Genomic DNA, 57,671 nt, shown 5'->3' on the forward strand with positions numbered 1-57,671 from the left:
TCACTGATTTTTAACCAAAGGGTGCGCACGGCATCCAGTTGCTCGTTTCTGATATGCCTATCAAAAACTGTTAAAACATCGAGTCCGTGAAAATACCGACTCTTCATTCATAATACAAGGGTGCGCCATGCGCACCATATTCATTGGCAGCCACGGTGCGCATGGCACACCCTAGCTTACGCCAGCTATTTTTGAGGTTAATACGGCTTTCCTCTCTAGCTAGTGCCTGTTTTGCGTAAGTCCTATTCTCTTTATCTCTTGCTTTGGAGTTAAGTCGTTTTGAGAGAGTCACAAAAGCATGGTTTTCTCTCCTTTCACTTTCCCTCGGAGTCTCTGCGTCTCGGCGTTGAGGGGTTTTGGTTTTTGAATGATTGTCACAAAAAATATCAAAACACCAGCAAATGCGTATGCTGCACCGCATCACAAATATCACAATATGAAATCACATATCGCAATTTGAAATTTGCAAAAACTGCTGTTAGAATGCCTCAGTTCTAAAAATCTGTTCCGAAATTTATTCAGCCGCATTGCGCTTTTTGGGTAATTCAGACAAGCTGGAAATTCTGAATAAAGTAATTTGTTTGAATTTCCTGAAAGGGTTTGTTTGGGGCCATTTGAGATGAAATTTATAACGTAAAAGCATTCGCAATCGCAGATAAATTGGAAACGCAGGTAAATTCCGCAAATTTAAGATTGATCAACGAGGAGACCGTATGTCACAAATAGACCAAATTTTGGCGCAAGCCGTGAATGACCCAGATGTGATCGAGACCAATGAGTGGCTCGATGCTTTGGAATCGGTGATTGATACAGAAGGTCCGGATCGCGCGCATTATTTGATGGAACGCATGATGGATTTAGCGCGTCGTCGTGGTGCGAATATTCCGTTTTCCAGCAATACGGCGTATGTGAATACGATTCCTGCAGACAAAGGCGCACATTGCCCGGGCAACCTGGAAATCGAAGAACGTCTGCGTTCTTATATGCGTTGGAATGCGATGGCGATGGTAGTCAAGGCGAATCGTGTTGACGGCGACCTTGGTGGTCACTTATCCAGCTTTGCGTCTTTGGCGAACATGTTGGGCATAGGTTTTAATCACTTTTGGCATGCGCCAACCGCTGATCACGGTGGCGATTTGTTGTACATTCAAGGTCACTCATCTCCAGGTATTTATGCTCGCGCCTTCCTTGAAGGCCGCTTGAGCGAAGAACAATTGATTCACTTCCGTCGCGAAGTCGATGGCAAAGGTCTGTCTTCTTACCCGCATCCAAAACTGATGCCAGATTTTTGGCAATTCCCAACCGTGTCTATGGGCTTGGGACCTTTGATGGCAATCTATCAGGCACGTTTCCTCAAGTATTTGCATGCACGTGGTATCGCTGATACTGAAAAACGCAAAGTGTGGGCTTTCTGTGGCGATGGCGAAATGGACGAACCAGAATCCATGGGCGCGATTGGTATGGCGGGTCGTGAAAAATTGAATAACCTGGTGATCGTGGTTAACTGTAACTTGCAACGTCTGGACGGTCCAGTACGCGGCAATGGCAAGATCATTCAAGAACTCGAATCCGATTTCCGTGGTGCAGGTTGGAACGTCGTCAAAGTGATCTGGGGTTCTGGCTGGGATGAGTTGTTGGCCAAAGACAAAGAAGGTGCTTTGCGTAAGATTATGATGGAAACCGTCGATGGTGAATATCAGAACTACAAAGCGAAAGACGGTGCTTACGTTCGCGCCAATTTCTTTGCTAAAGATCCACGCACTCTGGCCATGGTTGCGCATATGTCGGATGACGACATCTGGCGTTTGACTCGCGGTGGTCATGATCCACATAAGATTTACGCCGCATTCAAAGTAGCGCAAGAAAGTGTTGATCAGCCGACTGTAATTTTGGCGAAAAGTATTAAAGGTTTTGGTTTCGGTAAATCCGGCGAAGCCCGTAACACGGCGCACAATACCAAGAAGCTCGATGATGAAGCAATTAAAGCATTGCGCGATCGCTTCCAATTACCGATTGCGGACGAACATCTGCCAGCAATTCCATTCTTCAAACCGGCTGACGACACGCCAGAAATGAAGTACCTGCAGGAGCGCCGTGCGGCACTCGGTGGTTATTTGCCGCAGCGCCGTCAACAAGCGGATGAAATGCTGACAGTGCCGCCATTGTCTGCATTCCAAGCGATGTTGGAACCAACAGCTGAAGGTCGTGAAATCTCCACGACAGCATCTTATGTTCGCGTATTGACATCCTTGTTGCGTGATAGCAGTCTCGGTCAACGCGTGGTACCAATTATGGTCGACGAATCCCGTACATTCGGTATGGAAGGTTTGTTCCGTCAAATTGGCATTTTCAGTCAGGTTGGCCAGTTGTACGAGCCAGTCGATAAAGACCAGGTCATGTACTACCGCGAAGATAAAGCGGGTCAGATTTTGCAAGAAGGTATTAACGAAGCTGGTGGTATGAGTTCATGGATCGCTGCGGCGACTTCTTACTCGACCAATAACCGTGTGATGATCCCGTTCTACACGTACTACTCCATGTTCGGTCTGCAACGTATCGGCGATTTGGCATGGGCAGCAGCGGATATGCGTGCACGTGGTTTCCTGATCGGCGGTACTGCGGGGCGTACCACCTTGAACGGCGAAGGTTTGCAGCATGAAGATGGCCATAGCCATGTAATGGCGTCGACAATTCCGAATTGCGTTCCTTATGATCCAACTTTTGCACATGAAGTTGCTGTCATCATTCATGACGGTTTGCGTCGCATGGTTACGAATCAAGAAGACGTGTTCTACTACATCACCGTGATGAATGAGAACTACGCGCATCCGGGTCTGGTTGCTGGTCAGGAAGAAGGCATTATCAAAGGTCTGTACTCCTTCAAAAAATCCGAAGCACAAACTAAGCATCGCGTGCAGTTGTTAGGCTCAGGCACGATCTTGCGTGAAGTGATTGCTGCTGCAGATTTGTTGATGAATGACTGGGGCATCGCTTCTGATATCTGGTCTGCACCTTCCTTCACTTTGTTGGCGCGTGATGGCCAGGATGTAGAACGTTGGAATATGTTGCATCCAACCGAAACACCACGTGTTCCTTACATTGCTGAATGCTTGAAAGACACGGCTGGTCCTATCGTGGTTTCAACCGATTATATGCGTACTTATGCAGAACAAGTTCGTGCGTTTATTCCTAAAGATCGTAGCTACAAAGTCTTGGGAACCGATGGTTTTGGTCGTTCCGATAGTCGTGCTAAATTGCGTGAATTCTTCGAGGTGAATCGTTATTTCGTGACGATCGCCGCTTTGAAAACTTTGGCGGACGAAGGTGCAATTTCTGCTTCTGTGGTGGCACAAGCGATTGAGAAATATGGCATTAATCCGAATAAGCCTAATCCGGTGACTGTGTAATTATTGTTGATGCGATTTTAAAGAATAGCAAAGTAGGGTGCGCCGTGCGCACCAAACCGAGGTGCGCACGGCGCACCCTACCTGAAATAGTGGAGCAAACATTATGAGTACAGTAGAAGTCAAAGTCCCGGATATCGGTGATTTCAAAGAAGTAGAAGTAATTGAATTGATGGTCAAAGTTGGTGACACGATTAAAGTCGATCAATCCTTGATCACTGTAGAGTCCGACAAGGCGAGTATGGAAATTCCATCGAGTCATGCTGGCGTGGTGAAAGAAATCAAAGTGAAGGTGGGCGATAAAGTTGCCTTAGGTTCTTTGGTGGTGATTGTGGATGCAGACGGCACCGCCGCCGCTCCTGCACCAGCAACTGCGCCTGCGCCAGCGGCGGCAGCACCGGTCGTAGTTGCTCCAATCGCTGCTCCGATAGCAGCTCCAGTAGCAAGTGCCCCAGCCGTTGCAACCGCAGCAGCAGGTAAATCACACGCTTCTCCGTCTATCCGTAAATTTGCACGTGAACTCGGTGTGGATTTAAGTAAAGTTCCTGGCACTGCACCTAAAGGCCGTATTACACAACAAGACGTACAAAACTACGTGAAGGGTGTAGTCGCTGGCGCTGCGAACGCACCAGTAGCTGCGGCAAGTACCAACGGTAGTGGTTCCGGCATGAATCTCTTACCATGGCCTTCTTTGGATTTCAGTAAATTCGGAACGACAGAATTATTGCCATTGTCACGCATTAAAAAACTCAGTGGTCCAAACTTGCATCGCAACTGGGTCATGATCCCGCACGTTACGCAGTTTGATGAAGCTGACATTACTGGTCTTGAAGATTTCCGTAAATCATCGAATGATGCCTTGGCAAAATCAGGCGTGAAATTGACGATGTTGGCGTTTGTGATCAAAGCTAGCGTAGCAGCATTGAAGAAATTCAAAGCCTTCAACGCATCGCTCGATGCGACTGGTGAAAACCTGATTTTGAAGCAGTACTACAACATCGGTTTTGCAGCTGATACGCCAAACGGTTTGGTGGTTCCAGTCATCAAAAACGCGGATCAAAAAACGCTGTCACAAATCGCTACAGAAATGGGTGAATTGTCGGCGCAGGCACGTGATGGCAAATTGAAGCCAGCCGATATGCAAGGCGCAACCTTCACGATTTCTTCTTTGGGCGGCATCGGTGGCACTGCATTTACGCCGATTATCAATGCGCCTGAAGTCGCAATTCTTGGTTTGTCTAAGTCTTCCATGAAGCCAGTGTGGGATGGCAAACAATTCGTGCCACGTTTAATGTTGCCATTGTCCTTGTCTTATGACCACCGCGTGATTGACGGCGCGATGGCGGCGAAGTTCACAGCTTATCTGGCGGATGTACTCGCTGATTTGCGTAAGACGATGCTTTAAGAAAAACGTAGGGTGGGCTCGCTATTGTGCCCACGCGTGAAGTAAATGTTGACTGACAGCGGTGGGCAAGTGCCCACCCTACGAAGAATAAAATTGGAGCAAAAAATATGAGCACAATTGAAGTCAAAGTCCCGGATATCGGCGATTTTAAAGAAGTCGAAATTATTGAAGTCATGGTTAAAGTTGGCGATATGATTAAAGTCGATCAGTCTTTAATCACAGTTGAATCCGACAAAGCCAGTATGGAAATTCCATCCAGTCATGCTGGTGTCGTTAAGGAAATCAAAGTTAAAGTCGGTGATAAAGTGGCTGAAGGTAGTTTGATGATTATCGTGGAAGCCGCTGGAGCAGCAGCGTCTACCATACCTGCAGCAGTATCTGCACCCGCAGCACAAGCCGCACCAGTGGCTGCAACCGTGTCAGTGCCAGCACAAGCCGTCGCTCCTGCATCCGTCGGCATCATCGAAGTCAAAGTTCCCGACATCGGCGATTTCAAAGAAGTAGAAGTGATTGAACTGATGGTGAAAGTTGGTGATACGGTCAAAGTCGATCAATCTCTGATCACAGTTGAATCCGACAAAGCCAGCATGGAAATTCCTTCCAGTCATGCTGGTGTGGTGAAGGAAGTCAAAGTTAAAGTCGGTGATAAAGTCGCTGAAGGTAGTTTGTTGGTATTAGTGGAAGGTGTGGGTGCAACGGCGAATGTCGCTGCAGCGCCAGCATCAGTCGCAACACCAGTTGCAGCTACACCTGCAGCTACCGCAATCGCCGCGCCAGCAGCCTCAGGCTATAGTGGTGCGGTCGATGTTGAATGCGACATGATGGTTTTGGGCGCTGGTCCAGGTGGTTATTCTGCTGCTTTCCGAGCGGCTGATCTTGGCATGAATGTCGTCTTGATTGAGCGCTATGCATCCCTAGGTGGTGTTTGTTTGAATGTTGGTTGCATTCCATCTAAAGCCTTGTTGCACGTCGCTGCTGTGATTGATGAAACGGCGAATATGTCCGGCCACGGTGTCACTTTCGCAAAACCTCAAATTGATCTCGATACTCTACGTGCCCACAAAGATGGCGTTGTGAAAAAAATGACGACAGGCTTAACCGGTATGGCGAAGATGCGTAAAGTCAACGTCATTCAGGGCGTAGGGCAATTCCTCAGCCCATACCACGTAGAAGTGACAGCAAACGACGGTAGCAAGAAAGTCGTACAGTTTAAGCAGGCGGTGATTGCTGCAGGTTCTGCTGTCGTGAAATTGCCGTTTGTGCCGGAAGATCCACGTATCGTGGACAGCACAGGCGCCTTGGAGTTGCGTCAAATTCCTAAACGTATGTTGGTTATCGGTGGCGGTATCATTGGTTTGGAAATGGCAACGGTGTACTCGACACTAGGTGCGCGCATCGACGTGGTTGAAATGATGGATGGCCTGATGCAAGGTGCGGATCGTGACATGGTCAAGGTCTGGCAGAAACATAACCAACATCGCTTTGATAATGTGATGACAAAGACCAAAACAGTTGGTGTGGAAGCACTTCCTGAAGGAATTAAAGTCACTTTTGAAGCTGCCGAAGCAGGTGTAAGCGCACCAGCACCGCAATTATATGACTTGGTTTTGGTGGCAGTTGGACGTAGTCCAAATGGTAAAAAAGTCGCAGCAGATAAAGCGGGTGTGATCGTGACCGACCGTGGTTTTATCAATGTAGACAAACAAATGCGCACGAACGTGCCGCATATATTTGCGATTGGTGATTTGGTTGGGCAACCGATGTTGGCGCATAAAGCTGTGCATGAAGCGCATGTGGCTGCTGAGGCAGCAGCAGGACATAAAGCCTATTTTGATGCGAGTGTGATTCCATCTGTCGCGTACACCGATCCTGAAGTGGCTTGGGTAGGTGTGACCGAAGATGAAGCTAAAGCAAAAGGATTAGCGGTAGAGAAGGGAGTATTCCCATGGTCTGCATCTGGTCGTGCGGTTGCTAATGGTCGTCCTGAAGGCTTTACTAAACTGATCTTTGACGCCGAAAGCAAACGTATTATCGGTGGTGGGATTGTCGGTACGCATGCTGGTGACATGATCGGTGAATTGGCGGTGGCAATCGAGATGGGTGCGGATGCAGTCGACATCGGCAAGACGATTCATCCACATCCAACTTTGGGTGAGACTATGGGCATGGCGGCTGAAGTCTACAAAGGTGTTTGTACTGATTTACCTCCACAGCGTAAGAAGTAATTTGTTTTTCAAAATAGGCTGAGTATTTAACTAAATAATTGGCTAAATAACTAGCGCTATATTAGCCGCTTCAAAAAATCCCAAATCACCTCGTGTGTTTTGGGATTTTTTTTGATCTTAAATGCTTCGCAAAGTGAAATGTATACACGTTCCGTATGCATTCAAGTTGAAGCACATGTCTTCAGCGCAGAATAAATTATTGGGAGTCTATGTTGGAATCCACGTTAGCTGATTCGGCATGCGGCGATGGATTGTTTTCCTCATTTAATACCGGCCAATCTTTGGTTGTCGCATTAAAAAATCCGCATTCATGCATCGCCCGATGAATACTGCCGTCGTTGACTAAGCGGCATAATTCTGGAAATACTTTGTCAGCGATCATTTCTCCACGAGGATTTTTTGCAACCGCAAAGTGGCGGCTGCCATGTAAAGCGATGGTCAAGTTGGGGACTGGCGTTAACGTGCAATCATCAAGTTCTATACATAAATCTTCACCCACGGGGAAGGGGGAGAGTAGTGCGTCGACTTCGCCAGCACTGACCATGTATACCATTTGACGCCAGGTTTTTACATCTAAACAGTGCTCTACACCGAGCGCTTTCAAAGTATGCCAATCCGCACTCCAGTCACTATTGGAGACAAAACGCAACGGGCGAAAGTCATCCAAAGAGCGGCAATTGTGTGCCAATGTATTGCTGGGGGCCGTGTAGATGCCGACGATTGATTCACCCTCTTGTAGTATCGCATCAGAAATAATGAGTTCTGCCTGATGTGTCGCTAAATCAGTTTTCCAGGAACTGGTGCCGAGTGCGCTTAATAAGCCAGCACGCAAATTGTCGATGCCATTGGCATAGCTATCAACTGCGCACAGTTCGATTTTTGCTTGGGGCAATTGAAGTTGGAGAGTGCGTAAAAATAGAGCGACTTCCACTACATCACGTCGCGCGTGGCTGCCACTAAACTCTACAATCTCGAGTACTGAACGATCTCCCAAAAAAGTGTAGTAATCACTGAGTACGTCGGACGGCACACCTATTTTAAAGAGATTGTTAGACATGATCGGCGCAACCAAAGGCAATACCAGCTGTATCCGCGTACCCTCTCCCAGTACGGAAGTGATTTCAATTTTTCCGCCGAATATCTGCGTCACCATCGTGTGCGCTAGATGCATACCAAGACCACTGCCACCTTTACCAAGTTTGGTAGTGAAGAACGGTTCAAATACCCGTCTTAGTACGGGAGCAGGGATGCCAATACCATTGTCTGTGAAATTTATTTCAACCGTCTCGTTGTCGATTAACTTGGCAACCAGAGTCATATGCCCATGACTTATTTCTTCAAATGCATGTAGCAATGCATTGTTGATGAAGTTCATGAAAATCTGGCTCAATGGGCCCGGGTAACTATCCATTTTGATTGCCGGGTCAACGTCAACTTTTAAATCGTGTGAGGTCTGGCTGAGTTTGGGGGCCATGACCATCAGGGTTTCATTCACTACCTCATCCAAGGGAAATTTGCGTCTTTGACCTGAATGTTGATCTGCTGAAAGCTGTTTGAAACTGCCGATTAAAGTGGCGGTACGTTCCAGATTTTGTTTGAGGATTTCGGTCCCGCATTTGGTTTCCGCAATAAAATCGGTGAGTAATTTTTTAGTGAGCTTTTCATTCAAAGCCTTTTCCAGTCTGTTCGTGCTATCAATCAAAGTGCTGTTGACCAATACTGCATTACCTATCGGCGTATTTAGCTCATGAGCGATACCAGAGACCAAAGAACCCAAGGCCGCGTTCTTTTCATTCTCAACTAATTCGTGCCTCGCATTTTCTAAATTTTGCAGTGATTCAATCAGGCGTGCATTGCTTGAGGCTAGGGCACGAGTGCGCTCATTGACTCGCATTTCCAAGATTTCGTTCGCATTGTGAAGTTGAGCTTTAAGTCGGTCAGATTGCTTTAATTCCTCTTTTGACGCCTTCCATTGCCAGAGTAGGTAACACATAATGGAAAACATCCAGATCGAAATAATTGCAAGTCGAAAACTAGCCGCGGGTATCCATTGACCAACAAATTCAGCTGATTCAAGCACGATTTTGTGGGAACCAGGTTCAACATTACCGCCGGTTGAAATACTAATCGTAGAGACGTTGTCTAACTCTGGGCCTACGTGAGACGAATCACTTGGATGCTCTTGTACCCACCAAGAAGCCACCGCAAATTGGTTTAATTTGAATTCAACAGTAGGCGATTCTTTGCTTGGGTCATATACAATTTCATGCGGTTTAAGTGTCGCGCTCGCCTTCGCCTTGGAATAGGCAGGATTGTAATTGCGCAAAAAGACTCTTATTTGATTCGTTGGTTCTGGCCCTTCACTGCGAATTTTTAGGCGCAGTGAATCGAAGGCTCGTAAGTCAACGCCATTTTTTTCATCACTAAAGCGTAATGCTAATTCGCAGTAAGGCCATTGATAGCCAAGTGCAATTTGACAATCGAGTTCTAGTCCGTCTTTTGTTTTAGTGATTTTCGCATGACTTTTGCCGCCATCTGGCGAGTCGTCAATTGCAGAAAAAATGATCGTTGATAAATTGTCGACGCGCCAAATACGGGTCATCCAATTTGCATGGGCATATAGCGCCAATGCCGTGAGCAGTAGGAGGCTAAGTAATAAGCGATTGAAAGCTTTATCGACCATATTGACCACATCGACCATATCTGCCACGTCTGACATTAATGGCGGCTTAAAATTGCTGAGGTTGCTGTTGGGGTTGATATTGAGGTTGCTATCGAGTAACAGTCGATTTATTTTACTCGCATTTTTGAACTTTCCGAGAAGTTTGTGGTATCACTCTGTTGTAAAGAAGTGCATGCGTGCTTCCTTAAATAAATGTATTGGTAAGACTCTTAGATCATCGAGTTTGTGCTTGTGTTGTCAGAAATATCCCGCCATACTTTCGCCTGGTTTTGAAATATATTTAGATTTGAAGCTTATAAAAAAAACGGAGATTGAATGAAGAAATATTTATGTATGTTGATGCCAGTGGTTTTGAGTGGCTGTGAGATGCAAAGCAATGAATTGAAACCATTCCTATTGGGCACATTTGCCTTGCTTGCTTTGCTCTTTATCGGTGTGTGGGCAAAGATGTTGTATCAGGCAAAGCAGAAAGGTGATGATTGGAAATGGCCTAAGCCTGTAGAGCTGGTGATTGGTGCGATCACGGATTTCCTTGATACCTTAGGGATAGGCTCATTTGCACCGACGACAGTATTTTTCCGTTTAGGTAAATTAGTTCCTGATGAACTTCTACCTGGTACTTTGAACGTAGGTCATACCTTACCTACATTGGCACAAGCGCTGATTTTTATTACCTTGGTACAAGTCGCTCCTATGACTCTGTTGCCGATGATTTTTGCGGCTGGGGTAGGTGCGTGGATAGGTACTAGTGTAGTTGGGCGTTTGCCGCGCTTTCAGATCCGCATTGGGATGGGTATCGCTTTGGCCGCGGCTGCCATCATTATGCTGCTGTCTTTGCTAAAAGTTTTACCCGCCGGGCAAGATGCGTTTGAATTGGTCGGTTGGAAGTGGTGGGTAGGCGTTGGCGGCAATTTTGTTTTGGGTTTAATCATGCCATTGGGTATCGGTTTATATGCGCCTTGTATGATTTTAGTGAGTTTGCTCGGGATGAGCCCTTTGGCAGCTTTTCCTATTATGATGGGTTCCTGCGCATTCCTAATGCCTATCAGTAGTTTGGGTTTTTGCCGCAATGGAAAGTACTTACCTTCCGCCGCGCTGGGCTTGGCGATAGGTGGCGTGCCTGCGGTATTGGTGGCTGCTTTTGTCGTTAAGTCTTTGCCGCTGGACTATGTACGTTGGATCGTGGTCAGTGTTGTTGCTATCGTTGCTGTCACCTTGTTGCAAGCGGCATGGCAAGAAAAGAAGGGTAACGCTGCAAAATAATTGCTGCTTGCTATATCGCACCTTAAGCGCCAAACGATCATGAAGTCCTCATGTATTGTTTGGCGCTTTTGTTTTTCCAACGCTTACCGTGAACGAATAAGAACGGCTCAGATACAAATTTTGTGCCTATAATTTGAGAATTTGACTAGCTTTGAAGGAATGGAAAATGGAAATTGATCCTATGGAAACAATAGAAAATCTGGAAGAAGAAAGAGCTGAAGATAAAAAGTCGATGAAGTTAAATATGATGGTGGCAGTGACTGTCGCTATCCTCGCAACATTTATGGGCATCTGCAAAGTAAAAGACGACAATATTGTGCAAGCGATGCAAGCCGCTCAGGCAAATAAAATCGATCATTGGAATTTCTATCAAGCGCGCAATCTACGCGAGGAAGTAGCTAAGTCTACCGTAGTACAGCTTAAGCTTGCTGCTCTGGGACGCACGGGCGGAGATAAAGAAGCCTATCTAGCGGCCATTGCAGATTACGAAAAATTGGCTAAGGAGCAGGCACGTAAGAAAGAAGAATTGAAAACGCAAGCCGAGCAAGATCAACTAGATTACGATGCGTCGAACTATAAAGACGACCAGTTTGATTTATCCGATGCATTGTTAGCGGTCGCCATTTCTTTGTTAGCCGTAACTGCATTGACCAAACAAAAATGGCTTTACTTTGCCGCGTTGATTCCAACAGCATTTGGTCTTTATATGGGAATGGCAGGGCTACTAGGCTGGCAAGTCCATCCGGAAACTCTGATCAAACTTTTATCTTAGATAGGTAAGAGGGAGTGTGGGTAGCTTGTCAATGCATCAGCATGCATTTGAGGTAGATGTGCTGATATTTAACGCAACGGTGAGCGGAAGGGCTCCCATGAAATTAACAAATATCGTGATGCATCGCGGCCAGCCCGATCGACCATCATGTCAATTTTTCTTTCACAAATTTTTGACATGAAAATACCATCCCAAACCAAAAAGTACGACACATCCAACTATCACGAACAACCAGAATTTTAGTTTTCCGAGACCCTGAAGTTCACTCGGAATCTGACCGTCACAATTATCAAAACCACCCGGCATAACATCTTCATACGTGACGAGATGTGAATGGAGCCAAAGTGCTCCCCACACCAGAAACATCGAGGACAGAAACGTTTGTTTTGAAAAGTACGCTATTACACCACCAATTATTGCGCTTAGCGATGAGCTAAAAAAGATCACTTTCAGAATGTTAAACGCTCGTTCACTCATAAGATAATTAACTGGTGTTTAGATACGTCTTGTAAAAACGAGTTGAACTTAGTTGACGTCAAACAAGCTATCGTGAGCCAGCATCATTAGACTTTAATAGGGGTCACTTAGTGCCCCTAAACATCATTTATTGCCAATCATGATTAGTGATGCTGCTCTTAACTAAATTTTCAATTTTGAACGAAGGCTAATCAGCACTATAGGCGGCTTCCAATACGGCAACGTCAATTTTGCTCATTTCTATCATGGCTTTCATGACACGCCCTGATCGATTTGCATCGTTATCTTGCAGCATATTTAACAGTGAACGCGGGACGATTTGCCAAGATACGCCAAATTTGTCTTTCAACCAGGCGCAACGTCCAGGACTGCCGCCTTCACAAAGTTTGTCCCAGTAGTGATCAACTTCTGCTTGTGAATCACAATCGACGAACAGCGAAATTGCTTCGGTGAAAGGGAATTGTGGTCCGGCGTTGAGTGCCATAAACTCTTGCCCCTCCAAGACAAATCGCATTGACAATACTTTTCCTTCTTGCTCAGGCACAGCATCGCCAAAACGTGAAACCTCTAAAATTTCTCCGCTTTTAAAGATACTGAGATAGTGGTTGACTGCCTCTTCAGCGTTGAAATTGAACCAAAGGCAAGGAGTAATTTTTTGCATAGTAAAGTCCCGAATAGGTAGGTGATGTTTAAAGTTCGACTAATTTTTGAAAACCGCCATATATCAAACGTTTGCCATCAAATGGCATAGGCAGTGCCTCAGACGCAAAGCGCGGATCTGCCATAATCTTTTCCCACGCCGCGTCGCGTATTTCTTTCGATGGCCAGGTCATCCAAGAAAATACGACAGTTTCATCTTCTTTGCAGATAACCGCTTGTGGGAACGAGGTCAATTTTCCCGGTTGAACATCATCGGCCCAGCACTCCACAATTTTCAATGCGCCGTGCTCTTTGAAGAGTACAGAACTCTGTTCCGAATAGCTTTTGTATGCTTCTTTGTTAGCAGTTGGTACCGCCAGAATGAAACCGTCTACATAATCCATGATCGCGCACCTTTATCGTTAGGCTTAGGTTTGTATTACAAGAATTGTCGAATTGCTGACAGTAAATAAATGAGTGTAGGGAGGCCTGCATTTGTTCGCAAGCAAAATATCAATCGAGAAAATAATAATTTCGGCAAAAATTGTTTTGTCATTGGCTATCTGATGAAAATATCAGCGCTGGCGCGGCTTTTCGCTCTGATAGTGTGTCAAAATATCGCCTTTACGAAATTCCGCCCGACTGTTTCTTTTTGCTACTTTGGCTCATATCACGAGCATTAATTTTCCGGAAAACATCACTTTTCCCACTGCATAGAGATGGTGGCGACAGCATACCTTGCTGCGGCATGACTTGCACCTTCACAAGTTTTCTTGTCTGAAGTTGAGCAGCCAGCCTAATTCACCTCTACGGAAGTTGAATCGCGGAATTTTGGAGTTGCACGCCGCTTGATGTCGAGAATATCGAGGATGTCAACGGTTTGAGCGCCCTTAACGTTTTTAGTAGTTTGTTCTGCCTTAGTAAATTTTTGCTATTTCGATTTTTCTCATATTGGAGTTTTAACATGTTTCAGCACGTCGAAGCCTATGCAGGCGATCCTATCCTCTCCTTGAATGAAGCGTTCGGTAAAGATACCCGCCCAAACAAGATTAATCTGTCGATTGGGATTTACTTTGACGATAATGGCAAGATACCTATGTTGCCATCTGTGCGTGCCGCAGAATTAAAAGTAGTGGCAGCGGCGGGTGCGCGCCCTTACTTGCCTATGGAAGGCGCTGCAAACTTCCGTACTGCAGTTCAACACTTGTTGTTTGGTGCTGATCGCCCAGCAGTGAAAGAAGGCCGTGTGGTGACTTTACAAACAGTGGGCTCCAGCGGTGGCTTAAAAGTGGGTGCAGATTTTGTTAAGCGTTATTTTCCAGAAACAACGATGTTGGTGAGCGATCCAACTTGGGATAACCATCGCGCTGTATTTGAAGGCTCAGGTTTGCCAGTCAAAACTTACCCTTACTACAACTCCGAAACGGGTGGTTTGCGTTTCGATGAAATGTTGGCGAGCTTGAAAGAAGCGGAAGAAAAATCTGTTGTCTTGTTGCATGCATGCTGCCACAACCCGACGGGTGTGGATTTAACTAAAGCGCAATGGGAACAATTAGTGCCGGTCTTGAAAGAACGCAACCTGATTCCATTCTTGGATTTGGCTTATCAAGGTTACGGCGATGGTATTGAAGAAGATGCTTTCGCGATTCGTTTGTTGGCAGATCAAGGCCTGAGTTTCTTCGTGGCGAATTCATTCTCTAAGAGTATGAGTTTGTACGGCGAACGTTGTGGTGCTTTGAGCGTAGTTTGTCCTGATGCAGCGCAGGCTGTGAATGTTTTGGGTCAGATGAAAGCGATCATTCGTCGCAATTATTCCAATCCACCTATGCATGGTGGTCAGTTAGTGGCGACGGTATTGAGCGATCCAGAATTGCGTCCAATGTGGGAAGCAGAAGTCGTCGCTATGCGCGATCGTATTCAAGCCATGCGTAAAGCTTTGCATGATGTCTTGGTGGCGAAAGTGCCTGGTCGTGATTTCAGTTATTTCTTAACGCAACGCGGCATGTTCAGCTACACCGGTTTGACAGCAGCACAGTGCGATCGCCTGAAAGAAGAATTTGGCGTGTATGTAGTGCGTTCAGGTCGTATGTGTGTCGCTGGTTTGAATACGCGTAATGTTGAAGCAACAGCAGCGGCGATGGCGGCAGTTTTGGCTTAAAATTTGTAATATGATGTAGTATAAATAGAGACTTTTGGAAGAGCCACGCGCACTCAAATTGTTACTTTGTAATGCTTGCTATGTTCGGGTGCAAGTCTGATTCGAATTAAATTTTATGCGCCTGCGTCACTTGCGCAAAGGTCTCGAACATAAAAAAACGCCGACTTTGATCGGCGTTTTTTGTCCTTGAACAATAGTGTTCAAATTAATTAATTTAGTTCCATGGATCAGGCAATGTGCCTGGATCTGTATTGCGATTAATGCCATAGTAGCCGCCGTAACGATCTACTTTGACGCAGGACGCTTCATTGCCTGCATGGCACTCAACTAACCAATCGTAGACTGTGCCATATGGTGGGTACGCAAACGCGCTACCCATTGTTGCCATCAAAACTGTTACACCTAAACCCAAACTTAATAAGGCTTTTTTTAAAGCTTTCATTTCGACTCCTGATAATTGTCTATCTAAGGTTTGACCTTAACAAATAAATTATTTGCAAAGGCATTATTTAGTGCAATGCGGTTGAATTACTTTCAAAGTATGAAAAAAATTAACCGAAGTGGATATTATCAAGATAAATGCTTTATGTGTAGATTATTTATCATTCTAAAATGAGCTTCTAAAATGTATTTGGATAATAAATTGTTATGAGGGTATTTTTTTTGCCCGCAGAGTATTAATCAACATTGGAAAATGATGAGCAAAATATTTTCCGAATGTTCTCGGTTGTTTACCGTTTGCAGAAATTGAACTGCAAATTTATGTCTGCTGCACCTAATTTTTCTTTCGTATGAAGAAAATTTTTGGAATGTCAAAATATATGACAATGAATAATATCCGCAAGAATGGGGTTTTATCAAAGGTCAAGAAATTGTGCAGTTTCGTTTTTGCTTGCAAGTCCGCTGAACGCCAAGGCTAAATTCAGTGTGACGACTTTTCCTGTTGACCATGCCGCCAACGCAGAGTTTGTTGATTGATTTAATAATTGTCGTTGCTGCAGTAGGTTAGCTAAGCGATGTGCGATAGCTGCACCAGTATCGATGATGAAGATTTGTTTGTTGACGATTTGATGTTCAGTTTGAAATTCATGAATCACTTGTCGAATTTGCGATTCTACAAATGGGTAGTGAGTACACCCTAGTACGAGTGTATCAACTCCTTGTTTCAATAGCGGTGTGACATAGGTATACAGCAGCGAAAGTATCTCTTTTGATTTGAGATCCCCTTGTTCAATTTGATTTACCAGACCGACGCAGGCTTGCGGAATAAATTGTGTCTGCGTTTCGTGTCCAAGTTGCTCGCTTAAGCGATTAAATTTTTCACTTTGCAAAGTGCTGCGGGTTGCTAATACACCGACAATTTTACTGGCGCTACGTGCTGCGGCGGGTTTAATGCCCGGCTCCATACCAATGATGATCAATGTAGGATAGCGTTCACGCAAAGTGGCAACGGCTGCCGCAGTCGCAGTATTGCAGGCGATGACTAAAGCTTTAACACCTTGTTGCAAGAAAAATTCAGTGATCTTGATACTGCGAGCGATCAATTCTTCATTGCTGCGTTCACCATAGGGCGCGTACGCGGTGTCGGCAACATATAAGAAATTTTCCAGCGGTAGATGCTCGCGTAAATGCTTGAGTACCGATAAGCCACCGATGCCAGAGTCAAACACGCCGACAGGCGCATTGCTGTCGGCGTGTTTGTTTTCTGACTGGTTATTTACGGTGTTAAGCAACTGGAATAATTCCAATTTTTGCTTGCCATTCTTTTGGACCGGTATTGTGCACTGAGGTACCAGTGGAATCTACAGCAACGGTTACAGGCATATCCACCACATCAAATTCGTAAATCGCTTCCATGCCCAAATCGGCGAAGCCAACGACTTTCGCCGTTTTGATTGCTTTGGAAACCAGATAAGCCGCGCCGCCGACTGCCATCAAATAAGCGGATTTGTGATTCTTAATCGATTCAATCGCCGCTGGCCCGCGTTCTGCTTTACCGATCATAGAGATCAAGCCAGTTTTTTCCAACATCATGTCGGTGAATTTATCCATACGCGTTGCTGTGGTTGGACCAGCTGGGCCAACGGCTTCATCACGCACAGGATCCACTGGGCCAACGTAGTAAATCACGCGGTTGGTAAAATCGACTGGCAAAGTTTCGCCTTTTGCCAGCATGTCTTGAATACGCTTATGAGCAGCATCACGACCCGTCAACATTTTGCCGTTTAAGAGTAATGTTTGACCCGGTGTCCAGGACGCGACTTCTTCTTTCGTCAAAGTATTCAAGTCGATGCGTTTGGATTTTTCTGTATCGGCAGCCCAATGCACATCAGGCCAGTTAGACAGTGACGGAGGTTCCATGTAAGTCGGACCTGAGCCGTCTAAAACGAAATGTGCGTGGCGGGTAGCTGCGCAGTTAGGAATCATCGCAACTGGCTTAGACGCCGCATGCGTTGGATACATATTGATCTTGACGTCGAGTACGGTTGTTAAACCGCCCAAACCTTGCGCGCCTATGCCGAGTGCATTAATTTTGTCACAGAGTTCGATACGCAGTTCTTCCGTTTTATTTTGTGGCCCGCGCAATTTCAGTTCATGCATGTCGATGTCTTCCATCAAGGATTCTTTCGCCATTAACATTGCTTTTTCTGCCGTACCGCCGATACCGATACCGAGCATGCCTGGTGGGCACCAGCCAGCGCCCATCGTCGGTACCGTTTTCATCACCCAGTCGATCAAGGAATCTGAAGGGTTGAGCATCACGAATTTCGATTTGTTTTCAGAACCGCCGCCTTTGGCTGCCAGTTGCACATCGACAGTGTTGCCTGGAACCAGTTCCATGTGCACCACCGCTGGTGTATTGTCTTTAGTGTTTTTGCGATCAAATAATGGATCTGCAACGATAGACGCGCGTAATACATTATCAGAAAAAGCATAACCGCGACGTACACCTTCATTTACAGCATCAATAATCGAGCCAGAAAAGCCCTCGAAACGCACGCCCATACCGATTTTTAAAAATACATTGACGATACCAGTATCTTGGCAAATTGGGCGCTTGCCTTCAGCGCACATGCGGGAATTGGTCAAAATTTGGGCAATCGCATCTTTCGCTGCCGGGCTTTGTTCTATCTCGTAAGCGCGCGCTAAATGCGCGATGTAATCAGCAGGGTGGTAGTAGCTGATGTATTGCAAAGCGGCTGCAACAGATTCGATGAGGTCATCTTGCTTGATGATGGTTGTGGTGGACGTGGTAGTCATGGCGGGACTCTTTTGAATGAAGTAAAAATAATTGGTTTAATGTTTATTTGCTTGTTGCTGTGTTTTAGTCATTAACTGATCACAGTAGGCGATTGCCAATGCAGACATGAGAAATACGACGTGAATGACGGTTTGCGCAATCAAATCTTTGGCATCGTAGGACTTAACATTGATAAAAGTTTTCAATAGGTGAATTGAAGAAATGCCGATAATTGCCATCGCCAATTTGACCTTAAGCACCGTTGCGTTCACATGCGACAGCCACTCAGGTTGGTCTGGATGATTTTGCAATCCTAAGCGAGAGACAAAAGTTTCGTAGCCACCCACGATCACCATAATTAAGAGATTGGAGATCATGACTACGTCAATTAAGCCTAGTACCACCAACATGATAGTAGTTTCATTCAACTTGCTTGGACGGGCAATTGCTTCCGCACCTTCTTTGCCATGTGACGCTACAACCGAAACGGCATCTAATAGATGCTGTAGAGCCGTCGCATCGCCCATCGCAGCGCGTATCAGGTCGACGAGTTCAACCCAAAAATGATAAACATAGACGCATTGCGCCAAGATTAATCCCAAATACAGCGGCAATTGCAACCAGCGGCTGGCGAAAATAAATTTGGATAAAGCAGAGAGTTTCTGAGGTTCTACAACGTGGGAAGAATGCGGCATTCGATACCTTTATAAACTGATAAACGATTCACTTGACCTAATTTTTGATGTTTCAATTGAAACGCAAAATTAAGCGAATAGAGATGTAAAATTTGCCCGCATTTTACACCGATGAACGGGCAATGTCTGCGGCTAGCATTAATTGCGGTTTTCTTGCGTTAAATTAAGTGAAACCTGTCGCGCATGCCTCTAATACCACTCACTAAAAAATAGCTTTTTTGGGCTGCTAGCCTTAGAATCAACGTCAAATCATAGTAAGTGATGAATATCAAAAAGGCTTGAAGGCGAATTGGCGAATTTTCGTCGAACACGATGTTGAACTTGTCTATACATGTTGCTTCATTTGTTATCCGAGTTTTTTTGATATTCACAACAGCATGGAGACAATTATGTCGGATCAAGAAGTAAAGGCTGAATCACGTGTATTCCCTCCACCGGCGAATTTTGTGGCAAGCGCCGCAATCTCAGGCATGGATGCGTATAACGCACTCTGTGCTGAGGCCGCCAATGACTATGAAGGTTTTTGGGCGAAATTAGCGTGCGAACATCTGCATTGGCATAAACCTTTCACCAAGACTTTAGACGAATCAGAAGCGCCATTGTACAAATGGTTTGATGATGGTTTGCTCAATGTGTCTTACAACTGCCTCGACGTTAATTTGCAAAAAGGTCTGGGCGACAAAGTGGCCGTGATTTTTGAAGCGGACGGTGGCGACGTCACTAAGATTACGTATAAAGATCTGCATGCTAAAGTCTGTCAATTCGCGAACGGCTTGCGCTCACTTGGCGTAAAAAAGGGCGATCGCGTCGTCATCTACATGCCTATGTCTGTGGAGGGTGTAGTAGCAATGCAAGCATGTGCCCGTATCGGCGCAACACACTCCGTTGTGTTTGGTGGCTTCTCCGCAAAATCTCTGCAAGAACGGATTGTCGATGTTGGTGCGACACTGGTGATTACCGCCGACGAACAAGTCCGTGGTGGCAAACACTTGCCTTTGAAAGCGATTGTCGATGAGGCTTTAGGTCTCGGTGATTGTGAAAAAGTTTCTAAAGTCGTTGTCTATCAACGCACGGGTGGCAATGCACCCTTCAATGCGGCGCGCGATTTATGGATGCATGAATTGGTGGCGAATCAGGCGACAGAATGTGAACCTGAATGGGTGAATGCTGATCATCCGCTATTCATTCTTTATACCTCTGGTTCGACTGGTAAACCGAAAGGCGTACAGCATTCGTCCGGCGGCTATTTGTTGTGGGCGATGCTCACGATGAAGTGGACTTTTGATATCAAGCCGAACGACGTGTTCTGGTGCACCGCGGATATAGGTTGGGTCACAGGGCATACGTACATTACTTACGGCCCATTGGCGATGGGTGCGACAGAAATCGTATTTGAAGGTATCCCGACTTATCCAAATGCCGGACGCTTCTGGGACATGATACAAAAGCACAAAGCGACGATTTTCTATACCGCGCCAACCGCAATTCGCTCCTTGATCAAAGCGGCGGATGGCGATGCGGCAATCCATCCGAATAAATATGATTTGACTTCTTTACGCTTACTTGGCTCAGTCGGCGAACCCATCAATCCTGAAGCCTGGATGTGGTATTACCGTAATATCGGTGGTGAGAAATGTCCTATCGTGGATACGTTCTGGCAGACCGAAACAGGCGGCCATATGATCACGCCATTGCCGGGTGCCACGCCTTTAGTCCCAGGTTCTTGCACCTTACCTCTGCCTGGAATTATGGCGGCGATTGTTGATGAAACAGGCGCAGATTTACCAAACGGGCAGGGCGGTATTTTGGTGGTGAAACGTCCGTGGCCATCGATGATTCGTAATATTTGGGGTGATACTGAGCGCTTTAAGAAGAGTTACTTCCCGGAAGAATTGGGCGGTAAAACCTATCTGGCGGGTGACGGTGCTATCCGCAATAAAGATACTGGCTACTTCACTATCACGGGTCGTATCGACGACGTGTTGAATGTCTCAGGTCATCGCATGGGAACGATGGAAATTGAATCGGCGTTGGTTGCCAATCCTCTCGTGGCAGAAGCAGCGGTCGTTGGCAAGCCTGATGATACGACTGGTGAGGCAATTTGTGCGTTCGTGGTTTTGAAGCGTAGCCGCCCAACGGGTGATGAAGCTAAACAAATTGCGCTGGATTTACGCAATTGGGTTGCCAAAGAAATTGGTCCAATCGCGAAACCAAAAGAAATTCGTTTTGGCGACAACTTGCCGAAGACTCGCTCCGGTAAGATTATGCGCCGCTTATTGCGCGTATTAGCAAAAGGCGAAGAGATTACACAGGATATTTCTACCTTGGAAAATCCAGCGATTCTTGAGCAGTTAAAGCAAGCGCAGTAAGCTGTTTTGCTTTAATGAATGCAAAGAGGCTTTGCCACTGGCAAAGCCTTTTTGTTTGCGGATGTATTTTTGAGAGAAGCTAATAGCGTGTTTTTCTTCCAAGTTGACGTCTAAATCGAACTAATTGATGTAGCAAAGTCGTGTCCGTGTTGAGTTGACCAATTTGCAAAACTGTTTTCTGAACCGCATTTCACGGTTATACTTGGTCGCATTCTTGATTGGGTCAGATGTTCACTATTCTGTGATTGTTCTGATAAATAATTGCAAATACAACGCAAATGGCTTGTAAATGTGTCGTAATAGCCCCAGTCTTTCTCCTCTATTTTCCAAATGATTCAGCATGAGTTCAGTTAAAAATCGCAAGCCTAAAGGTAGTTTCAAACTGTTTCCACGTGGCGCGAGAAAAAATAATCTTGATCCCGCATCCGCACCGCGTAAGCCAGCGCGTGGAATTTACTTATTGCCGAATGCTTTCACAACAGCCGCCTTGTTCTGCGGGTTTTATGCGATTGTGATGGCAATGAATCAAAAGTTTGAACATTCTGGTTTGGCGATTTTTGCGGCGATGGTCTTGGATAGCCTCGATGGCCGTGTTGCCCGTATGACTAATACACAAAGTGAATTTGGCGCGCAATATGACAGTTTGTCAGATATGGTGTCGTTCGGCGTTGCGCCAGCTTTGATTGCTTATGAATGGGCTCTAAAAGGCATGGGTAAGCTGGGTTGGTTGGCTGCATTCGTATATTGTGCTGGTGCGGCTCTGCGCTTGGCACGATTTAACGCAAACATTACCGTGGTAGACAAACGTTACTTCCAAGGTTTACCAAGTCCCGCTGCTGCAGCTTTAGTCGCAGGATTTATCTTGTTAATGGATGATTTGGCGATCCCTGGTATTGAAGTGCGCTGGTACGCCTGGTCAGTCGCTCTGTTTGCTGGTTTAACGATGGTGACGAACGTGCCATTTTATAGCTTTAAAGATGTGAACTTGAAGCGTTCCGTGCCGTTCATTGCGCCATTTTTGATCGTGTTGGCGTATGTGGCTGTAGTGAGTGATCCACCAAAAGTTTTATTCGCTTTGTTTGTGATTTATGCGCTCTCTGGCTACGTGTTGCTGCTGTGGCGTTGGCGCAAAGGCCGCCCTGTGAGCTTGGTGCAGTTGACACCAGAGGCACACCATGACGAAGCCGAGGACATTAAGAAATAATTGAGGACGGGCTCTTGCGCTTTTGTGGAATCCCGCTTATAGTCTTTCCCATGAAATTCCCATCCACGACATCATATGCTCAAAAAGCATTCATTAAAGCAGATCGCTCCGGTCTGCTTTTGTCGTTGGCATTACCAGTTGCCGCTATCCTGGCATCTCTACTAGCATTGTCTCTAGCGAACACGCTACTAGCGCTCGCGCGCTAAATCCCATTACCCCACAACTTGAGTAGTCTCTCACCCGTGTGCGTCTTGCAAGGGGCGGGAAAGATCTATTCAAGTCATCGAGTTTTACTCGAATTTCAAAGAATTTTCATTTATTTTTATTATTTTATTTTGGTACTTATTTGTGTACCTTTCGGAGGCAAACATGGCAGACAAACTCATCATATTCGACACGACTTTGCGTGACGGCGAACAATCCCCTGGCGCATCAATGACTAAGGATGAAAAGGTACGTATCGCTCGCCAGCTAGAGCGTTTGAAAGTCGACGTGATCGAAGCGGGTTTCGCTGCCGCTTCGCCTGGTGATTTTGAATCGATCAAAGCGATTGCCGCTGCCGTACGTGAACCAATTATCTGTTCTTTGTCACGTGCGAATGACAGAGATATTTCACGCGCCGCCGAAGCGTTGGAAAAAGCGCAGCGCAAACGTATTCATACTTTCATCGCGACTTCACCTTTGCACATGGAAATGAAATTGCGCATGAGCCCTGATCAAGTGTTGGAGCAAGCGATTCAAGCAGTTCGTTTCGCACGACAATTTACTGACGATGTGGAATTTAGCCCGGAAGATGCAAGTCGCTCTGATTTTGATTTCCTTTGCCGTGTGATTGAGGCGGTGATTAAAGAAGGCGCAACGACTATTAATTTTGCGGATACGGTTGGTTACGGCGTTCCAGAGTTGTACGGTAGTACATTGAAGCGTTTGCGTGAAACCATTCCTAATTCCGATAAGGCAATTTGGTCGGTGCACTGCCATAATGACTTAGGCATGGCGGTAGCGAATTCCTTAGCGGGCGTGATGATTGGTGGTGCACGCCAAGTCGAATGTACGATCAACGGTCTCGGTGAACGTGCAGGGAATACCGCATTGGAAGAAATCGTGATGGCGGTACGTACACGTAAAGATCACTTCAATTTGGATATCGGAATCGATACTACGCAAATTGTGGCGACTTCGAAAATGGTTTCGCAAATTACAGGCTTTGCTGTGCAGCCGAATAAAGCGATCGTCGGTGCCAATGCTTTTGCTCATGCCTCCGGTATACATCAAGACGGCATTTTGAAGGCGCGCAACACCTATGAAATCATGCGTGCGGAAGATGTAGGTTGGAGTGCCAATAAAATCGTACTCGGCAAACTTTCAGGGCGTAACGCGTTCAAACAGCGCTTGCAAGAACTCGGGATTGCCTTGGAATCAGAAACTGAAATCAACGCCGCCTTCGCACGTTTTAAAGAGCTCGCTGATAAGAAATCTGAGATATTTGACGAAGACATCATGTCAGTGGTTGCGGATGAAGAGCATTCACACGATGCCGATCACTATCGTCTGGTGTCCATTAGTCAGCATTCAGAAACGGGTGAGCGCTCCTCGGCGGTCGTAGTGATGACGATAGGTGACAAAGAAAAATCCTGCATCGCGCAAGGCAACGGTGCGGTCGATGCGATCGTTGGTGCAATTGAATCCGAAGTGAAGAGCGAAGCTGAGCTGTTGCTGTTTTCAATTAATGCGATCACAGCCGGCACGCAATCGCAAGGTGAGGTGACTATACGATTAAGTAAAGCTGGCCGTATCGTCAACGGCGTGGGGGCAGATCCGGATATCGTGGTGGCATCGGCGAAGGCCTACATTTCGGCTTTGAATAAATTGCACTCTAAGGTTGAGAAGTTGAATCCTCAGATTTAGTATTTCTTTGTATTTTTGAAAAGCCTCTTGCAACAGAATTCATATTGTGAGAGGCATTTCATGTTTTGCCTTGAGTTTTCGCTATTTTTCATGCTATAGTCGCGGTCTCATCAAATTCTGATGGGATTTATTTAATGGTATTTCACGATATCGAAGGTGTTGGTTCAAAAACCTAACTCTTGGTATCGCATGTAAAGGAAATAAGATGTCTATCGAAAAAAGTGCAAAAGCCGCTATCGTTGCGGATAATGCCCGTGGTCAAAACGACACAGGTTCTCCAGAAGTGCAAGTTGCTTTGTTGACTGCACGTATCAATGACTTGAACGGTCATTTCAAATCTCACTCTAAAGATCACCATTCACGTCGTGGTTTGATCATGATGGTTAACCGTCGTAAGAGTTTGTTGTCTTACCTGAAAGGTAAAGATTTGAACCGTTATCGTTCATTGATCGAAAAACTCGGCTTGCGTAAGTAATCTACTCATCAGAGTATTTTGCTAAACACAGCAAAGAATTAAAGTAAAAAGCCTGCGTCAGTTTGACTGATGCAGGCTTTTTGCCTTTGGGGCATCTAAATTTGCTTAAAGTTTGGGCGCTCTGAGTGGTAAATGTAGTGAAAATGCTGGAAATAGTTAGGACTTACGCAAAATTGCGCTAGCTAGGCGCGTCGCCGAAGACAGTACTTTTGTACGGCGAGGCGACAGCAACGACGCTAGCGTCTGTTTTGCGTAAGTCCTAATAGTAAGGGTGATTCGAAGCTGAATTACTTGTGGTGAGGTGAACGACAGCCCCTGGAAATCTGTCGGAAAATAGTGAAAGGACACATTGTGTTTAATAAAGTTACGAAAACATTCCAATACGGTCAACATACAGTGACCTTGGAAACAGGTGAAATCGCACGTCAGGCTTCTGGCGCAGTAATGGTGTCGATTGAAGATACCGTCGTATTGGCAACCGTTGTTGCGAAAAAAGACGCCAAGCCAGGTCAGGATTTCTTCCCATTGACCGTGGATTACTTGGAAAAAACTTATGCAGCTGGTCGTATTCCAGGTGGTTTCTTCAAGCGTGAAGGTCGTCCATCAGAAAAAGAAACATTGACGTCGCGTTTGATTGATCGCCCGATTCGTCCATTGTTCCCAGAAGGGTATTTGAACGAAGTGCAAGTCATTGTGCACGTGTTGTCTGTGAACCCAGAAATCGATCCTGATATAGCAGCAATGATTGGTGCGTCTGCAGCGATTTGCGTATCCGGCATTCCATTTAGCGGCCCAGTAGGTGCGGCACGCGTTGGTTACATCGATGGTCAATATGTATTGAACCCAACTGCAACGCAATTGAAAACATCTGCGATGGATTTAGTTGTCGCTGGTACTGAATCTGCTGTGTTGATGGTGGAATCTGAAGCGCAACAATTGTCCGAAGAGGTGATGTTGGGCGCGGTTGTGTATGGTCACACACAAATGAAAGCAGTGATTGATGCGATTCATGATTTGGTACGTGATGGCGGCAAGCCAGAAGTGCAATGGGCGCCGGCAGCTAAGAACGAGCCTTTGATTGCTGCAGTGACTGCAGTAGCTGAGCCTTTGTTGCGCGCTGCGTATCAAACTAAAGAAAAACAAGCGCGTACTGAACAGTTAAAAGCAGCAAGTGCAGCAGTCAGTGCAGCTTTGGCTGAACAAGCAGTAGCGGCTGGTACTGCAGCGCCAGATTCTGGCGATGTTGGCAATATCATGTTTGACTTGGAATCAAAAATCGTTCGCTCCCAAATTTTGGATGGTGAGCCACGTATCGATGGTCGTGACACACGCACAGTGCGTCCAATCACGATCCGTACTGGCGTATTGCCACGTACGCACGGTACCGCCTTGTTCACACGCGGTGAAACACAAGCTTTGGTGATTGCGACTTTGGGTACTTCCCGTGATGAGCAGAAAATTGATGCATTGATGGGTGAATACTCTGATCGCTTCATGCTGCATTACAACATGCCTCCGTTTGCTACCGGTGAAACAGGTCGCGTTGGCACACCTAAGCGTCGTGAAATTGGTCATGGCCGTTTGGCGAAACGCGCATTGCAAGCTGCATTGCCAGCGCCAGAAGATTTTAGCTACTCAGTGCGTTTGGTTTCCGAAATTACAGAATCCAATGGTTCTTCTTCCATGGCATCTGTGTGCGGTGGTTGCTTGGCATTGATGGATGCGGGTGTACCGATGAAAGCACACGTGGCTGGTATCGCGATGGGCTTGATTAAAGATGGCAATAAATTTGCTGTTTTAACGGACATCTTGGGTGATGAGGATCATCTCGGCGATATGGACTTTAAAGTTGCTGGTACTGCAGAAGGTATCACTGCTTTGCAGATGGATATCAAAATCCAAGGTATTACGAAAGAAATCATGCAAGTCGCTTTGGCGCAAGCTAAAGAAGGCCGTGATCATATCTTGGGTGAAATGCAAAAAGCAGTTCCAGTCGGTAAAGTGGAATTGTCTGATTTTGCACCACGCTTGATTACTGTGAAAATCAATCCGGAAAAAATCCGCGATGTGATCGGTAAGGGCGGTGCGGTCATTCGTGCATTGACAGAAGAAACTGGTACGCAAATCGATATCAGCGATGAAGGTGTAGTAACGATCGCTTCTGTTGATGCAGCTGCGGGTCAAGAAGCGAAACGTCGTATTGAAGAATTGACGGCAGAAGTTGAAGTCGGCAAGATCTACGAAGGCACAGTATTGAAGTTGTTGGACTTCGGTGCGATTGTACAAATCATGCCAGGTAAAGACGGCTTGTTGCACATCAGCCAAATCGCTAATGAGCGCGTGAATGCTGTTGCTGACTACCTCAAAGAAGGTCAGCAAGTGCGCGTGAAAGTCTTGGAAACAGACGATCGCGGTCGCTTTAAATTGTCGATGAAGGCTGCTGTTGAAGCTGCTGCTCCTGCAGAGGCTGCACCGGAGGCGTAAAAGCTTCTTGTTAGTAGATGATCCTAATATCGTCGAAAACAAATCGGCGTAAAATCAAAACCGTTCGTGGGAAACTGCGAACGGTTTTTTTATATAAAGTGTTTGTTTAGTGACTTGATTTTGGTGAGGGAGGTGAGGGAATAATGCGAGTAATCGAAATTACTCAATACGGTCAGCCTGAGGTTTTGCAGTTGTGTGAGCGTCCTGTGCCAGTCCCTGCTGCTGGTGAAGTGCTGATCCGAGTGCAGGCGGCTGGCGTCAATCGACCGGATGTATTGCAACGCATGGGGCATTATCCAGTGCCTGTCGGAGCTTCGGATTTGCCAGGTTTGGAAGTTGCCGGTGAAATTGTTGCCGGGGATTTGTCCGGAAGCGAATTTTGTATTGGTGATCAGGTTTGTGCCTTGGTGCAGGGCGGTGGTTATGCAGAATTTTGTGTCGCGCCCGTTGCTCAATGTTTGCCGGTGCCTCGTGGCTTGAGCGTGATTGAAGCTGCATCCTTGCCAGAAACTTTTTTCACTGTCTGGTCAAACGTATTTGATCGTGGAAGTTTGTCGGCGGGTGAGACTTTGTTGGTGCATGGTGGAACCTCGGGGATTGGTGTTGCTGCGATACAGATTGCGACGGCTTTGGGTTCTAGGGTGTTGGCCACAGTGGGTTCCGATGAGAAATGTCGCGCGGTAGAAAAGCTGGGTGCGGTGCGTGCCATCAATTATCGGACTGAGGATTTTCTTGAGATTGTCAAAGCGGAGACGTCGGGTAAGGGGGTGAATGTCATTTTGGATATGGTGGCGGGTAAATACCTATCAAAAAATATTGATAGCCTGGCGGATGATGGGCGCTTGGTTGTAATTGCACTATTGGGCGGTGCTAAAGCTGAGTTGGATTTGTCGCAAGTGCTGCGTCGTCGTTTGCATATTACTGGGTCAACGCTGCGTCCGCGTTCAGTCGCATTCAAGGCGGACATTGCCCGCGCATTACGTCAACAGGTTTGGCCATTATTGGAGAGTGGGGCGGTTAAGCCGGTGGTGCACCAGGTTTTCGCCTTAAAGGATGCGTGTAAGGCGCATGAGGCGATGGAGGCTAGTCAGCATATTGGCAAGCTGGTTTTGGAGTTGTAATCGAATAATGAAGTCATGCGTCGCTATCGTTTCTTGCAAGCTACTCTTTGACATATGAAAAAATGTTTCTTTTCTGATTAAAATTATCATTGTTTGAACAAAAATGTCGTAATTGATTTTAAACTTTTGGCTGGAAAATTGACCCTGCCAGCTCTGGCACGATACAATAGCAAGTTAATTAAATTTTGAATCCTATGGCACAACAGCGACGCACATTAATAGCCGGTAATTGGAAAATGAACGGCAGTCTCTCTGCAAACTCTGGCTTGCTAGGGGATTTGCTGGCTGCATCAATTGAGTCAGCGAGTGAAGTTCTAGTTTGCGTGCCGTCAGTGTATCTGGCTCAGTGCGATGCATTGTTGGCAAAAACCTCGATCGCTTTTGGTGCGCAAGATGTCTCCGCACATCAATCTGGCGCCTATACAGGTGAGGTGTCGCCAGCAATGTTGGCGGATTTCTCTTGTAAGTATGTGATTGTCGGGCATTCTGAGCGACGTGCATATCATCATGAATCGAATGAGTTGGTTGCTCAAAAATCTTTGCAGGCATTGCGTTCGAATATTTGCCCTATCGTCTGTGTTGGGGAGACCTTGGAGCAGCGCGAAGCAGGTAAGACCAATGAGGTCGTCGTCACTCAGTTGCAAGCTGTCATGGATGTGCTTGATGATGGCGCTTTGGCGCGCATCGTTGTGGCATACGAGCCAGTTTGGGCGATTGGAACTGGGAAAACAGCGACGCCGGAAATGGCTCAAGAAGTGCATGCTGTTTTGCGTAAGACGCTCGCTGAGCGTAGTGCGTTTGCAGCGGAAAAAGTTCGTATTTTGTACGGTGGAAGTATGAAGCCTGATAATGCTAAGGAATTGTTGGTGATGCCTGATATCGATGGTGGATTGATTGGCGGTGCTGCTTTGAAGGCTGTAGATTTTTTGGCGATTATTGCGGCTGCTTAAGCTAGAGGTTTTGTAAGAGTTTTGAGATTTCAAGCGAAATTCTCAGATGTGATTTGTAAAAGATTAAATTTGATCGGATGTTTTAAATGAATACTTCTTTGGCTACTTTGGTAATGATTGTGCAGGTAATTTCTGCTTTGGTAATTGTTGGTTTGGTTTTGCTGCAGCATGGTAAAGGCGCGGACATGGGAGCTTCCTTCGGCTCTGGTGCATCTGGTAGCTTGTTTGGTGCTACGGGCTCTTCCAACTTTTTGTCAAAATCGACAGCAGTTGCTGTTGCGGTTTTCTTTATCGCGACTTTGATTTTGACTTCCTTTGGTGCGAACAAGGCGCCTTCTTCTGTTGGTGTAATGGATAACTTGCCGGCAGCGAAAGCGAGTGCTTCAGCAACTGCTGCAGTGTCGGCTGCACCTTCTGCTTCTGCAACTGCAAGTCAAACAACTGAAATCCCTAAATAACTTAATGTAGATCAGTTTGCCCGGCAAAAAAATCTTGAATTGCTGCAATTGTGCGTTGAACAATTGAGCTGAACCGAGTACAATGCTGGGCTTATGCCGACGTGGTGAAATTGGTAGACACGCTATCTTGAGGGGGTAGTGGCGAAAGCTGTACGAGTTCGAGTCTCGTCGTCGGCACCATAGAATAAGTCAAACTTCTCTGTTTGATTTGATCGAGGAAGTGGTTGCGAATTAAGTTGAATTGAGCAATCACTCAATCAAGCAATTAACATCTCAATGTTGCGTTTTTATACGGATAAGCTAACGTGAACCTCGAAAATTATTTCCCAGTTCTTCTCTTTATTTTGGTTGGTATTGCGGTGGGTATTGTTCCGCAAGTTCTTGGGCGTATTCTCGCGCCGCACCGACCAGATAGTCAAAAAACATCAGCCTATGAGTGTGGCTTTGAAGCCTTTGAAGATGCGCGTATGAAGTTTGATGTGCGTTATTATCTCGTTGCGATTTTATTTATTTTGTTCGATCTCGAAACTGCTTTCTTCTTTCCATGGGCTGTCTCCATGAAGGAATTGGGGTGGACTGGTTTCTTGGTGATGCTAGGCTTCATCTTGGAATTTGCGGTCGGTTTTTGGTACATCTGGAAAAAGGGCGCCCTCGACTGGGAGTGACCTGATAGGAAAAGCTTATGTCAATTGAAGGCGTGTTAAGCGAAGGCTTTGTTACCACTAGTTTGGACAAGCTGATTAATTGGACGCAAACAGGTTCGATGTGGCCAATGACATTCGGTCTGGCTTGCTGTGCAGTTGAGATGATGCACGCTGGTTGTTCTCGCTATGATCTAGATCGTTTTGGTGTGGTGTTTCGCCCATCTCCACGTCAATCTGATGTGATGATTGTTGCTGGAACTTTGTGCAATAAAATGGCGCCAGCTTTACGTAAAGTCTATGATCAGATGGCAGAGCCACGTTGGGTTGTCTCCATGGGTTCTTGTGCAAACGGTGGTGGTTATTATCACTACTCTTACTCTGTGGTGCGTGGTTGTGATCGCATTGTGCCGGTTGATATTTATGTTCCCGGTTGTCCTCCGACTGCAGAAGCGCTGATTTACGGCATTATTCAGTTGCAAAACAAGATTAAGCGTACCAATACTATTGCCCGCTAATTTTGCTGGCAGAGAAATTTACAAACTAAAGCAAAATGACTACCAAACTAGAAAATCTCGAGTCAGCAGTGAAAGGTGTCATCGGCGAGCGACTCATGCAGTCGCATTTGGCGCTGGGTGAACTGACTGTTGTTGTCTCTGCTAAGGATTATTTGCAAGTAATGTTTGATTTGCGCGATAGCGCCGCGACTTGCTTCGAACAGTTGATTGATCTATGTGGCGTTGATTATTCAACTTATGGCGATGGAATCTGGGATGGTAAGCGTTTCGCAGTAGTCTCACATCTGACCTCGGTTAAACATAATTGGCGTTTGCGTGTTCGCGTGTTTGCAGAGGATGATGAATTTCCACTCGTCGCTTCATTGGTAGATGTGTGGAGTACTGCAAATTGGTATGAGCGTGAAGCGTTTGACTTCTTCGGTATTTTGTTTGATGGTCATAATGATTTGCGTCGTATTCTGACTGACTACGGATTTATCGGTCATCCTTTCCGTAAAGATTTCCCGGTTTCTGGCTATGTAGAAATGCGTTATGACGCTGATCAAAAGCGTGTGGTTTATCAACCAGTGACGATAGAGCCACGTGAAAATACGCCACGTATTATTCGTGAAGAAAATTACGGGATTAAGGGTTAAGGACGCAACATGGCTGATATTAAAAATTACACCTTAAACTTTGGTCCTCAGCATCCTGCAGCGCATGGTGTTTTGCGTTTGGTGCTCGAATTAGATGGCGAAGTTATTCAACGTGCGGATCCGCACATCGGCTTGTTGCATCGCGCAACTGAAAAATTAGCCGAGCAAAAAACATTTCTGCAATCTGTTCCTTATATGGATCGCTTGGACTATGTGTCTATGATGTCCAATGAGCATGCCTACGTCATGGCAATTGAAAAAATGCTCGGTTTGGAAGTGCCTTTGCGTGCGCAGTATATTCGTGTGATGTTTGATGAAATTACGCGTATCTTGAATCACTTGTTGTGGATCGGTGCGCATGGTCTTGACGTTGGCGCGATGGCGGTGATGTTGTATGCCTTCCGTGAACGTGAAGATTTGATGGATTGCTACGAAGCGGTTTCTGGTGCGCGTATGCATGCTGCTTACTATCGTCCAGGTGGTGTATATCGCGACTTGCCAGATGAAATGCCTAAGCATAAGGCATCTATCCTCAAAAACGAAAAAGCCATTCGATTGTTGAATGAAAATCGTCAAGGTTCTTTGCTCGATTTTATTGAAGACTTCACCAATCGTTTCCCGAAATATGTCGATGAATACGAAACCTTGTTGACCGATAATCGTATCTGGAAGCAGCGTTTGGTTGGTATTGGCGTGGTGTCTCCTGAGCGTGCTTTGGCAATGGGCTTTACTGGTCCTATGTTGCGCGGTTCCGGTATCGAATGGGATTTGCGTAAGAAGCAACCTTATGAAGTGTATGACTTGTTAGATTTCGACATTCCGGTTGGCGTAAATGGCGATAGTTATGATCGTTATTTGGTGCGTGTCGAAGAAATGCGCCAATCAAATCGCATCATCAAGCAATGCGTAGAATGGTTGCGGAATAATCCGGGTCCAGTGATGTCGACTAATCATAAAGTCGCGCCACCAAGCCGCGTAAATATGAAGTCGAATATGGAAGAGTTGATCCATCACTTTAAATTATTTACTGAAGGTTTCCATGTTCCTGCTGGTGAAGTGTATTCCGCAGTCGAGCATCCAAAAGGTGAATTTGGTATTTACCTGATATCGGATGGTGCGAATAAGCCATATCGCATGAAGATTCGTGCACCAGGTTTCCCGCATCTGCAAGGTTTAGATGAAATGGCAAAAGGTCACATGATCGCCGATGCGGTCACGATTATCGGTACGCAAGATATTGTGTTCGGTGAAATCGACCGTTGATTGGTTATTTGTAGATTAAATATTGATAGATGATCGACCTTAATCAAAGGTCGATATTTGAGGCAAAAGCGATGGTCTTATCAGAGCAAGCATTAAAGAAAATTGATCGCGAATTGGCAAAATTCCCTGCGGATCAACGTCAATCTGCAGTGATGGCAGCCTTGGCGATTGCCCAGGATGAAACCAGTTGGTTATCACCAGAGGTATTGCAGTTTGTTGCCGATTACATCGGTATGCCTGCCGTTGCAGTGCAAGAAGTTGCGACCTTCTACAATATGTACAATACCAAGCCGGTCGGTAAACATAAAATTACTGTTTGTACGAACTTACCATGCGCTTTGTCTGGCGGTGAACGTGCAGCGCATCACTTGAAGCAAAAGTTAGGTTTGGACTACAAAGAAACCAGTGCTGATGGTCAGTTCACCTTGATGGAAGGCGAGTGCATGGGCGCTTGCGGTGACGCACCAGTACTATTGGTGAACAATAAGCGTATGTGCAGCTTTATGTCGAATGACAAAATTGATGCTCTAGTGACTGAATTAAGCCAAACAACAGAAGCAGGTAAATAATGACGAGTCTACATAATCGCCATATCAAGCCACTGATTCTCGCTGGCTTAGACGGAAAAAACTGGCACCTACAAGACTATATCGCGCGCGGTGGCTATCAATCTTTAAAACGTATTTTGGATGAAAAAATCCCGCCAGAGCAAGTGATTGCGGAGCTGAAAGCTTCCTCCTTGCGTGGTCGTGGTGGTGCAGGTTTTCCAACTGGTTTGAAGTGGAGCTTCATGCCACGCCAATTCCCAGGTCAAAAATATTTGGTCTGTAATACCGATGAAGGTGAGCCAGGCACATTTAAAGATCGCGACATCATTCGTTACAATCCGCACGCTTTGATCGAAGGCATGGCGATCGGTGCGTACGCGATGGGTATTACTGTTGGCTACAATTATATTCACGGTGAAATTTTCGCTGACTATGACCGTTTCGAAGAAGCTCTAGAAGAAGCGCGCGCGGCGAATATGTTGGGTGATCGTATTCACGGTTCTGATTTCTCATTCCAGTTACATGCTTTCCACGGTTATGGTGCGTACATCTGCGGTGAAGAAACAGCATTGTTGGAATCCTTAGAGGGTAAAAAAGGTCAACCGCGTTTCAAGCCACCGTTTCCTGCAAGCTTTGGTTTGTATGGTAAGCCGACGACCATCAATAACACTGAAACTTTTGCTGCTGTGCCGTTTGTATTGGCAATGGGTGGTGAAAATTACGCCGCTTTGGGCAAACCAAATAATGGCGGTACGAAAATTTTCTCCATGTCTGGCGACGTGGCAAAACCAGGTAATTACGAAGTCCCTATGGGCACACCGTTTGCGACTTTGTTAGAGTTGGCTGGTGGAATGCGTGATGGCAAGAAGATCAAAGCAGTTATTCCAGGTGGCTCTTCCATGCCAGTCTTGACTGGTGATGTGATGATGGCGACCGACATGGATTATGACTCCATCGCTAAGGCTGGTTCTATGCTTGGTTCTGGCGCGGTCATAGTAATGGATGAAACGCGTTGCATGGTCAAATCTTTATTGCGCTTGTCGTATTTCTATTTCGAAGAATCTTGTGGTCAATGTACGCCATGTCGTGAAGGCACGGGCTGGTTGTATCGCATGGTACATCGTATCGAAAATGGTCAGGGACGTCCTGACGATTTGGACATGTTAAATGCAGTTGCTGATGGTATACAAGGTCGCACGATTTGCGCTTTGGGTGATGCTGCTGCGATGCCAGTTCGTGCATTCATTAAGAATTTCCGTGAAGAGTTTGAATACCATATCGAGCATAAGCATTGCTTGGTTCCGACTTATTTATAAACAAGGCTTTAGTTTGTTCTTGAATTGAAAATTCATTCAAGTCTGAATATTTATTCGCTTAGCGTACCCAGAGCACACCATGGTTGAAATTGAAATAGACGGCAAGAAAGTAGAAGTCCCTGCGGGAAGCATGGTCATGGAAGCTGCCAATAAACTTGGCACTTACATCCCCCACTTTTGCTATCACAAAAAATTGTCGATTGCTGCGAACTGCCGCATGTGTTTAGTGGAAGTTGAAAAAGCTCCTAAACCTTTGCCTGCCTGCGCAACACCAGTGACGCAAGGCATGATCGTTCGTTCGAATAGCGATAAAGCGGTCAAGGCACAAAAAGATGTGATGGAGTTTTTGCTGATCAATCACCCATTGGATTGCCCAATCTGCGATCAAGGTGGTGAATGCCAATTGCAAGATCTGGCAGTAGGTTACGGTAAAACGAGCTCACGCTATCAAGAAGAAAAACGCGTAGTCTTCCATAAAAACGTAGGTCCTTTGATCTCCATGGAAGAGATGAGCCGCTGTATTCACTGCACACGTTGCGTACGCTTTGGTCAAGAAGTTGCAGGCGTGATGGAACTTGGTATGCTGGGTCGTGGTGAGCATTCAGAAATTACCTCTTTCGTTGGCAAAACGGTTGATTCAGAGTTGTCTGGCAATATGATTGATCTGTGCCCAGTTGGTGCATTGACTTCTAAGCCTTTCCGTTATTCGGCACGTACCTGGGAATTGTCACGTCGTAAGTCCGTCAGCGCACACGATGGTCTCGGTTCAAATTTAATCGTTCAAGTCAAAAATAATAAAGTAATGCGTGTCGTTCCTCTGGAAAATGACGCGGTGAACGAATGCTGGATTTCAGATAAAGATCGTTTCGCTTATGAAGGTTTGAATAGCGCTGATCGTTTGACTAAGCCGATGTTAAAGCAGGGCGGCCAATGGCAAGAAACAGACTGGCAAACAGCCTTGGAATATGTGGCACATGGTTTGAAAAATGTGAAGCATGAACACGGTGCGAATTCGATTGCTGGTATTGCGACTGCTAATTCTACATTAGAAGAAATGAGCTTGTTGTCACGCGTAGTGCGTGGCATGGGTTCCGAGAATATTGAAACGCGTTTACGTCAATCTGACTTTGCACTGACAGCTAAGATCAAGCCATGGTTGGGCATGTCGATTGCATCGTTTGCACAATTGAAAAATGTTTTTGTGATCGGATCTTTTCTGCGTAAAGATCACCCATTGCTGGCAGCACGTTTGCGTCAGGCAGTGAAGTCAGGTGCAAAACTCAGTGTATTGCATGCGACTGACGATGAACTGTTGATGAAAGTCGCGAATAAGGCAGTTTTAGCGCCATCCGCATGGTTGTCTTTCTTGGCTGAGGTCGCTACCGCAGTGGCAACAGCTAAGCAAGTTGCGAAACCTGCTGGCTTGGCAGATGTCACAGTATCAGATTTAGCACAAGCAATTGCTACAAGCTTATTGTCAGGCGCAGATGCAGCTTCCTCTGGCGTATTCCTCGGAAATACGGCGGCGCAGCATCCTGATGCATCTAAGATTCACGCCTTGGTACAATGGATCGCACAAAACACTGGCGCAGGATTTGGTTATCTGACGGAAGCAGCAAATACAGTTGGTGCTTATCTGGCAGATGCTGTTCCTGCGAATGCTGATGCAGCTGCCAGCTTACTCAGCAATGCACGCAAAGCGGTCGTGTTGTTGAATGCTGAACCTGAACTTGATTTTGCGAATACGAATCAAGCGCAAGCAGTATTGGCACAAGCCGATATGGTCGTCGTGATGTCACCGTTTAAACATGGCATGGAATACGCAGATGTGTTGTTGCCAGTTTCTCCATACACAGAAACAGCCGGCACTTTCGTCAACTGCGAAGGTCTTGCACAAAGCTTCCACGGTGTGGTGAAGCCATTAGGCGATACCCGTCCAGCATGGAAAGTCTTGCGTGTACTCGGTAACTTGTTGGGCTTGGATAATTTCGAATTTGAAACGGCAGAGGCGGTTCGTGATGCGGTTTTGGGTCAAGGTCAAACGGATTTGTCCGCTAAATTGAATAATATTGCCGATGTGGCGATTGCGTCTTCTTCACCCGTCGCTGGTTTGGAACGCGTTTCTGATGTGCCTATTTACAGCACCGACGCCATCGTACGTCGTGCTGAATCCTTGCAACGCACTGCCGATGCTAAAGCGGCTGGCGTTAGCTTGAGCGCAGCAGAATTTACCCGCCTCGGTATCGCGGATGGCGACTATGTGAAGTTGACACAGGCTGGTTCATCTGTGATGGCATCGGCAAAGTTAGATAAAACATTGCCAGCGACAGTCGTGCGCGTGGCAGCCGGTGTTTTGGCAACGCATCAACTGGGTGCGATGTTTGGCCCAATTAATGTGGAGCGTGCATAATGAATTTCTTAGATACGGTTCAATCTTATGGCGTGCAATACCTTGGTGGTTTGTGGCCTTTAGTGTGGACTTTGGTCAAGATCGTCTGCATCACTTTGCCAGTCATGGGCTGCGTCGCCTATCTGACATTGTGGGAACGTAAGATGATAGGCTGGATGCACGTACGTCTAGGTCCAAATCGCGTCGGTCCTGCAGGTCTGTTGCAACCTATCGCCGATGCTTTGAAGTTGCTGTTGAAAGAGATTATCATTCCAGCCAAAGCGAATAAAGTCTTGTTCGTGATTGCACCGATTATGACTATTATGCCGGCTTTGGCTGCGTGGTCGGTCATCCCTTTTGGTCCTGAAGTTGTACTGGCGAATGTGAACGCTGGCTTGCTGTTGATCATGGCAATTACATCAATGGAAGTCTACGGCATTATCATCGCGGGTTGGGCTTCTAACTCTAAGTATGCTTTCCTCGGTGCGATGCGCGCTTCTGCTCAAATGATTTCTTATGAGATCGCAATGGGTTTTGTATTAGTGATCGTATTGATGGTCTCAGGTAGCTTGAATTTGACTGACGTAGTGAATGGTCAATCTAAAGGCTACTTCGCCGAACATGGTTGGAATTTTCTTTCATGGAATTGGTTGCCTTTGTTACCGATGTTTGTCGTGTATGTGATCTCTGGTATCGCTGAAACAAATCGTCATCCGTTTGACGTCGTTGAGGGCGAGTCTGAAATCGTTGCTGGTCATATGGTTGAATATTCTGGTATGTCGTTTGCGATGTTCTTCCTCGCTGAATATGCCAATATGATTTTGATTTCTGCATTGGCATCATTGATGTTCCTCGGTGGTTGGAATTCCCCGATTGGTCATGCAGTTCCAGTGTTAGGTTTGTTAGCCTACCTGCCGGGTTGGATTTGGTTAGGTGTGAAAACTTTCTTCGTGGTTTCTTTGTTTATCTGGGCACGTGCGTCTTTCCCGCGTTATCGTTACGATCAAATTATGCGTTTAGGTTGGAAGGTATTTATACCACTGACGCTCGCTTACTTGGTGATCGTCGCAGGGTGGATGCAAACCTCCTGGAACATTTGGAAATAATTAGCTAAAGAAAAATATTAGCGAATAAGTCCGGTAAATAATGCTGGTAAATATTGGAAGCAAATAATGGAAGCAATTAAGGATTTCTTTGGCAGCTTAATGCTGCGCGAGTTGATCAAGGGTTTAGCCTTGACTGGTCGCTATATGTTTGCGCGCAAGATTACGGTGCAATTCCCTGAGGAAAAGACGCCGCAATCACCACGTTTCCGTGGCTTGCATGCTTTACGTCGTTATCCCAATGGTGAAGAGCGTTGTATCGCGTGCAAATTGTGTGAAGCAGTTTGCCCGGCCATGGCGATCACAATTGAATCAGATCAGCGCGAAGATGGTTCGCGTCGCACGACTCGTTACGATATCGATCTGACCAAATGTATTTTCTGTGGATTCTGCGAAGAATCTTGCCCAGTGGATTCGATTGTGGAAACGCATGTTTTGGAATATCACGGTGAAAAACGTGGTGATTTGTATTTCACCAAAGAGATGTTGCTTGCCGTGGGTGATCGTTACGAACCAGAAATCGCGGCAGCGCGTCAAGCTGACGCTAAATACCGCTAAGACTGGAAGAGCTGAATTATGGATTTTGTTACTGCATTATTTTATGCCTTCTCAGCGATCTTAATTATCGCTGCCACTCAGGTGATTACGGCTCGTAATCCTGTACATGCTGCTTTGTTTTTGGTGCTGTCTTTTTTCACTGCAGCCGGAATCTGGTTGTTGTTGAAAGCTGAGTTCTTAGCAATCGTGCTGGTGTTAGTGTATGTCGGTGCGGTGATGGTTTTGTTCTTGTTTGTGGTGATGATGTTAGACATCGATATCGATAAATTGCGCGAAGGCTTCTGGGGACGTTTACCTTTAGCAGCAATTGTCGGCGTGATCGTTGCGCTGGAAATGTCTGCGGTCTTATTAAAAGGCTTCTTGCGCCCGGATAACAATGTACCGGCTGCTGCATCACAGATCGGTGGAACGAAAGCCTTGGGCTTGGAGATTTTTACTAATTACGTGTTTGCCTTTGAAGTCGCTGCGGCAATTCTGCTGTTGGCAATCGTTGCTGCCGTTGCTTTAACTTTGCGTCGCCGTAAAGACAGTAAATATTTTGATCCAGCGGCTGCGGTAAAAGTGAAACGCGCTGATCGTATCCGTATCGTTAGTATGAAAGCAGAATCTGATCGTGCGAATGCAAAAGCAGATGTGCAGGCAAATGCAGAAAACACAGGTGCATAAATGACTTTAACACTGACACATTTTTTGATACTGGGCGCAATTTTATTTGCGATTTCAGTGGTTGGTATTTTCATGAATCGCAAAAACATCATCGTGTTGCTGATGGCGATTGAATTGATGTTGTTGGCAGTGAATATGAACTTCATCGCGTTCTCGCATTATTTGGGCGATGCGGCGGGGCAGATTTTTGTGTTCTTTATTTTGACTGTGGCTGCGGCAGAATCGGCAATTGGTTTAGCGATTTTGGTGGTGATGTTCCGTAATCTTGACACCATTAATGTTGAAGATTTGGGTACGCTTAAGGGCTAAAAAAGGCTAAAAAAGGCTAAAGTAAGTAACAGTCTTCTTGGTTTGAATGCAGTTCGAGAATTTATAAGAATTAAGATAACAAAGGGTCATTATGGCGGGGCAACTTAACCCACATTTATTGCTGGCAGTACCATTAGCGCCACTCGCTGGTTCAGCGATTGCAGGTCTGTTAGGCACAAAATTTTTCGGCAATCTGGTCGGACGCAAGGTATCGCATAGTGCGACGATTCTTGGTGTATTGATCGCGTTTATCTTGTCTTGCATGACTTTGTCGCAAGTGCTCGATGGCGCCAAATACAATGCCACTTTGTATCACTGGATGACGGTTGGTAGTTTGAAACTGGAAGTAGGTTTCCTCGTCGATAGTCTGACTGCGATGATGATGTGTGTAGTGACCTTCGTGTCTTTGATGGTGCATATCTACACTGTTGGATACATGGCGGAAGATGAAGGCTACAACCGTTTCTTCGCTTATATTTCTTTATTTACCTTCTCGATGTTGATGCTCGTCATGAGCAATAACTTCTTGCAATTGTTTTTTGGTTGGGAAGCAGTGGGCCTGGTGTCCTATTTGTTGATTGGCTTCTGGTATACCAAGCCAACAGCGATTTACGCGAATATGAAAGCCTTCTTAGTCAATCGTGTTGGTGACTTTGGTTTTATCTTAGGTATTGGTTTATTGGTGGCTTACGCTGGTTCCATGGATTACGCCGAAGTTTTTGCGAAGAAAGCAGACCTCGCACCGTTGATGTTGCCAGGTACTGATTGGATGTTGATCACGGTTGCGTGTATCTGTTTGTTTATCGGTGCGATGGGTAAATCTGCGCAATTCCCCTTACACGTGTGGCTGCCAGATTCAATGGAAGGTCCTACGCCAATTTCCGCCTTGATTCATGCGGCAACGATGGTGACTGCTGGTATTTTCATGGTGGCGCGTATGTCACCATTGTTCGAGATGTCCGATGCCGCTTTGAATTTCATCATGATCATCGGTTCGATTACCGCTTTGTTCATGGGCTTCCTCGGCATTATTCAAAACGATATTAAACGTGTGGTTGCCTATTCAACCTTATCTCAATTGGGTTACATGACTGTAGCTTTGGGCGCGTCAGCTTATTCAGTTGCTGTATTCCATTTAATGACACATGCATTCTTTAAGGCTTTGTTGTTCTTAGCAGCAGGTTCCGTCATTATCGGTATGCATCACGATCAAGATATCCGCAACATGGGTGGCTTGCGTAAGTACATGAAAGTAACTTGGATTACTTCATTGTTAGGTTCTTTGGCATTGATTGGTACGCCGTTCTTTTCAGGTTTCTACTCAAAAGATTCGATTATTGAAGCGGTCATGCTGTCGCATTTGCCTGGTGCCGGATTTGCGAAGTTTGCGGTGTTGGCGGGTGTGTTCGTGACAGCTTTCTATTCTTTCCGCATGTACTTCTTAGTGTTCCACGGTAAAGAGAATTTTGGTCACGCTCACGATGCACACGGTCATGATGATCATCATGACGATCACCACCATGGTTTGGCTCCGGGCCAAAAGCCACATGAGTCACCTGCGGTAGTTTGGGTACCTTTGGCTTTGTTGGCGGTTCCATCCGTATTGATCGGTTTGTATACGATAGAACCTATGTTGTACGGAGATTTCTTTAAGGACGTGATTTTCATTGATCACCACGCTCACCATGCGATGGGTGAGTTGAAAGAAGAATTCCATGGTTGGCAAGCAATGGGTATTCATGCCTTGATGACGCCACCGTTCTGGCTAGCTTTGGCAGGTGTTGCGTTGTCTTATTTCTTCTATATGGTCAAACCGTCGATTCCAGCCATGATCAAGCAGAAATTCAGTGCAGTATTTACTTTGCTCGACAATAAATACTACATGGATAAATTCAACGAAATCGTATTCGCTGGTGGCGCGCGTTTGTTGGGTGGTGGTTTGTGGAATATTGGTGATAAAGGTTTGATTGATGGCTTGGTCGTCAATGGTAGTGCGAAACTGGTAGGTTTATTTTCCAAATTGATTCGTTTGTTCCAGACGGGTTTCATCTATCACTATGCGCTGGTAATGATTTTGGGTGTCTTAGGCTTCTTGATTTATTTCATGCCGCTCCCGTTTGCTAAATAAATGACCATAATAAGATAATCATGATGCTGTCAAATTCTCCATTATTAAGCCTGTCGATCTGGTTACCAATCGCATTCGGCGTTTTCGTATTAGCTTTTGGTCGTGATAAGAACCCAAGTTTGGTTCGTCTCGTTTCTTTGGTTGGTTCCTTGTTTAGTTTTGCAGTCACTATTCCTGTGATTCAAGGTTTCAATAATTCCGCGCATGGCATTCAGTTCGTTGAACGTATGAACTGGATTGAACGCTTTAACGCTTTCTACGCATTAGGTGTTGATGGCATTTCGATGTGGTTAGTACCACTGACAGCTTTCATCACTGTGATCGTCGTGATTGCCGCTTGGGAGGTGATAGAGAAAAATGTGGCTCAATACATGGGCGCGTTTTTGATCTTGTCTGGCCTCATGATCGGTGTGTTCTGTGCTACTGACGGATTGTTGTTCTATGTATTCTTTGAAGCGACTTTGATTCCTATGTACATCATCGTTGGTGTCTGGGGTGGTCCGAATCGTGTGTACGCGGCGTTTAAGTTTTTCCTATACACCTTATTGGGTTCATTGTTGACATTGGTCGCGATCATTTATCTCTACTTCAAGTCCAACGGTTCGTTTGATATTCAAGTCTGGCACCAATTACCTTTATCCCTGCATGTACAGATATTGTTGTTCGTTGCCTTCTTAATGGCATTCGCGGTTAAAGTTCCTATGTGGCCGGTGCATACATGGTTGCCTGATGCCCACGTTGAAGCGCCTACAGGTGGCTCCGTAGTGTTGGCGGCAATTATGTTGAAACTTGGTGCCTATGGTTTCTTGCGTTTCTCATTGCCTATCGCTCCAGATGCGAGTCACTATCTGTCTGGCATGATGATTACCTTGTCGTTGATCGCTGTGATTTATATTGGTTTAGTCGCTTTGGTTCAAAAAGACATGAAGAAGCTGGTAGCGTATTCTTCGATTGCGCATATGGGTTTTGTCACTTTGGGCTTCTTCATGTTTAATGAATTAGCAGTCCAGGGGGCCGTAGTACAGATGATCTCCCATGGCTTCATTTCTGCCGCGATGTTCTTGTGTATCGGTGTTTTGTATGACCGCGTGCACTCACGTGAAATTGCCGACTACGGTGGGGTAGTAAATACCATGCCTAAGTTTGCTGCATTATTTGTATTGTTCTCAATGGCCAATTGCGGCTTGCCAGCAACCTCTGGTTTTGTCGGCGAATTCATGGTGATTATTGGTGCAGTCAAATTCAATTTCTGGATTGGTATGTTGGCGGCAACTGCTTTGATCTTTGGCGCAGCATATTCCTTGTGGATGGTAAAACGTGTGGTGTTTGGCGCGATTACGCATGACCACGTTGCCAAGTTGGTTGATTTGAATAAGCGCGAATTCTTTATGTTGGGCGTATTGGCAATTGCAGTTATTGCGATGGGGCTGTATCCAGCGCCGTTCACCGATGCGATGCAAGTGTCTGTGGCGGATCTGTTGAAGCATGTTGCAGCATCCAAAATTGCTCCGTAGTTGCTATTAGAAATTAGAAATTAGAAATCGATAATATGAACCTGATTCCACCATCACTTTATCCAGAAGTATTTTTGCTGTTGTCGATCTGTGCGATCTTATTGGTCGACATGTTTCTCGGTGATGACAAGCGAAATATAACTTATGCCTTGAGCCTATTATCTCTTGGTGTTTGTGGCGTGTTGACGATGAATGCGACTAGTGGCACTTCGGTTTATCTGAGCAACAATATGTTTGTCTCAGATGCGATGTCTAATTTATTAAAAATGTTTAGTTACATCGCTGTTGGCGTGACCTTTATTTACGGCCGCCAGTACGCAACTGATCGTGGCATGACCACAGGTATGTTGGGCGGTGAGTTCTATACCCTTGCCTTATTCTCTTTGTTGGGCCAGATGATCATGATCTCCGGGAATAATCTTTTGATTATCTACCTCGGTTTAGAATTAATGTCTTTGGCTTTATATGCCTTAGTAGCTTTGCGCCGTGATCACACGGTATCTACTGAGGCGGCGATGAAGTATTTCGTATTGGGTGCTTTGGCGTCAGGTTTCTTGTTATACGGTATCTCAATGTTGTACGGTGCAACAGGCACATTGAATTTGAATGAGATGTCAAAAATTGCTGCTTCTGCGACAGCGAATAAAACGATATTGGTATTCGGCATTGTTTTCTTAGTCGCTGGTCTGGCTTTTAAATTGGGTGTTGTGCCATTCCACATGTGGGTACCAGACGTTTACCAAGGTTCACCAACAGTCGTGACTTTGCTGTTGGGTGGTGCACCAAAATTAGCGGCTTTCGCGATTACTTTCCGCTTATTAGTGGAGGGATTATTCCCACAAGTCCTAGATTGGCAACAGATGCTCATGGTATTGGCAGTGATGTCGATGGCGATCGGTAATATCACTGCGATTGCGCAAACAAATTTGAAACGTATGCTGGCTTACTCCACCATTTCTCAAATGGGCTTTATGCTGCTTGGTTTCTTGTCTGGCGTATCGAACGGCAATGTCACTCTGGCTGGTGAAGCATACAGTGCATCGATGTTTTATGCGATTACTTATGTCATGACGACTTTGGGTACTTTCGGCATCATCTTGTTACTGTCTCGCGCCGGTTTTGAAGCGGAAAATATTGCTGACCTTAAAGGTTTGAATAAGCGTAGCAAGTGGTTTGCCTTCATTATGTTGTTGTTGATGTTCTCCCTGGCAGGTATTCCTCCATTGATGGGCTTCTATGCAAAATTGTCTGTCTTAAGTTCAGTTGTTGCTGCAGGTCAAATCTGGCTGGCAGTGGCTGCAGTCCTGTTCTCTTTGATCGGTGCGTTCTACTATTTGCGTATCGTTAAGGTCATGTATTTTGAAGAGCCGACTGAGACAACACCGATCGTCGCACACATGGATTTGAAGATCGTGTTGAGCGTAAATGGATTGGCAGTGTTAGCTTTAGGTATCATGCCGGGCTCTTTATTGCAAAGCTGTATCGATGCAATTAAGAGCACTCTGGCTTCTTAAGTCTTTTATTCCCTACCAAAATTTCCTACAAAAAGAGAAGTGCTTTGAATACATCACTATCAAGTTGGCTTGTGATTATTGTGGCACTTCTTGCCGCTAGTTTGCCGTTCTTTACCGAGCGCGTTTTTGGCGTGATTCCTCTTAAATTTAAAAAGACTGTTTGGCTGCGACTGATCGAGCTGGTCGTTCTGTATTTTGTAGTGGGAACGATGGGCTTTTTGCTTGAAGCAAATGCGGGTAATCGTTTCGAACAGCGCTGGGAATTTTTTGCGATTACGGCTTGTCTGTTTATCGTGTTCGCGTTCCCTGGTTTTGTTTATCGTTACCTACGTAAGCATTCAAACTAAGCACTCAAACTAAGTGTCCAAGTCAAACATGAATATTCTTGATCTGACTCCAGATCAAAATCCCCAACTAGCAGAAATAAAAGTTGATAGCCAACGTGCTTATCAAGGTAATTTCTTGCACGTCGAAAAGGATACAGTCAGGCTTCCAGACGGAAATTTGGTTACGCGTGAGTACATCAAACATCCAGGTGCGGTAGTGATACTTCCCCTGTTCGAAGATGGCACTGTCTTGATGGAGCGTCAGTTCCGTTACCCTTTAAATCAAGTCTTTCTGGAATTCCCAGCTGGCAAAATCGATCCAAATGAGGACTCTTTAGTTTGCGCAAAACGAGAGCTCAAAGAAGAAACCGGCTATACCGCCAGTGACTGGCAATTTCTCTGCACTATCCATAATGCCATTGCCTATGCCGATGAACATCTTGACATCTATCTGGCTCGAGGCTTGGTCGCAGGTGAGGCAAAACTCGATGAAGAAGAGTTTTTGGAAACCTTCACAGCGCCAGTCTCTGAAGTATTGGAATGGGTCAAATCAGGAAAAATCACCGATGTTAAGACCGTTATCGGTGCGTTTTGGTTGGAAAAAATTCTTAAGCAAGAATGGACTTCGTAAAAAAACCGCTAAAAGATTAGCGGTTTTTTTATGTTTGAAGAGTACATAAAGGAATTCTTCAATGCACTCCTCATTGCATTCAGTATTGCCTTACATACTCGGATAATTCGGTCCACCACCACCTTCAGGCGTCACCCACACAATATTCTGCGTCGGATCTTTGATATCGCAAGTCTTACAGTGCACGCAATTCTGTGCATTGATTTGCAGGCGATCAGCACCTTCGTCGGTTTTTACAAATTCATATACGCCAGCAGGGCAGTAACGACTTTCTGGTCCAGCGTATTTCGCCAAATTAATATTGACTGGCACGCTGGCGTCCTTTAAGGTCAGATGGATAGGTTGATCTTCGGCGTGATTCGTGTTGGAGATAAATACGGAAGACAATCGATCAAAAGTCAGCTTGCCGTCTGGTTTAGGATAATTGATAGGCGTGAACTCTGAAGCAGGGCGCAGACAAGCGTGATCTGGCTTGGAGTGGCGCAAAGTCCATGGTGCTTTGCCGCGCAATAACACTTGATCCAACCAGACAAATGGTGAACCGTAGGCACCTTTTTTCAAGAGATTCTTGACGTTACGTGCGACGTGCAATTCTTCATGTAACCATGATGCTTCAAATGCTGTTGTATAGGCTGTCAGCGCATCATGTTGACGTTCTGCTCCTAAGGCCTCAAAAGCCGCCGTTGCTGCCAGCATGCCTGTTTTAATCGCCGCATGACTACCTTTGATACGGCTCATGTTTAAGAAGCCTGCATCGCAACCGATTAATGCACCACCGGGGAAGGTTAATTTAGGCAGAGATTGCAAACCGCCCGCAGTGATCGCACGGGCGCCGTAAGAAATACGTTTTGCACCTTCAAAGAAGCCGCGAATCGTGGGATGGGTCTTAAAGCGTTGAAATTCTTCAAATGGTGAGATGTAAGGATTTTCGTAAGCAAGGCCGACGACATAACCCACTGCGACTTGATTGTTTTCTAGGTGATATAGAAAAGAGCCCGCATATTCACTCATCATCGGCCAGCCTGTCGTATGTACGACTAGACCTTCTTGATGTTTGGAGGGATCAATTTCCCACAATTCTTTAATGCCGATACCGTAAGACTGCGGATCTTTGCCTTTGTCGAGTTCGTACTTGGCAATCATTTGTTTGCCAAGATGGCCGCGCGCACCTTCTGCGAACAAGGTGTATTTAGCATGCAGCTCCATGCCGATTTGAAATGACGGGGAAGCTTCACCTTCGCGGTTCACACCCATATTGCCAGTTGCTACACCTTTGACTGAGCCATCTTCATTGAACAAGACTTCAGCAGCCGTGAAGCCTGGGAAAACTTCGACGCCCAGTGCTTCGGCTTGTTGCGCTAACCAACGTGTGACATTGGCCAATGAGACGATGTAGTTGCCTTCATTATGAAAGCATTTTGGAACCAACCAATTCGGTGTCTTGAAAGCGCTATTTTCTGTCAAAACATAGATGCGATCTTCCGTGACTGGCGTATTTAGGGGTGCACCGAGTTCTTTCCAATTCGGAAAAAGTTCAGTCAAGGCAATCGGATCCATAATCGCGCCCGATAAGATATGCGCACCCGGCTCGCCGCCTTTTTCCAATACGACGACAGACACTTCCTTGCCGCTTTCTGCCGCCAATTGTTTGAGTTTGATTGCGGCAGATAAACCAGCTGGGCCGCCACCGACGATGACGACGTCGTATTCCATTGCGTCACGTGGGCCGTATTCTTCTAGTAATTGTTGTGAAGTAGTCATAGTAATAAGGGCTTTCTAATGGGAATGCAGTCGCTAGCAAAAGTTGATGCACGATCTTATGGGCACTTGTGCAAATGTGCAAGGTGATCGACTAGTGGTGGATTTCTAATGCGGCATTGTTGTTGTAATTTGAATTCGTGATGTGCCGTTTGCGTTATCGGTCTGAATTATCCCAGATTTTCGTCAAAATGCCTGTATATCAGCATCGGCAACGCCATGAATCGCCATCAAAAGTAGAATTTTTTTGATAAGACATTGATTTATGCCTGATTTCGGCTGTGGCAATTTCCCATCATGATGTTGATTGCGAGTATGATTCGGAAAAAGTTGTGGAGTGAAATAGGTGGCTGTACAGCTCGGCAAAATTTTGCGGTGAGTGAAACTTAGTTCGATAAATTGTTGGAGATGATGATGGGAATAGAAGTTAATTTTGAGGGCAAAGTAGCCCTCATTACAGGTGCATCAAGTGGCTTAGGCGCGCGTTTTGCCAAAGTATTAGCAATGGCGGGTGCACAAGTTGTGCTGGCATCGCGCCGTATTGATCGACTAAAAGAGTTGCGTGCAGAGATAGAGGCCGATGGTGGCGCGGCGCATGTGGTCGCTCTGGATGTGACGGATTATGCGAGCATTAAATCAGCAATTGCCCATGCCGAAACCGAAGCGGGTCCTATCGATATTTTGATCAATAATTCTGGTGTGTCGACACAACAGAAGTTGGTCGACGTGACTCCAGAAGATTACGCTTTCGTGATGGATACCAATCAGCGCGGTGCTTTTTTTGTGGCGCAAGAAACCGCAAAACGCATGATCACTCGCTATAAAGGCGATCACAAAAAACAACACCGGATTATCAATATCGCCTCAGTGGCAGGTCTGCGTGTGATTCCGCAATTAGGCATTTACTGCATGAGCAAAGCCGCTGTGGTGCAAATGACGAAAGCGATGGCGGTGGAGTGGGGCAAGTTTGGTATTAATGTGAATGCAATTTGCCCCGGCTATATCGAAACTGAAATTAACGAAGATCATTTCAGAACCGAACAAGGTCAGAAATTAATTGATATGTTGCCACGCAAACGCGTTGGTACGCCGGAGGATTTAGATGGCTTGTTGCTGCTGTTGGCGGCAGAAGAGTCACGCTTTATTAATGGTGCAATCGTGTCCGCAGATGATGGTTTGAGCGCTTCTTAAATCCTTAAAGTCGTCAAAATCGTCAACTAGCCGAGACCTAGAATCCCCCATGCTGTGAGAGGTACGGGGATTTTTTCATTTTGGTGCAATGAAGTTGCAAATTAGTTGAAAATTAGTTGATCCGTAATAATTTATTAATCAATTCGCTCGATGTCGATGCATTGAGTTTTTTCATTAACTTGGCGCGATGCATTTCTACCGTGCGTGGGCTGAGATTGAGATTGCGGGCGATTAATTTGCTGGTCTGCCCATCGGCCAACAAGGCCGCGATTTCGCGTTCACGTGTTGATAGCTCCTGCGAGACTTGACGTTTCGCGCTCAGATCATCAAAAGTCCAAATACCAGCGGCGTGCACATCTTCAGGATGTAAAGAACGACCTGTCACATGACACCAAAATAGGTCTTGATTCGCACGCTTCATGATGCGCTCATCTGAATAGCTCCCAATAGCATTGATGATAGGCACAATGCGCGCACCCGTCCGTTCAAATTCATCTGAGCTTGGATATAACATCAAAAATGACTGCCCGATCAGTTCGTCTTGACGATAGCCAAACATCGTTGCCAAAGCCTGATTACAGGCAGCGATACGACGATTTTGCGAGACACACATACCTATCGGCGCTAATTCAAAAATGCTTGCAAAGTCGATAGGCAGGGCTGTGGACATAAATAGATCGGGATTGGGTCAGAAAATTAGTGGCTGGTACGAATACACGTTGTATGGAAAACACGCTGCATAGAATACAACGAAGTAGTTGTTCTGGCGAGGGGCAACAAACTGGTTTGTGCATCACTGCATATCCGCTGTGCGATTTTCATGTAGTAGTTCTACGGTATTGCATTGTCCTCAATTGCACTCTATCCTAGATTTTTTTGGCACACCTAGAAAAGGGAGACGTATGAATAAGCTCTATCCTGATGCCGCAACGGCACTGGCAGATATAGTCCAAGATGGTCAAACCATTGCGGTTGGAGGTTTTGGTTTGTGTGGTATTCCTGAAGCCCTGATCGGCGCTTTGCGCGATAGTGGCAAGAAAAATCTGACGGCGATTTCCAATAATGCAGGTGTTGATGGTTTTGGTCTGGGGCAATTATTGACGACCCGTCAAATCACCAAAATGATTTCATCTTATGTTGGTGAGAACAAAGAATTCGAGCGCCAATATTTGGCTGGTGAATTGCAATTAGAATTTACACCACAAGGTACTTTGGCCGAAAAATTGCGTGCTGGCGGTGCAGGCATCCCTGCATTCTTTACTAAAACTGGCGTCGGTACGATAGTCGCAGAAGGTAAAGAAGTCCGCGAATTTGATGGCGAACAATATGTGATGGAGCGCGCTCTGGTTGCTGACGTGTCTTTGGTCAAAGCTTACAAGGCAGATAAGGCTGGTAATTTGGTCTATCGCAAAACAGCACGCAACTTCAATCCGAATGTAGCGATGGCTGGCAAGATTACGATTGTGGAAGTGGAACACCTGGTGGAAATTGGCGAGATCGATCCGGATGAAGTGCATACTCCCGGCATCTACGTACATCGTATCGTTGTGAATGCGAATCCAGAAAAGCGCATCGAACAACGCACAGTAACGCCTAGCTAATCAGACAGAAAAAGAGGACATCATCATGGCATGGAATCGTGACGAAATGGCTGCGCGTGCAGCCCAAGAATTACAAGATGGTTTTTACGTGAATTTGGGAATCGGTCTGCCAACTTTAGTGGCAAATCATGTACCAAGTCATATGGAAGTTTGGTTGCAATCGGAAAATGGCTTGCTCGGTATTGGACCATTTCCTACAGAAGATCAGGTTGATCCAGATTTGATCAACGCGGGTAAGCAAACGGTGACGACTTTAGCTGGCTCATCGATCTTCAGCTCAGCAGACTCATTTGCCATGATTCGTGGCGGCAAAATCAACGTAGCGATTTTGGGTGCGATGCAAGTATCCGAAAAAGGTGATCTGGCGAATTGGATGATCCCAGGCAAAATGGTCAAGGGCATGGGCGGTGCAATGGATTTAGTTGCCGGTGTAGGCCGTGTCGTTGTGTTGATGGAGCATGTTGCCAAAGGCGACGCCCACAAAATTTTAAAAGCCTGTAATTTGCCATTGACGGGCGTTGGCGTCGTTGATCGCATTATTACTGATTTGGGTGTGATTGATATTACGCCGAATGGTTTGAAATTGGTGGAATTGGCACCTGGAGTTACGAAAGAAGAAATTCAAGCGAAGACTGAAGCTGCGATAGATATGAACGCGGTGTAATTTAATTGAGCTTGATGTAAATGATTGACAGGGAATTGCGAATAATTGAGGTTTGATATTCGTGTTCGATTCGAGAAACCTGAGACCATGAAAGTATCAGGTCTTTTGAAGAAAAAACGGGAAAGTGTTTTCCCGTTTTTTTTAACCTGCCTTACTCAAAGTTTGAGATTGATTTTATTTCCACTTACGTTTCGTCAATTCTTCAGAGATGTAGCTAGCGAACAATGATTGACCGAGTGGTGTTGGATGTACGCTGTCGGCGAAGTAGTATTTGCTCGTATCGCCAGCAATCAAATTATTCGCGCTGCAAACCAGTGAAGAACCTAAAGGATTTTTTGCAGGTGTTAAATCACATGCTGGTGTCGTCACGTTGCTAATTCCATAGGCACTTGGATTTGCAGCGTGGTCGCGGAAACGAGTGAATAAATCGACAAACAATACATTGTCATTACCAGCCAAACCTGCCAACAAACGCGCGTTAAAAGTGACTGTCATCCCATTCAACAAAGTTTGTGTGTCTGCTGATTGTTTTAATGCATCTGGTGTTTTGCTCAAATCTGGCATGTTGACCACGACCACATATTTGGCACCTTTCGCCAAAATCATATTGTTGACGTAGCCAGCCAATTCAGTGCCAGCGGTGCCCATGGCATCGACGTAAGTTTGCGCATTTGCTTTGGCATAGGCTGCACCAGCGGGTGCGCCAACGGTTGGCGTCAAAGTAGCGACTGCGCCTGGAATACAATTACTTGCTTGGGCATCTGTAGGTTTGCAAGCACCACTTGCGATATCTTTTTGAATTTGGCCTGGTACTGCAGCCGTAACTGCCGCTGTTGCCGCTGCGGTTGCGGCAGCAGACAAAGTACCAGCTTGAATAAAGGCATCATTTGGGCCGCCACTAACGAACACAACTTCAGTGCCTGTAAATTTGCCACCGTTTGCATCCAAATGGTTTTGAATTTGTTTCATGACAGGTACTGTCAATTGACCGAGGATGGCATTGTTGCCACCTAATAATTTATTACCTGGTCCAACGGGATTAGTGACGCGTGCGCCACCTTGTGCATAGCCTGTACAGCCTGCATTATTTTTGACTGGCACACTAAAGCCCTGGGATGCAAGTCCATCAAGGCCGCTCTGTGCTGCGCATGGAGCGGATAAGCCCAAGTCAGCAGCGACGATTTCAGTCCAATTTTTTGCAGTTGCGCTGTTAATTGTATATTTGCCTCCGCCTAAGGCAGCGACGGTACCAACTTTGTAGGTGCCAACATCGCTAAGGCTATCGCCAAATGTCACTTGTGCACTGAACTTGATTTTTGGTGCCGGGTCAGTGGCGCTGCTGCCACCGCCGCCGCAACCAACAAGTATCGCTGCTGCAACGAGTGAAAGTGAATATGGTAAATGGCGCATTTTGTCTCCTGGTCTATTATGAATTGATGCTAAACGAACGATTGTGCTTTTTGAGAGCTTCACTATATGTCATGGAAATAGAAAAGGGGGAAACGAAGTGCAATTAAACGACACCAAAAATTAGAAGATTTATTCAAAAAAAATCAATCGAAATTGACTTGTTTTGGGGCGAGGGGCGGAACACTGGTATTGCAAAAACCTTCTGCTTTTCATAGATAAAAGTAGTTATTTTTGACTGGGTAATAATATTTAAATTGATTATTGTTTTGCCTATCGCAAAATTGCGACAGACTAGATTCATTTGACTTGGATCCTATACAAGGACTTGGATCAATGTCATATTTTGACAAATGAAATTAGTACGTACGTTCGTTTTAGATTGATTCAAGCACCTATATGGAGACAAAAAAATGAAAATTAAAGTTTTGGCAATTGCGTTAGGAGCCTGCTTTGCAGCGCCTGTTATGGCTCAAACTAATGTAACTTTGTACGGCATCCTCGATGCAGGTATTCAAGTGAGCAATAGTGGTAAGAGTACGCAAACCAAAATGGTGAGCGGTATTGCTGATGGTTCTCGCATCGGCTTTAAGGGTACTGAAGATATGGGTGGCGGCTACAAGGCCATATTTAACTTAGAAGCACGCGTTGAAGTTGATAACGGTAGCAATAAAGCTGGTAACTTGAGCGATTATCAAGGTTATGCCTTAACTAAAGGTATGGACTTTCCAGATTTTGGTAGCCCTGCACTGAAGGGAGCTGCGGTGCAGACTTTGGCTGGCGTACGTTCTGCTCTGCAACCAAAGTACAATGTGAATGCGACTTCGCCGTTAGTGTTGGCACGTGGCGGTGGTCCAGATGGTGGCTTGTTTGACCGTACAGCAATGGTTGGCTTGATTACTCCGGTTGGTGCAGTGTTGGCTGGGCGTATGTACACGCCAGCATATGAAGTTTTCAATGCTGCGGATACATTTGAAAGCGGCATGGCAGGTAGTTGGGGTGGTATTACTGGTGGTACCGGTGGTCTGTTGACAACGGGTATGGCGATTCGCTCGAATAAATCCGTCCAATATCGTATCGAATTGCCAAATGGCTTTGGCGGTGCGTTGATGTACGGCTTTAAGAATTCTGGTTATATCGGTTTGGATAAAGATTTCTTAGCTGGTAACATTAAGTACAAGGCAAATGGTTTTGATGTCGGTATCGGCTACAACCGTGGTACGAATACTGATGGTTCCACTGGCTTGGAAACGACTACCATCGGTGGTTCTTACAGCATGGACGCATTTAAATTCTTCGCAGGTTATCAAATCATGAAGAATGAAAATTCCATTTTGTTGCCAGTATTTTTTGATGCATGGGATTTGGAAATTACGCCAGGCTTGAAAGCTGGCGGTGTGCCAGCTCCAGTCGTTGCCGCATGGACGACTATCTTTAGAACGAATATCACAAAGAACTTTAAACTGGATGCGAATAGCTATAGCTTAGGTATGCATTACAAAGTGGGTAATGGTCGTATCATGGCTTCTTATAGCCATCAAGATGATAAGACTTTGTCTAACAGCGATGCAACGCAATATGCTTTAGGTTACGACTATAACTTGTCTAAGCGTACTGATTTGTATGCGGTTTATGGCTATGTTAAGAATCAAAATGATGGTCAGTATGCGCCAGGTGCAGCCAGTGCTTCGGGTGGTTTTACTGAAGTGCCAGGACAGCCAGGTCGTGCTCTGCAATTCGGTATCCGTCATCGTTTCTAATGCTTTGAACTAGCAATTCCTTAGGTATGATTGAAAAGAGCGCATGTGGATGCGCTCTTTTTTTATGTTCAAATTCTGTTTTGAATTCTGTTATGCAAGGTGCTTGATGCTTAATATTTTTTGCAAAGAAAATTTTTATAGCGCGACTTGATCACGTCCGCGTTCTTTGGCGCGGTACAAAGCAGCATCGGCGGTGGCGATCACCGCCAAGCCATCTTGTCCGGCGCTGAGTGTTGCAAGGCCGAGTGATGCGGTGATATGTGGCAAAGCTCTGATATTGTCTTTGAATACTTGTGTATGCCGAATACGATCACATAAACGTTCCGCCACGATGAGAGCAGATTCTTTGCTGGTATTGGGCAAGATGATGATCATTTCTTCACCGCCATAGCGTGCAGCAAAATCACTTGGACGCAATCCTGCGCTGACGACTTTTGCTGCGGCTTGTAATGCTTCATCGCCCATCACATGTCCGTATTGATCATTGAATTTCTTAAAGTGATCAAGATCGAGCATGATCACGCTGAGTTCAGTTTCTGTTGCGTGGGCGTTTTCAATCAAGCCCGGTAATTGTGTATTGAGCCATGAGCGATTGTGTAAACCGGTTAGGCCATCGACCATCGATAACTGTCGATAAAATTCGCCTACTTTTTGACGATTACGTAGCTGTGCGTTAGTGGTTCTAATGCGAAATGATAAGAGCTGCAAGAGGTTGCGCGCGACCCCATTGGATTCATCAATCAATCGCCACATTACGACAGCATCAATCAACAATAGCTCTGCATCCGTCATCGCTGCAATTGTCGCTGTGCTAGCTTCTTCGTCTAATACGGATATTTCTCCGACACATTCACCAGCAAAATATTGTGTGCTAGCGTTTTCTAATTGGCGGCGAGCCGTATTGGAGGCCAGAGCCAAAGTGCCGGACAGAACGACATACAAGCAAGCGCCAGAACTGTGACTATCGAGTACGATTTCACCCGATTTAACACGTACCACTGGGCAGGCATCCAATTGTTGTTTGATGAGAAGTAGCTCATCTTTATGGATGTTTTTAAAAAGTTGAATATCACTTACTTTGAAATTCGTGTGTCTAAAATCCTTTATTTGTTCCAAAGTAACCTCAAAATTCTAACAGTCATGTTGTGCTTGATTGATGTGTTCTATTTTATGCGCAAACCATAGGAAGCAGTGTGCGAATGTGTGAATTTTCTTGTCTGGAGACCTCTGCACAACCGTCTCGTCCCTCTCGTTCGTCTAGTCTGTCTCGTCCGTGTCGTCTGTCGAATGGCAACGATCTACTGAAGAATTTGGTTCATCGCATTGAAACGTAATTCAGTTTCGTGAAAGATGGCGAGATAGGCTTCCTCGCTAAGTCCAACCACATCCCAAGCAAACTGAGAAATTGGTGGTACCAAGTCATCTTCTGATTCGCTCAAATCGAGTGCGTGCACGATTGAGTTTGCAACATGAATAATCGACGCAACTGAATTGAGTTCCTTATCATCTGGGGCGTGATGACCACGGATGGCATCTTGAATCGCATCTGAGAAATTCCATTGCAAGGCTAGAATCAATCCAACACTCACATGATCTACGCCGAGGATTGAACGTTCTGCATCAAGGAGATTGCAGTCATTGTCTTTCGCACAGCGAATGACATGCTCATATTTTTGCGGGAATTTTGAAACTAGTACCAAGCGACCTATGTCATGCAATAAGCCCGCAGTAAAAGCGAAATCTTGCTTCATATGCAGAGTGCGTGAAATTAATTCTGCGCAGATGGCAGTCGCAATGTTATGTCGCCAAAAAGCTTTGTTATCAAATCCACGGCAACGTGCAACCGGTAAATTATTGGTGAATATGCTGGTGCGTATCAAGTTTTTGAGATTCTTCGTCCCCAGCATCGAAACCGCTTGTTGAATCGTAACGACTTTGGAGTTGTTGCCATAATATGAGGTGTTCGCCAATTGTATGACTTTTGCCGCTATAGACTGATCCATCGAGACTTTCTCAGCGATCGTCTCCAGACTAATATCGTCATCATTTAAGTCATTCAACATTTCTCGCGCCAGCTCGGGTAGCATGGGAAGCGCATTGATTTTATTAATGACTTCTTCTATGGAAATTTGATCATCGTTGGGATCAACTAAGGAAAGCGTCATGATGCCTCTCCCTGGCGGTATTTTGTTATATAGCTTCTCAGTATTTCGGTTGGGCCTTCGTACGGACCGTGTCGAAATAAACGATTTAGGCGTTCCAGTTGTTGTCCATTATTTTCGCGGGTTTCTTCCTCGTTGGCAGTGGAGGCTTCCTGGTTCTCGACATTTTGTATCGAGAGCTGATGGATGTGATGATTGCCAATGGCCTTAAGCATTGACGCGGTCAAAGTGGTTCCCGCCGGCAGTAACACATGGCCGATTTTGTCGAGTAATTCTTCTGCCAAGATGTCACCAGGTTTCACTTGCGCCAATACCAGGTAAAGATGTTTTTTGATCATGATGGAAAATCTCCTGTTAGGCTAGTGTAATGATTTTCAACTCAAAATATGAAACATTGTTGTAAATTGGCGAGACTTGGAGCCTGAGATTGACCTTAAACTTCCACACATTTCTCATCATTTGACAATGCCCTTAGGACAGGGATGCAGATTACTTAAGCGTGCTCGTGAATTGAAATAATATGTTAAACCATCTAACTATTTTTAAAATAAATTAAAAAATAATGACACCTATCATTTTTCGAGATCTTATTGCGCATCGCCCACGCTTCATCTTTACCATCTTATTAGGTGTGGTCAGTTTTTTTATATTTCCAGATGAGTGGAGTGTCATTACCCGTGCATTATTGGGATGGAATCTGGCGATTTGGACATATTTGTTTTTGCTGACTTTTTTGTTTCTTGGATCAAATCATGAGAGTGTGATCAAGGTTGCGCAGCGTGAAGACAGTAGCGCTTTATCGGTGTTATTGATTTTGGTGACCGCGGCGATCGTTAGTTTGTTAGCAATCGTTGTTGAATTGACGCAATTGCGCGGATTGTCTGCTGAACTTAGGTTGGTGAAGTATTTATTTGCCGGCGCTACTGTGCTTGGTGCCTGGTTTTTATTGGGAACGGTGTTTACATTTCATTATGCTGTGTTGTATTACCGCTCGCCAAAAAACAAACGTGCACTTGGTTTTCCCGATCAAGAGGAGCACCCTGACTATTGGGACTTTCTCTATTTTTCCTTCACGATCGCGGTCGCAATGCAAACCTCAGATATCGTTGTGGTCTCTCGTGAAATGCGCCGCGCGGTG

48 protein-coding genes and 1 tRNA gene (1 of these 49 running past the window's edge) are annotated in these 57,671 nt (G+C 45.6%); 36 read left to right on the top strand and 13 right to left on the bottom strand.

Features of this window, described 5'->3' with window-relative positions; genetic code table 11:
• The first annotated feature begins 713 nt into the window (after positions 1 to 713).
• The 3 genes from aceE (at position 714) to lpdA (ending at position 7,034) form a co-directional block, all read left to right on the top strand.
• Complete coding sequence (aceE, locus tag H8K55_RS00005; protein ID WP_186939981.1) at positions 714 to 3,407, top strand: pyruvate dehydrogenase (acetyl-transferring), homodimeric type; 2,694 nt, start codon at positions 714 to 716, stop codon at positions 3,405 to 3,407.
• Positions 3,408 to 3,510: 103 nt separating this feature from the next.
• The gene (gene aceF / locus H8K55_RS00010) at positions 3,511 to 4,809 is read left to right on the top strand and encodes a dihydrolipoyllysine-residue acetyltransferase (RefSeq protein ID WP_186939982.1); all 1,299 of its coding nucleotides are present in this window, start codon (positions 3,511 to 3,513) and stop codon (positions 4,807 to 4,809) included.
• 107 nt (positions 4,810 to 4,916) lie between these two features.
• Entirely contained in the window at positions 4,917 to 7,034 is a 2,118-nt protein-coding gene (lpdA, locus tag H8K55_RS00015; protein WP_186939983.1) for a dihydrolipoyl dehydrogenase, read from the top strand.
• Between the two features lie 196 nt (positions 7,035 to 7,230).
• On the opposite strand, the gene H8K55_RS00020 is transcribed toward lpdA, so the two are convergent.
• Positions 7,231 to 9,753: a sensor histidine kinase gene (locus tag H8K55_RS00020; RefSeq protein WP_186939984.1), complete on the bottom strand. Its 2,523-nt coding sequence runs from the start codon at positions 9,751 to 9,753 to the stop codon at positions 7,231 to 7,233.
• A gap of 279 nt (positions 9,754 to 10,032) precedes the next feature.
• Here H8K55_RS00020 and H8K55_RS00025 point away from each other — a divergent pair, with 279 nt between their 5' ends.
• Both H8K55_RS00025 and H8K55_RS00030 read left to right on the top strand, forming a co-directional pair.
• Positions 10,033 to 10,980, top strand: coding sequence for a TSUP family transporter (locus H8K55_RS00025; protein ID WP_222612297.1), 948 nt, complete (start codon positions 10,033 to 10,035; stop codon positions 10,978 to 10,980).
• 166 nt (positions 10,981 to 11,146) lie between these two features.
• Positions 11,147 to 11,752 (top strand): DUF4337 domain-containing protein, encoded by a 606-nt coding sequence (locus H8K55_RS00030; protein ID WP_186939985.1) that lies wholly within the window; start codon positions 11,147 to 11,149, stop codon positions 11,750 to 11,752.
• Positions 11,753 to 12,416: 664 nt separating this feature from the next.
• Here the strand turns inward: H8K55_RS00030 and H8K55_RS00035 are convergent.
• Positions 12,417 to 12,890, bottom strand: a complete 474-nt coding sequence (locus H8K55_RS00035) for a VOC family protein (RefSeq protein ID WP_186939986.1) — start codon at positions 12,888 to 12,890, stop codon at positions 12,417 to 12,419.
• Between the two features lie 28 nt (positions 12,891 to 12,918).
• Positions 12,919 to 13,272, bottom strand: coding sequence for a DUF1428 domain-containing protein (locus H8K55_RS00040; RefSeq protein ID WP_186939987.1), 354 nt, complete (start codon positions 13,270 to 13,272; stop codon positions 12,919 to 12,921).
• 560 nt (positions 13,273 to 13,832) lie between these two features.
• Here H8K55_RS00040 and H8K55_RS00045 point away from each other — a divergent pair.
• Entirely contained in the window at positions 13,833 to 15,026 is a 1,194-nt protein-coding gene (locus H8K55_RS00045; RefSeq protein ID WP_186939988.1) for an amino acid aminotransferase, read from the top strand.
• Between the two features lie 214 nt (positions 15,027 to 15,240).
• Here H8K55_RS00045 and H8K55_RS00050 read toward each other — a convergent pair whose 3' ends face one another.
• The 4 genes from H8K55_RS00050 to H8K55_RS00065 form a co-directional block, all read right to left on the bottom strand.
• Positions 15,241 to 15,468 (bottom strand): hypothetical protein, encoded by a 228-nt coding sequence (locus tag H8K55_RS00050; RefSeq protein WP_186939989.1) that lies wholly within the window; start codon positions 15,466 to 15,468, stop codon positions 15,241 to 15,243.
• 415 nt (positions 15,469 to 15,883) lie between these two features.
• Positions 15,884 to 16,759 carry a glutamate racemase gene (gene murI, locus H8K55_RS00055; protein WP_186940316.1) on the bottom strand — a complete coding sequence of 292 codons (876 nt, stop codon included), beginning with the start codon at positions 16,757 to 16,759 and terminating at the stop codon, positions 15,884 to 15,886.
• Positions 16,752 to 18,287 carry a fumarate hydratase gene (locus tag H8K55_RS00060; protein WP_186939990.1) on the bottom strand — a complete coding sequence of 512 codons (1,536 nt, stop codon included), beginning with the start codon at positions 18,285 to 18,287 and terminating at the stop codon, positions 16,752 to 16,754. Before H8K55_RS00060 ends, murI begins: the two co-directional genes overlap by 8 nt.
• 36 nt (positions 18,288 to 18,323) lie before the next feature.
• Positions 18,324 to 18,962 carry a TIGR00645 family protein gene (locus tag H8K55_RS00065; protein WP_186939991.1) on the bottom strand — a complete coding sequence of 213 codons (639 nt, stop codon included), beginning with the start codon at positions 18,960 to 18,962 and terminating at the stop codon, positions 18,324 to 18,326.
• Positions 18,963 to 19,351: 389 nt separating this feature from the next.
• On the opposite strand from H8K55_RS00065, the gene acs reads away from it, so the two are divergent.
• From acs to H8K55_RS00190, 25 genes are all read left to right on the top strand, one after another.
• Positions 19,352 to 21,331: an acetate--CoA ligase gene (acs, locus tag H8K55_RS00070; RefSeq protein WP_186939992.1), complete on the top strand. Its 1,980-nt coding sequence runs from the start codon at positions 19,352 to 19,354 to the stop codon at positions 21,329 to 21,331.
• A gap of 340 nt (positions 21,332 to 21,671) precedes the next feature.
• Entirely contained in the window at positions 21,672 to 22,535 is an 864-nt protein-coding gene (gene pssA, locus H8K55_RS00075; RefSeq protein ID WP_186939993.1) for a CDP-diacylglycerol--serine O-phosphatidyltransferase, read from the top strand.
• A 369-nt stretch (positions 22,536 to 22,904) separates the two neighbouring features.
• Entirely contained in the window at positions 22,905 to 24,443 is a 1,539-nt protein-coding gene (locus H8K55_RS00080; protein WP_186939994.1) for a 2-isopropylmalate synthase, read from the top strand.
• A 205-nt stretch (positions 24,444 to 24,648) separates the two neighbouring features.
• Entirely contained in the window at positions 24,649 to 24,918 is a 270-nt protein-coding gene (gene rpsO / locus H8K55_RS00085; protein WP_186889867.1) for a 30S ribosomal protein S15, read from the top strand.
• Positions 24,919 to 25,269: 351 nt separating this feature from the next.
• Positions 25,270 to 27,402 (top strand): polyribonucleotide nucleotidyltransferase, encoded by a 2,133-nt coding sequence (gene pnp / locus H8K55_RS00090; protein WP_186939995.1) that lies wholly within the window; start codon positions 25,270 to 25,272, stop codon positions 27,400 to 27,402.
• Between the two features lie 143 nt (positions 27,403 to 27,545).
• Positions 27,546 to 28,523 (top strand): NAD(P)H-quinone oxidoreductase, encoded by a 978-nt coding sequence (locus tag H8K55_RS00095; RefSeq protein WP_186939996.1) that lies wholly within the window; start codon positions 27,546 to 27,548, stop codon positions 28,521 to 28,523.
• Between the two features lie 194 nt (positions 28,524 to 28,717).
• Positions 28,718 to 29,473 carry a triose-phosphate isomerase gene (gene tpiA, locus H8K55_RS00100; protein WP_186939997.1) on the top strand — a complete coding sequence of 252 codons (756 nt, stop codon included), beginning with the start codon at positions 28,718 to 28,720 and terminating at the stop codon, positions 29,471 to 29,473.
• A gap of 86 nt (positions 29,474 to 29,559) precedes the next feature.
• Positions 29,560 to 29,931: a preprotein translocase subunit SecG gene (gene secG, locus H8K55_RS00105; RefSeq protein ID WP_186939998.1), complete on the top strand. Its 372-nt coding sequence runs from the start codon at positions 29,560 to 29,562 to the stop codon at positions 29,929 to 29,931.
• Positions 29,932 to 30,026: 95 nt separating this feature from the next.
• Positions 30,027 to 30,111: transfer RNA gene (locus H8K55_RS00110), tRNA-Leu, on the top strand.
• Positions 30,112 to 30,236: 125 nt separating this feature from the next.
• Positions 30,237 to 30,596 carry an NADH-quinone oxidoreductase subunit A gene (locus H8K55_RS00115; RefSeq protein WP_186939999.1) on the top strand — a complete coding sequence of 120 codons (360 nt, stop codon included), beginning with the start codon at positions 30,237 to 30,239 and terminating at the stop codon, positions 30,594 to 30,596.
• A 17-nt stretch (positions 30,597 to 30,613) separates the two neighbouring features.
• Positions 30,614 to 31,090, top strand: a complete 477-nt coding sequence (locus tag H8K55_RS00120) for a NuoB/complex I 20 kDa subunit family protein (protein ID WP_186923149.1) — start codon at positions 30,614 to 30,616, stop codon at positions 31,088 to 31,090.
• A 35-nt stretch (positions 31,091 to 31,125) separates the two neighbouring features.
• Positions 31,126 to 31,725: an NADH-quinone oxidoreductase subunit C gene (locus H8K55_RS00125; protein ID WP_186940000.1), complete on the top strand. Its 600-nt coding sequence runs from the start codon at positions 31,126 to 31,128 to the stop codon at positions 31,723 to 31,725.
• Between the two features lie 9 nt (positions 31,726 to 31,734).
• Positions 31,735 to 32,988, top strand: a complete 1,254-nt coding sequence (locus H8K55_RS00130; protein WP_186940001.1) for an NADH-quinone oxidoreductase subunit D — start codon at positions 31,735 to 31,737, stop codon at positions 32,986 to 32,988.
• Positions 32,989 to 33,059: 71 nt separating this feature from the next.
• The gene (gene nuoE / locus H8K55_RS00135) at positions 33,060 to 33,557 is read left to right on the top strand and encodes an NADH-quinone oxidoreductase subunit NuoE (RefSeq protein WP_186940002.1); all 498 of its coding nucleotides are present in this window, start codon (positions 33,060 to 33,062) and stop codon (positions 33,555 to 33,557) included.
• Positions 33,557 to 34,852, top strand: coding sequence for an NADH-quinone oxidoreductase subunit NuoF (nuoF, locus tag H8K55_RS00140; RefSeq protein ID WP_186940003.1), 1,296 nt, complete (start codon positions 33,557 to 33,559; stop codon positions 34,850 to 34,852). The genes nuoE and nuoF overlap by 1 nt, the downstream gene beginning before the upstream one ends.
• A 79-nt stretch (positions 34,853 to 34,931) precedes the next feature.
• A complete protein-coding gene (gene nuoG, locus H8K55_RS00145; RefSeq protein ID WP_186940004.1) occupies positions 34,932 to 37,262 on the top strand; it encodes an NADH-quinone oxidoreductase subunit NuoG in 2,331 nt (776 codons plus the stop codon).
• On the top strand, positions 37,262 to 38,347 hold the full coding sequence (gene nuoH / locus H8K55_RS00150) for an NADH-quinone oxidoreductase subunit NuoH (RefSeq protein WP_186940005.1): 1,086 nt from the start codon (positions 37,262 to 37,264) through the stop codon (positions 38,345 to 38,347). The genes nuoG and nuoH overlap by 1 nt, the downstream gene beginning before the upstream one ends.
• Before the next feature lie 66 nt (positions 38,348 to 38,413).
• Positions 38,414 to 38,902 carry an NADH-quinone oxidoreductase subunit NuoI gene (gene nuoI, locus H8K55_RS00155; protein WP_186889854.1) on the top strand — a complete coding sequence of 163 codons (489 nt, stop codon included), beginning with the start codon at positions 38,414 to 38,416 and terminating at the stop codon, positions 38,900 to 38,902.
• A gap of 18 nt (positions 38,903 to 38,920) precedes the next feature.
• On the top strand, positions 38,921 to 39,568 hold the full coding sequence (locus H8K55_RS00160; RefSeq protein ID WP_186940006.1) for an NADH-quinone oxidoreductase subunit J: 648 nt from the start codon (positions 38,921 to 38,923) through the stop codon (positions 39,566 to 39,568).
• A complete protein-coding gene (gene nuoK, locus H8K55_RS00165) occupies positions 39,569 to 39,877 on the top strand; it encodes an NADH-quinone oxidoreductase subunit NuoK (RefSeq protein ID WP_186940007.1) in 309 nt (102 codons plus the stop codon). It begins immediately after the preceding gene.
• A 91-nt stretch (positions 39,878 to 39,968) separates the two neighbouring features.
• The gene (nuoL, locus tag H8K55_RS00170) at positions 39,969 to 42,005 is read left to right on the top strand and encodes an NADH-quinone oxidoreductase subunit L (RefSeq protein WP_186940008.1); all 2,037 of its coding nucleotides are present in this window, start codon (positions 39,969 to 39,971) and stop codon (positions 42,003 to 42,005) included.
• 20 nt (positions 42,006 to 42,025) lie between these two features.
• Positions 42,026 to 43,519: an NADH-quinone oxidoreductase subunit M gene (locus tag H8K55_RS00175; RefSeq protein ID WP_186940009.1), complete on the top strand. Its 1,494-nt coding sequence runs from the start codon at positions 42,026 to 42,028 to the stop codon at positions 43,517 to 43,519.
• Positions 43,520 to 43,554: 35 nt separating this feature from the next.
• Positions 43,555 to 45,033 carry an NADH-quinone oxidoreductase subunit NuoN gene (gene nuoN, locus H8K55_RS00180; protein WP_222612298.1) on the top strand — a complete coding sequence of 493 codons (1,479 nt, stop codon included), beginning with the start codon at positions 43,555 to 43,557 and terminating at the stop codon, positions 45,031 to 45,033.
• A gap of 44 nt (positions 45,034 to 45,077) precedes the next feature.
• Entirely contained in the window at positions 45,078 to 45,380 is a 303-nt protein-coding gene (locus tag H8K55_RS00185; RefSeq protein WP_186940010.1) for a DUF2818 family protein, read from the top strand.
• A gap of 28 nt (positions 45,381 to 45,408) precedes the next feature.
• On the top strand, positions 45,409 to 45,990 hold the full coding sequence (locus tag H8K55_RS00190; RefSeq protein WP_186940011.1) for an NUDIX domain-containing protein: 582 nt from the start codon (positions 45,409 to 45,411) through the stop codon (positions 45,988 to 45,990).
• Positions 45,991 to 46,080: 90 nt separating this feature from the next.
• Here H8K55_RS00190 and H8K55_RS00195 read toward each other — a convergent pair whose 3' ends face one another.
• Entirely contained in the window at positions 46,081 to 47,751 is a 1,671-nt protein-coding gene (locus tag H8K55_RS00195; RefSeq protein ID WP_186940012.1) for an electron transfer flavoprotein-ubiquinone oxidoreductase, read from the bottom strand.
• Positions 47,752 to 48,162: 411 nt separating this feature from the next.
• On the opposite strand from H8K55_RS00195, the gene H8K55_RS00200 reads away from it, so the two are divergent.
• Positions 48,163 to 48,939 carry an SDR family oxidoreductase gene (locus H8K55_RS00200; protein WP_186889845.1) on the top strand — a complete coding sequence of 259 codons (777 nt, stop codon included), beginning with the start codon at positions 48,163 to 48,165 and terminating at the stop codon, positions 48,937 to 48,939.
• A gap of 112 nt (positions 48,940 to 49,051) precedes the next feature.
• On the opposite strand, the gene H8K55_RS00205 is transcribed toward H8K55_RS00200, so the two are convergent.
• Entirely contained in the window at positions 49,052 to 49,609 is a 558-nt protein-coding gene (locus tag H8K55_RS00205; RefSeq protein WP_186940013.1) for a LuxR C-terminal-related transcriptional regulator, read from the bottom strand.
• Between the two features lie 232 nt (positions 49,610 to 49,841).
• Here H8K55_RS00205 and H8K55_RS00210 point away from each other — a divergent pair, with 232 nt between their 5' ends.
• On the top strand, positions 49,842 to 50,540 hold the full coding sequence (locus H8K55_RS00210) for a CoA transferase subunit A (RefSeq protein ID WP_186940014.1): 699 nt from the start codon (positions 49,842 to 49,844) through the stop codon (positions 50,538 to 50,540).
• Between the two features lie 25 nt (positions 50,541 to 50,565).
• Positions 50,566 to 51,204: a CoA transferase subunit B gene (locus tag H8K55_RS00215; RefSeq protein WP_186940015.1), complete on the top strand. Its 639-nt coding sequence runs from the start codon at positions 50,566 to 50,568 to the stop codon at positions 51,202 to 51,204.
• 174 nt (positions 51,205 to 51,378) lie between these two features.
• Here the strand turns inward: H8K55_RS00215 and H8K55_RS00220 are convergent, their stop codons facing one another.
• A complete protein-coding gene (locus H8K55_RS00220) occupies positions 51,379 to 52,614 on the bottom strand; it encodes an SGNH/GDSL hydrolase family protein (RefSeq protein WP_186940016.1) in 1,236 nt (411 codons plus the stop codon).
• Between the two features lie 410 nt (positions 52,615 to 53,024).
• Between H8K55_RS00220 and H8K55_RS00225 the strand changes: the two genes are divergently transcribed.
• Positions 53,025 to 54,371, top strand: a complete 1,347-nt coding sequence (locus H8K55_RS00225) for a porin (RefSeq protein ID WP_186940017.1) — start codon at positions 53,025 to 53,027, stop codon at positions 54,369 to 54,371.
• Between the two features lie 135 nt (positions 54,372 to 54,506).
• Here H8K55_RS00225 and H8K55_RS00230 read toward each other — a convergent pair whose 3' ends face one another.
• The 3 genes from H8K55_RS00230 to H8K55_RS00240 all read right to left on the bottom strand — a co-directional run bounded on the left by H8K55_RS00230 (position 54,507) and on the right by H8K55_RS00240 (position 56,871).
• The gene (locus H8K55_RS00230) at positions 54,507 to 55,487 is read right to left on the bottom strand and encodes a GGDEF domain-containing protein (protein ID WP_186940018.1); all 981 of its coding nucleotides are present in this window, start codon (positions 55,485 to 55,487) and stop codon (positions 54,507 to 54,509) included.
• Positions 55,488 to 55,669: 182 nt separating this feature from the next.
• Positions 55,670 to 56,536 (bottom strand): HDOD domain-containing protein, encoded by an 867-nt coding sequence (locus tag H8K55_RS00235; protein ID WP_186940019.1) that lies wholly within the window; start codon positions 56,534 to 56,536, stop codon positions 55,670 to 55,672.
• Positions 56,533 to 56,871, bottom strand: coding sequence for a hypothetical protein (locus H8K55_RS00240; RefSeq protein WP_186940020.1), 339 nt, complete (start codon positions 56,869 to 56,871; stop codon positions 56,533 to 56,535). Before H8K55_RS00240 ends, H8K55_RS00235 begins: the two co-directional genes overlap by 4 nt.
• Positions 56,872 to 57,095: 224 nt before the next feature.
• On the opposite strand from H8K55_RS00240, the gene H8K55_RS00245 reads away from it, so the two are divergent.
• Positions 57,096 to 57,671: the 5' portion of a DUF1345 domain-containing protein gene (locus H8K55_RS00245; protein WP_186940021.1), read on the top strand. The gene runs 87 nt beyond the window's last position; the window shows 576 of its 663 coding nt (coding positions 1-576); its start codon is at positions 57,096 to 57,098; its stop codon lies off the right edge, out of view.

It is taken from the genome of Affinundibacterium flavidum, assembly GCF_014284175.1.
Classification (GTDB): domain Bacteria; phylum Pseudomonadota; class Gammaproteobacteria; order Burkholderiales; family Burkholderiaceae_D; genus Undibacterium; species Undibacterium flavidum.

Coding starts and splice junctions, on each gene's coding strand:
- aceE (WP_186939981.1), top strand. CDS start 714: ATGTCACAAATAGACCAAATTTTGGCGCAAGCCGTGAATGACCCAGAT.
- aceF (WP_186939982.1), top strand. CDS start 3,511: ATGAGTACAGTAGAAGTCAAAGTCCCGGATATCGGTGATTTCAAAGAA.
- lpdA (WP_186939983.1), top strand. CDS start 4,917: ATGAGCACAATTGAAGTCAAAGTCCCGGATATCGGCGATTTTAAAGAA.
- H8K55_RS00020 (WP_186939984.1), bottom strand. CDS start 9,753: ATGTCAGACGTGGCAGATATGGTCGATGTGGTCAATATGGTCGATAAA.
- H8K55_RS00025 (WP_222612297.1), top strand. CDS start 10,033: ATGAAGAAATATTTATGTATGTTGATGCCAGTGGTTTTGAGTGGCTGT.
- H8K55_RS00030 (WP_186939985.1), top strand. CDS start 11,147: ATGGAAATTGATCCTATGGAAACAATAGAAAATCTGGAAGAAGAAAGA.
- H8K55_RS00035 (WP_186939986.1), bottom strand. CDS start 12,890: ATGCAAAAAATTACTCCTTGCCTTTGGTTCAATTTCAACGCTGAAGAG.
- H8K55_RS00040 (WP_186939987.1), bottom strand. CDS start 13,272: ATGGATTATGTAGACGGTTTCATTCTGGCGGTACCAACTGCTAACAAA.
- H8K55_RS00045 (WP_186939988.1), top strand. CDS start 13,833: ATGTTTCAGCACGTCGAAGCCTATGCAGGCGATCCTATCCTCTCCTTG.
- H8K55_RS00050 (WP_186939989.1), bottom strand. CDS start 15,468: ATGAAAGCTTTAAAAAAAGCCTTATTAAGTTTGGGTTTAGGTGTAACA.
- H8K55_RS00060 (WP_186939990.1), bottom strand. CDS start 18,287: ATGACTACCACGTCCACCACAACCATCATCAAGCAAGATGACCTCATC.
- H8K55_RS00065 (WP_186939991.1), bottom strand. CDS start 18,962: ATGCCGCATTCTTCCCACGTTGTAGAACCTCAGAAACTCTCTGCTTTA.
- acs (WP_186939992.1), top strand. CDS start 19,352: ATGTCGGATCAAGAAGTAAAGGCTGAATCACGTGTATTCCCTCCACCG.
- pssA (WP_186939993.1), top strand. CDS start 21,672: ATGAGTTCAGTTAAAAATCGCAAGCCTAAAGGTAGTTTCAAACTGTTT.
- H8K55_RS00080 (WP_186939994.1), top strand. CDS start 22,905: ATGGCAGACAAACTCATCATATTCGACACGACTTTGCGTGACGGCGAA.
- rpsO (WP_186889867.1), top strand. CDS start 24,649: ATGTCTATCGAAAAAAGTGCAAAAGCCGCTATCGTTGCGGATAATGCC.
- H8K55_RS00095 (WP_186939996.1), top strand. CDS start 27,546: ATGCGAGTAATCGAAATTACTCAATACGGTCAGCCTGAGGTTTTGCAG.
- tpiA (WP_186939997.1), top strand. CDS start 28,718: ATGGCACAACAGCGACGCACATTAATAGCCGGTAATTGGAAAATGAAC.
- secG (WP_186939998.1), top strand. CDS start 29,560: ATGAATACTTCTTTGGCTACTTTGGTAATGATTGTGCAGGTAATTTCT.
- H8K55_RS00120 (WP_186923149.1), top strand. CDS start 30,614: ATGTCAATTGAAGGCGTGTTAAGCGAAGGCTTTGTTACCACTAGTTTG.
- H8K55_RS00125 (WP_186940000.1), top strand. CDS start 31,126: ATGACTACCAAACTAGAAAATCTCGAGTCAGCAGTGAAAGGTGTCATC.
- H8K55_RS00130 (WP_186940001.1), top strand. CDS start 31,735: ATGGCTGATATTAAAAATTACACCTTAAACTTTGGTCCTCAGCATCCT.
- nuoE (WP_186940002.1), top strand. CDS start 33,060: ATGGTCTTATCAGAGCAAGCATTAAAGAAAATTGATCGCGAATTGGCA.
- nuoF (WP_186940003.1), top strand. CDS start 33,557: ATGACGAGTCTACATAATCGCCATATCAAGCCACTGATTCTCGCTGGC.
- nuoG (WP_186940004.1), top strand. CDS start 34,932: ATGGTTGAAATTGAAATAGACGGCAAGAAAGTAGAAGTCCCTGCGGGA.
- nuoH (WP_186940005.1), top strand. CDS start 37,262: ATGAATTTCTTAGATACGGTTCAATCTTATGGCGTGCAATACCTTGGT.
- nuoI (WP_186889854.1), top strand. CDS start 38,414: ATGGAAGCAATTAAGGATTTCTTTGGCAGCTTAATGCTGCGCGAGTTG.
- H8K55_RS00160 (WP_186940006.1), top strand. CDS start 38,921: ATGGATTTTGTTACTGCATTATTTTATGCCTTCTCAGCGATCTTAATT.
- nuoK (WP_186940007.1), top strand. CDS start 39,569: ATGACTTTAACACTGACACATTTTTTGATACTGGGCGCAATTTTATTT.
- nuoL (WP_186940008.1), top strand. CDS start 39,969: ATGGCGGGGCAACTTAACCCACATTTATTGCTGGCAGTACCATTAGCG.
- H8K55_RS00175 (WP_186940009.1), top strand. CDS start 42,026: ATGATGCTGTCAAATTCTCCATTATTAAGCCTGTCGATCTGGTTACCA.
- nuoN (WP_222612298.1), top strand. CDS start 43,555: ATGAACCTGATTCCACCATCACTTTATCCAGAAGTATTTTTGCTGTTG.
- H8K55_RS00190 (WP_186940011.1), top strand. CDS start 45,409: ATGAATATTCTTGATCTGACTCCAGATCAAAATCCCCAACTAGCAGAA.
- H8K55_RS00195 (WP_186940012.1), bottom strand. CDS start 47,751: ATGACTACTTCACAACAATTACTAGAAGAATACGGCCCACGTGACGCA.
- H8K55_RS00200 (WP_186889845.1), top strand. CDS start 48,163: ATGGGAATAGAAGTTAATTTTGAGGGCAAAGTAGCCCTCATTACAGGT.
- H8K55_RS00205 (WP_186940013.1), bottom strand. CDS start 49,609: ATGTCCACAGCCCTGCCTATCGACTTTGCAAGCATTTTTGAATTAGCG.
- H8K55_RS00210 (WP_186940014.1), top strand. CDS start 49,842: ATGAATAAGCTCTATCCTGATGCCGCAACGGCACTGGCAGATATAGTC.
- H8K55_RS00215 (WP_186940015.1), top strand. CDS start 50,566: ATGGCATGGAATCGTGACGAAATGGCTGCGCGTGCAGCCCAAGAATTA.
- H8K55_RS00220 (WP_186940016.1), bottom strand. CDS start 52,614: ATGCGCCATTTACCATATTCACTTTCACTCGTTGCAGCAGCGATACTT.
- H8K55_RS00225 (WP_186940017.1), top strand. CDS start 53,025: ATGAAAATTAAAGTTTTGGCAATTGCGTTAGGAGCCTGCTTTGCAGCG.
- H8K55_RS00235 (WP_186940019.1), bottom strand. CDS start 56,536: ATGACGCTTTCCTTAGTTGATCCCAACGATGATCAAATTTCCATAGAA.
- H8K55_RS00240 (WP_186940020.1), bottom strand. CDS start 56,871: ATGATCAAAAAACATCTTTACCTGGTATTGGCGCAAGTGAAACCTGGT.